This window comes from Pseudomonas paeninsulae (assembly GCF_035621475.1).
GTDB classification, from domain to species: domain Bacteria; phylum Pseudomonadota; class Gammaproteobacteria; order Pseudomonadales; family Pseudomonadaceae; genus Aquipseudomonas; species Aquipseudomonas paeninsulae.
The window spans coordinates 228,942-275,000 of the sequence record NZ_CP141799.1 but is presented as its reverse complement, the minus strand read 5'-3'; the positions used below and the strand labels follow the sequence as shown (position 1 = coordinate 275,000).

Annotated in this window: 39 protein-coding genes (1 of these 39 cut by a window edge); 19 read left to right on the top strand and 20 right to left on the bottom strand. The window is 64.0% G+C overall.

The window, feature by feature from the left end; translation table 11 throughout:
- Positions 1 to 347: 347 nt before the first annotated feature.
- Entirely contained in the window at positions 348 to 1,637 is a 1,290-nt protein-coding gene (gene gbcA, locus VCJ09_RS01205) for a glycine-betaine demethylase subunit GbcA (RefSeq protein WP_324732809.1), read from the bottom strand.
- A 365-nt stretch (positions 1,638 to 2,002) separates the two neighbouring features.
- On the opposite strand from gbcA, the gene gbcB reads away from it, so the two are divergent.
- A complete protein-coding gene (gene gbcB / locus VCJ09_RS01200; RefSeq protein WP_324732808.1) occupies positions 2,003 to 3,103 on the top strand; it encodes a glycine-betaine demethylase subunit GbcB in 1,101 nt (366 codons plus the stop codon).
- A gap of 105 nt (positions 3,104 to 3,208) precedes the next feature.
- On the opposite strand, the gene VCJ09_RS01195 is transcribed toward gbcB, so the two are convergent.
- The 5 genes from VCJ09_RS01195 to VCJ09_RS01175 all read right to left on the bottom strand — a co-directional run bounded on the left by VCJ09_RS01195 (position 3,209) and on the right by VCJ09_RS01175 (position 7,568).
- A complete protein-coding gene (locus tag VCJ09_RS01195) occupies positions 3,209 to 3,808 on the bottom strand; it encodes a pyridoxine/pyridoxamine 5'-phosphate oxidase (protein WP_324732807.1) in 600 nt (199 codons plus the stop codon).
- Positions 3,809 to 3,879: 71 nt separating this feature from the next.
- Complete coding sequence (gene sorU, locus VCJ09_RS01190; protein WP_324732806.1) at positions 3,880 to 4,218, bottom strand: SorU family sulfite dehydrogenase c-type cytochrome subunit; 339 nt, start codon at positions 4,216 to 4,218, stop codon at positions 3,880 to 3,882.
- Entirely contained in the window at positions 4,211 to 5,398 is a 1,188-nt protein-coding gene (sorT, locus tag VCJ09_RS01185; RefSeq protein WP_324732805.1) for a SorT family sulfite dehydrogenase catalytic subunit, read from the bottom strand. The genes sorU and sorT overlap by 8 nt, the downstream gene beginning before the upstream one ends.
- A 296-nt stretch (positions 5,399 to 5,694) precedes the next feature.
- Positions 5,695 to 6,099 (bottom strand): hypothetical protein, encoded by a 405-nt coding sequence (locus tag VCJ09_RS01180; RefSeq protein ID WP_324732804.1) that lies wholly within the window; start codon positions 6,097 to 6,099, stop codon positions 5,695 to 5,697.
- A 425-nt stretch (positions 6,100 to 6,524) separates the two neighbouring features.
- Entirely contained in the window at positions 6,525 to 7,568 is a 1,044-nt protein-coding gene (locus VCJ09_RS01175) for a threonine aldolase family protein (protein ID WP_324732803.1), read from the bottom strand.
- Between the two features lie 230 nt (positions 7,569 to 7,798).
- Here VCJ09_RS01175 and VCJ09_RS01170 point away from each other — a divergent pair, with 230 nt between their 5' ends.
- The 9 genes from VCJ09_RS01170 to fdhA all read left to right on the top strand — a co-directional run bounded on the left by VCJ09_RS01170 (position 7,799) and on the right by fdhA (position 18,185).
- Positions 7,799 to 8,098 carry a hypothetical protein gene (locus tag VCJ09_RS01170; protein ID WP_324732802.1) on the top strand — a complete coding sequence of 100 codons (300 nt, stop codon included), beginning with the start codon at positions 7,799 to 7,801 and terminating at the stop codon, positions 8,096 to 8,098.
- A gap of 107 nt (positions 8,099 to 8,205) precedes the next feature.
- Positions 8,206 to 8,949 (top strand): TraX family protein, encoded by a 744-nt coding sequence (locus VCJ09_RS01165; RefSeq protein WP_324732801.1) that lies wholly within the window; start codon positions 8,206 to 8,208, stop codon positions 8,947 to 8,949.
- A 206-nt stretch (positions 8,950 to 9,155) separates the two neighbouring features.
- Positions 9,156 to 10,409, top strand: a complete 1,254-nt coding sequence (glyA, locus tag VCJ09_RS01160) for a serine hydroxymethyltransferase (RefSeq protein WP_324732800.1) — start codon at positions 9,156 to 9,158, stop codon at positions 10,407 to 10,409.
- Between the two features lie 120 nt (positions 10,410 to 10,529).
- The gene (locus VCJ09_RS01155) at positions 10,530 to 11,780 is read left to right on the top strand and encodes a sarcosine oxidase subunit beta family protein (protein WP_079204272.1); all 1,251 of its coding nucleotides are present in this window, start codon (positions 10,530 to 10,532) and stop codon (positions 11,778 to 11,780) included.
- A gap of 15 nt (positions 11,781 to 11,795) precedes the next feature.
- The gene (locus tag VCJ09_RS01150; RefSeq protein ID WP_025163301.1) at positions 11,796 to 12,125 is read left to right on the top strand and encodes a sarcosine oxidase subunit delta; all 330 of its coding nucleotides are present in this window, start codon (positions 11,796 to 11,798) and stop codon (positions 12,123 to 12,125) included.
- Positions 12,122 to 15,139, top strand: coding sequence for a sarcosine oxidase subunit alpha (locus tag VCJ09_RS01145; protein ID WP_324732799.1), 3,018 nt, complete (start codon positions 12,122 to 12,124; stop codon positions 15,137 to 15,139). The genes VCJ09_RS01150 and VCJ09_RS01145 overlap by 4 nt, the downstream gene beginning before the upstream one ends.
- 86 nt (positions 15,140 to 15,225) lie before the next feature.
- Complete coding sequence (locus VCJ09_RS01140; protein WP_324732798.1) at positions 15,226 to 15,855, top strand: sarcosine oxidase subunit gamma; 630 nt, start codon at positions 15,226 to 15,228, stop codon at positions 15,853 to 15,855.
- 134 nt (positions 15,856 to 15,989) lie between these two features.
- Positions 15,990 to 16,853 (top strand): formyltetrahydrofolate deformylase, encoded by an 864-nt coding sequence (gene purU / locus VCJ09_RS01135; RefSeq protein WP_324732797.1) that lies wholly within the window; start codon positions 15,990 to 15,992, stop codon positions 16,851 to 16,853.
- A gap of 132 nt (positions 16,854 to 16,985) precedes the next feature.
- On the top strand, positions 16,986 to 18,185 hold the full coding sequence (gene fdhA / locus VCJ09_RS01130) for a formaldehyde dehydrogenase, glutathione-independent (RefSeq protein WP_324732796.1): 1,200 nt from the start codon (positions 16,986 to 16,988) through the stop codon (positions 18,183 to 18,185).
- Positions 18,186 to 19,081: 896 nt separating this feature from the next.
- Here the strand turns inward: fdhA and VCJ09_RS01125 are convergent.
- Positions 19,082 to 21,607 (bottom strand): CoA transferase, encoded by a 2,526-nt coding sequence (locus VCJ09_RS01125; RefSeq protein WP_324732795.1) that lies wholly within the window; start codon positions 21,605 to 21,607, stop codon positions 19,082 to 19,084.
- 158 nt (positions 21,608 to 21,765) lie between these two features.
- Here VCJ09_RS01125 and VCJ09_RS01120 point away from each other — a divergent pair, with 158 nt between their 5' ends.
- Entirely contained in the window at positions 21,766 to 22,617 is an 852-nt protein-coding gene (locus VCJ09_RS01120; RefSeq protein ID WP_324732794.1) for a LysR family transcriptional regulator, read from the top strand.
- 56 nt (positions 22,618 to 22,673) lie between these two features.
- On the opposite strand, the gene VCJ09_RS01115 is transcribed toward VCJ09_RS01120, so the two are convergent.
- From VCJ09_RS01115 to choX, 7 genes are all read right to left on the bottom strand, one after another.
- Positions 22,674 to 24,347: a BCCT family transporter gene (locus VCJ09_RS01115; RefSeq protein WP_324732793.1), complete on the bottom strand. Its 1,674-nt coding sequence runs from the start codon at positions 24,345 to 24,347 to the stop codon at positions 22,674 to 22,676.
- Positions 24,348 to 24,799: 452 nt separating this feature from the next.
- A complete protein-coding gene (locus tag VCJ09_RS01110) occupies positions 24,800 to 25,987 on the bottom strand; it encodes a gamma-butyrobetaine dioxygenase (RefSeq protein ID WP_324732792.1) in 1,188 nt (395 codons plus the stop codon).
- 80 nt (positions 25,988 to 26,067) lie between these two features.
- Positions 26,068 to 26,556, bottom strand: a complete 489-nt coding sequence (locus VCJ09_RS01105; protein WP_324732791.1) for a thioesterase family protein — start codon at positions 26,554 to 26,556, stop codon at positions 26,068 to 26,070.
- Positions 26,557 to 26,631: 75 nt separating this feature from the next.
- Complete coding sequence (locus tag VCJ09_RS01100; RefSeq protein WP_324732790.1) at positions 26,632 to 27,414, bottom strand: SDR family oxidoreductase; 783 nt, start codon at positions 27,412 to 27,414, stop codon at positions 26,632 to 26,634.
- A gap of 87 nt (positions 27,415 to 27,501) precedes the next feature.
- Entirely contained in the window at positions 27,502 to 28,467 is a 966-nt protein-coding gene (locus VCJ09_RS01095; protein WP_324732789.1) for an L-carnitine dehydrogenase, read from the bottom strand.
- 118 nt (positions 28,468 to 28,585) lie between these two features.
- Positions 28,586 to 29,473 carry a BKACE family enzyme gene (locus tag VCJ09_RS01090; RefSeq protein ID WP_324732788.1) on the bottom strand — a complete coding sequence of 296 codons (888 nt, stop codon included), beginning with the start codon at positions 29,471 to 29,473 and terminating at the stop codon, positions 28,586 to 28,588.
- A 97-nt stretch (positions 29,474 to 29,570) separates the two neighbouring features.
- Entirely contained in the window at positions 29,571 to 30,509 is a 939-nt protein-coding gene (gene choX / locus VCJ09_RS01085; RefSeq protein WP_324732787.1) for a choline ABC transporter substrate-binding protein, read from the bottom strand.
- Positions 30,510 to 30,733: 224 nt separating this feature from the next.
- Between choX and VCJ09_RS01080 the strand changes: the two genes are divergently transcribed.
- From VCJ09_RS01080 to VCJ09_RS01045, 8 genes are all read left to right on the top strand, one after another.
- Positions 30,734 to 31,690, top strand: coding sequence for a GlxA family transcriptional regulator (locus tag VCJ09_RS01080; protein ID WP_324732786.1), 957 nt, complete (start codon positions 30,734 to 30,736; stop codon positions 31,688 to 31,690).
- A gap of 219 nt (positions 31,691 to 31,909) precedes the next feature.
- The gene (locus VCJ09_RS01075) at positions 31,910 to 32,887 is read left to right on the top strand and encodes a dipeptidase (protein WP_079204258.1); all 978 of its coding nucleotides are present in this window, start codon (positions 31,910 to 31,912) and stop codon (positions 32,885 to 32,887) included.
- 166 nt (positions 32,888 to 33,053) lie between these two features.
- Complete coding sequence (locus tag VCJ09_RS01070) at positions 33,054 to 33,584, top strand: DUF5943 domain-containing protein (RefSeq protein ID WP_324732785.1); 531 nt, start codon at positions 33,054 to 33,056, stop codon at positions 33,582 to 33,584.
- A 15-nt stretch (positions 33,585 to 33,599) separates the two neighbouring features.
- Complete coding sequence (gene dgcA, locus VCJ09_RS01065; RefSeq protein ID WP_324732784.1) at positions 33,600 to 35,660, top strand: dimethylglycine demethylation protein DgcA; 2,061 nt, start codon at positions 33,600 to 33,602, stop codon at positions 35,658 to 35,660.
- Between the two features lie 186 nt (positions 35,661 to 35,846).
- The gene (dgcB, locus tag VCJ09_RS01060; RefSeq protein ID WP_324734570.1) at positions 35,847 to 37,808 is read left to right on the top strand and encodes a dimethylglycine demethylation protein DgcB; all 1,962 of its coding nucleotides are present in this window, start codon (positions 35,847 to 35,849) and stop codon (positions 37,806 to 37,808) included.
- Entirely contained in the window at positions 37,808 to 39,031 is a 1,224-nt protein-coding gene (gene etfA / locus VCJ09_RS01055) for an electron transfer flavoprotein subunit alpha (RefSeq protein ID WP_324732783.1), read from the top strand. The genes dgcB and etfA overlap by 1 nt, the downstream gene beginning before the upstream one ends.
- Positions 39,021 to 39,800, top strand: a complete 780-nt coding sequence (gene etfB / locus VCJ09_RS01050; protein WP_324734569.1) for an electron transfer flavoprotein subunit beta — start codon at positions 39,021 to 39,023, stop codon at positions 39,798 to 39,800. Before etfA ends, etfB begins: the two co-directional genes overlap by 11 nt.
- Before the next feature lie 220 nt (positions 39,801 to 40,020).
- Positions 40,021 to 40,266, top strand: a complete 246-nt coding sequence (locus VCJ09_RS01045; RefSeq protein WP_324732782.1) for a hypothetical protein — start codon at positions 40,021 to 40,023, stop codon at positions 40,264 to 40,266.
- Between the two features lie 156 nt (positions 40,267 to 40,422).
- Here the strand turns inward: VCJ09_RS01045 and VCJ09_RS01040 are convergent, their stop codons facing one another.
- The 6 genes from VCJ09_RS01040 to cobD all read right to left on the bottom strand — a co-directional run.
- A complete protein-coding gene (locus VCJ09_RS01040) occupies positions 40,423 to 41,151 on the bottom strand; it encodes an adenosylcobinamide-GDP ribazoletransferase (RefSeq protein ID WP_324734568.1) in 729 nt (242 codons plus the stop codon).
- A 182-nt stretch (positions 41,152 to 41,333) separates the two neighbouring features.
- Positions 41,334 to 41,936, bottom strand: coding sequence for an alpha-ribazole phosphatase family protein (gene cobC / locus VCJ09_RS01035; protein WP_324732781.1), 603 nt, complete (start codon positions 41,934 to 41,936; stop codon positions 41,334 to 41,336).
- Entirely contained in the window at positions 41,933 to 42,991 is a 1,059-nt protein-coding gene (cobT, locus tag VCJ09_RS01030; RefSeq protein ID WP_324732780.1) for a nicotinate-nucleotide--dimethylbenzimidazole phosphoribosyltransferase, read from the bottom strand. Before cobT ends, cobC begins: the two co-directional genes overlap by 4 nt.
- Positions 42,988 to 43,509 carry a bifunctional adenosylcobinamide kinase/adenosylcobinamide-phosphate guanylyltransferase gene (gene cobU, locus VCJ09_RS01025; protein WP_324732779.1) on the bottom strand — a complete coding sequence of 174 codons (522 nt, stop codon included), beginning with the start codon at positions 43,507 to 43,509 and terminating at the stop codon, positions 42,988 to 42,990. Before cobU ends, cobT begins: the two co-directional genes overlap by 4 nt.
- A gap of 127 nt (positions 43,510 to 43,636) precedes the next feature.
- Positions 43,637 to 45,088: a cobyric acid synthase gene (locus tag VCJ09_RS01020; protein WP_324732778.1), complete on the bottom strand. Its 1,452-nt coding sequence runs from the start codon at positions 45,086 to 45,088 to the stop codon at positions 43,637 to 43,639.
- Positions 45,085 to 46,059: the 3' portion of a threonine-phosphate decarboxylase CobD gene (cobD, locus tag VCJ09_RS01015; protein WP_324732777.1), read on the bottom strand. Its footprint extends 18 nt past the window's final position; 975 of the gene's 993 nt are visible here — the last part of the coding sequence; the start codon falls outside the window, past its right edge — the gene reads right to left on this strand; its stop codon occupies positions 45,085 to 45,087. The genes VCJ09_RS01020 and cobD overlap by 4 nt, the downstream gene beginning before the upstream one ends.

Genomic DNA, 46,059 nt, shown 5'->3' with positions numbered 1-46,059 from the left:
GCCACTTTCCGTCGATCGCACTGCAACCCTGTACTGCCTGTTGCCGATTAACGCCGTTGCGGCCCTGACGCTTACATGATCCGGGTCAACCAAACGGCGCGCCTCTATATATAGAGGCCAGACAATACTTGGGCCACCGACTGGAGGAATGGCTATCTCTGCGAGAACTGGGGATATCTACCCGCGCTCTGCCTGGCCAGTGCGCGGCGCCGCAGATCGCTGGATGCGCCAACTGGCAAAACCACTATATAAGGTCAGCAGAATAACCAGCCCCAGGCCAATCGACATCAGACAGCCCCTCTTCCACAGAAACGCGCGGCCCGCACAAGGCGAGCCGGCAGTAGCAGTCAGTCGTTGACCTGGCGCAGATAGGCTGCAGGTTCAGCTCCGAGGTTGTTGAGCAGCCGCTCGCTGTACCAGTCGATAAAGTTGACCACGCCGAACTCGTAGGTCTTCGAGTACGGGCCTGGCTGGTAGGCGGTGGAGTTGATACCACGCTGATTTTCTTCGGCCAGGCGGCGGTCCTGGTTGTTGGTCGCATCCCATACTTGGCGCAGGCGCTCGACGTCGTAGTCGACGCCCTCCACTGCATCCTTGTGCACCAGCCATTTGGTGGTGACCATGGTTTCCTGGGCACTGATCGGCCATACGGTGAAGACGATCAGGTGATCACCCATGCAGTGGTTCCACGCATGCGGCAGGTGGAGGATGCGCATCGAGCCCAGCTCGGGGTTCTGGATCCGCCCCATCAGCTTCTTGCTGCCGCGCTTGCCGTCCATGGTCATGGATTCGGTGCCTTTGAGCAGTGGCATGCGCACGATGCGGTTGCGCATGCCGAAGCTGGCGTGGGCGTAAGGAATCTTCTCGGCGTCCCACTTGGCGGCGGACTCGGCCACGTGGTCCTTGAAGGCCTGGTCGGCGCGCGGGTCGGTGACGTCATCCCACTCCAACAGGCTCTTCAGCAGTTCCGGATGCGCGCCACTGCAGTGGTAGCACTCACGATTGTTCTCCAACACCAGCTTCCAGTTGGCCTTTTCCACCAAGGTGGACTGTACCGCCACCTTGGTGTTCTCCATGTCGTAAGGCTCCATGTAATGAGCCAGAGTCGCGAGGAAGTCGTCGATCGCTGGAGGACTTTCGGCCAGAGAGATGAAGATGTAGCCGCCAGCCGTTTTGCACTGCACAGGCTTGAGGCCATATTCCTTCATATCGAAGTCGGCGCCCATCTCGGTGCCAGCGAACAGCAGGCGACCATCCAGCTCATAGGTCCACTGGTGGTAGTGGCAGACCAACTTGGCCACTTTGCCCTTGTCGCTGGTGCACAGGCGCGAGCCGCGATGGCGGCAGACGTTGTGAAAAGCATGTACCACGCCTTCGGCACCACGGATGACGATGATCGGATTGGCGCCGATCTGCAGGGTGATGTAGTTGCCCTTGGCTGGGATCTCGCAAGTCATGCCGGCGATCAGCCATTCTTTATGGAAGATCTCCTGCATGTCGATCTGGAACAGGCGCTCGTCGCTGTAAAACGGTTGCGGCAACGAGAAGGTACGCTCGCGGTTTTGCAGCATCTCGGCGGTGGCCTTGCGTGCCGGTTCCAGGGGATCGCCCAGACTCAGGGTGGAAGTGACGTCCATCGGTAACTCCTCAATGGCGACTCGCCGTGCGAGCGCCGCAAAAAGTGGCTGTTTCGGTTGCTACGCAAGGCGGCGTGACTGACCCTTCGTAAGTCGCCTGCCGAGTGGCGACTCAATACGCGGAACAATGGTCGTGCGCTCTTTTCCGTTTGCTTCGGCTGGGGCGGAGTGTGGCGATGGACGCAGCGCAAACCTTATCCATAGACGACATAGCCACATCCGTTTCCGACGCGGCAAACCACGTCCCTCGCGGCAGGTCGCGATAAGCATGTAAATGTCGCTCATGGATAAATGAGTGCGCAGGCCGTTGCGCACAATCCATCACAATAGGCCAACATCAGGCCGCTGCGCGCGAGATACCGACCATGTCGAACGATTTCCTCAACACCGTCACCACCCAGACCTGGAACAACGGCCGCCATCTAGTGCGCTGCGTCAAGGTGATCCAGGAAACCTGGGACGTTCGCACCTTCTGCTTCATGGCCGAGCAGCCTGTGCTGTACTTCTTCAAACCGGGGCAGTTCGTCACCCTCGAACTGGAGATCGACGGCCAGCCGGTCATGCGCTCGTACACCATCTCCAGCTCGCCGGCGGTGCCCTACAGCTTCTCCGTGACGATCAAGCGGGTGCCGGGCGGCAAGGTCTCCAACTGGTTGCACGACAACCTTACGGAAGGCGACGAGCTGCCGGTGCACGGCCCGGTCGGGCTGTTCAACGCCATCGATTTTCCGGCGGACAAGGTCCTCTACCTCAGTGGTGGCGTTGGCATCACTCCGGTGATGTCCATGGCCCGTTGGTTCTATGACACCAACGCCAACGTCGACATGATCTTCGTGCACAGCGCACGTTCGCCCAAGGATGTGATCTACCACCGCGAGCTGGAAAACATGGCTGCGCGGATCAACAACTTCAGCCTGCACATCATCTGCGAGAAGCACGGCTTGGGCGAGGCCTGGGCCGGTTACCGGGGTTACCTCAACCAGGCCATGATGCACATGATGGCGCCGGACTTCATGGAGCGTGAGATCTTCTGCTGCGGGCCCACGCCCTATATGAATGCGGTCAAGCGCCTGCTCGAAGCCAACGGCTTCGACATGTCGCGTTATCACGAGGAATCCTTCGGCGCGACGCCGGCAGATGTCCGCGAAGAAGCCAAGGAGTGGGCCGCCGAAGCGGCCGACGCCGATCCGGTGCCGCTGGCCGAGCAGCATCAGGTGGCATTCGTCGCCACCGGCAAGAGCATTCGCATCGATCCGGGTGAGACCGTGCATGCCGCCGCAGCCAAACTCGGCCTGCACATTCCCAAGGCCTGCGGTATGGGTATCTGCGGCACCTGCAAGGTGATGAAAACCGCCGGCGAGGTGAGCATGGAGCACAACGGCGGGATCACCGACGAGGACGTCGCCGAGGGCTTTATCCTGTCCTGCTGCAGCGTGCCCCAGGGCGATGTGACCATCGACTATTGATTGACGCGACCGTCAGCTCTCCGCTGCCGCTAAACCGGCAGCGGGCTGAGTAAGCGTTTATCCGCATCAGCAGCCGCCACCGTCGACCACGCCCTCCTGAGCCTCTCAGGGGGTAAGCACCGCCTCAGACCACACTCCATCCGCATCTTTCTGGTACCTGACACGCTCACGCATGCGCGGCCAGCCGGACGGCCAGAACTCAATCCGCTCAGGCTGAAGACGGAAGGCGCACCAGTTTGGACTGCGTGGCACCGGCTCGAAACCCAGGGCCTGCTCAAGCTGGCGCACCTGTCGACGCGATTCGCCTTTTTCTGGCGCAGGAGCGCCCTGAGGAAGTACCCAGGCTGCCAATTGGGTCTCGCGGGCCCGCTTGCACCAGTAGTTGTCCGACGTTTCAACGGATTGCCGGATGACATCGCCTTCGAGCGTCACCTGCTCCTGCAGCTCGCGCCAGAAGAAACACAGCGACGCGCGCGGGTTGTCGATCAGTTGCTGACCCTTGCCACTCTCGGTATTGACGAAGAACAGCAACCCAGCCTCCTCGACGGCGGTGATGTAGACCATGCGCACGGACGGGTGGGCATAGCGATCCGCCGTCGCCAGCGCGGCGGCATGGGCCTCGTCCACGCCCTGCGCAGTGGCCTGCTCGATCAACCGCTGCAGCTGATCCAAGGCCTCTCGATAAATCGCTTCGCTGCTCTTCATACTCAGTCATCATCCTTTGCCGGCGCCGACCCTTGGCAATTCTTGCAGGGGTCGCACACCCAGTATAGGACTCACTGCCCTGCCACCTGCGCCACATAGTGGGCCACTGCCTCGATCTGCTCGGCGCTGAGCAATGCCGCAAAAGCCGGCATCACCCCGACGCCGCCGCGTACCGCAGCCATGACCCGTTCCGGGGTCGGCTTTAGCTCATCCAGGTTGGGGCCGATTGTGCCACTGGCGCCGGCGTCCTGCAGGGTGTGACAGATCGTGCAGGAGGGTTGCGCCTGTTCGGTGAACGCCTTGCGGCCCAGCTGGTAGCGGGCGTCATCCGCGGCAGCTTCACCGGCTTGGGCCGTGCCGAACAGGCTGCTCAGGGCGAGGCCCAGCGCCAGTCCAGTGGACTTATACAATCGAAATGCCGACACCATGATCCCTCCAACCGTTGTGGCCATAGCCACGTTCATTTGCCAGCCCCTCTTGGGGTTGAGTGTTGCCCTCGACATCGGTCGCCCGACTCATCAGGCTGTAGTTGCCCGGCTTGAGGTCGACGATCAGCACGAAGGGCCGCCAGGCGTACTGGCCCAGGTTCGGGCCGACGAAGGGGGCTGCCTGCCAGTTCTTGCCGCCATCCAGGGAAACCTCCACACCCTTCACCTCCTTGGCGCCGCCAAACGCCACGCCCTGGATGGCCACCGGGCCGGCTTTGACTTGCTTGAGCGGCTGGGTGATCCACGACTTAACGTTCATCTCCCACATCGACGGCTGATCCGGTGCCCCCGGCTGACCGACCGGACGGATGCGGTAGCCCGAGGCCTGGATAGCGGCGTCGGTCTGCTCGGCGGTGAAGGCTACCTGCTTGACGTATTTGACGTTGTTCACCCCGTAGTAACCCGGTATCACCAGGCGCAACGGGCCGCCATGGGCCAGCGGCAGGGGTTCGCCGTTCAGCTCCCAGGCGAGGATGGCCTGGTCCAGGGCGCGCATGGGCACCGAACGTTCGACCATCAGGCTCTTCGGGTCGAGGCCCGCAGGCAGTTCTTCGCCGCCGGTGCTGGTCATGTATGGCAGGCCGTCGACTATGCCGCCAAGGGCCTCGGCCACGGCCTTGACCGGTACGCCGCTCCAGAACACGCAGCCAGCCGCGCCGGTCTCCCACTGGGTGCCGCTGGCTTCATGCTCGAAGAATGCCCGGCCATTACCCGAGCACTGCAGCACGCTGGCGACTGTCTGCACGCCGAGGGTCTTGAGCTCGCCGAGGCTGATGCTGCGTGGGTTCTTCACGCCCTGAAAGGCGACTGTCCAGGCATCGCGATCAGTAACGATGGACGGCGGTGGTGGCGGTAGATTGTTGCGGATAAACAGCTGCTCGTTGGACGTCACTATGCTGGTGCCGATGGCGTCACGCTTGGTTTCCAGGGTGTTGGCGCTGTGCACGATCAGGGCTTCGGGGGTTTTCCAGTTGACGTAGTCCGGCAGCGGCATTTCGGCGGCCAGGCTAAGCGGGCTGAGGCCGAGCAGGCTGGCCGAGGCGAGCGCCACGGCGCTGCCCAGCAGCACCTGACGGCGTCGTGGATCAAAGTTGTCGCTCATGTCATTTCTCCCTTATTAAGCGAGTCGCGCTGCACGGGCTTGACTCCTGCTTCGCGCAAACTTAGGTCGTGAAGGGCGCGGCGAACAGCTGCGCAGCCCAGGTGAGCGGGAGCAAGGCGGGGTCCCGCTCGGGGTACAAGGGTACGACTCCGTACTATCCAGCTGCCTTGCGCGGTTTGGATAGAGCCAAACTCGCCCGGCGTACTGCTCCAGAATGAGCGTTAAGCACAGTCGCTCAGGGATTGAGCGCTTCGCGCAGCCACTGGCCGTCCGCGTCTTTGTGCTAGCGGGTTCGCTCACGCATCCGCTGCCAGCCGGTGGCCAGAATTCAATGCGAACGGGCTGGATGCGGAAGGCGCACCATCCGGGGATTCTCGGCACCTGCTCAAAACCCAGGTCATGCTCGAACTGCCGCGCCTCCCGGCGCAGCACCGGTTGTTCGGCGCGAAAGGGCCTTGTTCGGATGCCCAGACCGCGAGTTGCGCCACTCGGGCGTGTTTGTACCAGTAAAAAGCCGAAGCTTCGGCGGACTGCAGGAATACATCGCCTTCGATGATCGCCTGCTCCTGCAGCACCGGCCAGAACAGGCACAGCGCCGCCCGTGGGTCGTCGATCAGCCGCAGCAATGGTCCCAGGGCCTGTAGGTAAAGTGTTTTGCTGCAAGTGCTCGGTGACCATCTGTAGTTGGCAGTGATCTGCACGTCCAGTGTCTGGCACCGAGGCCAATACCTGTCGCAAACGCATGGCTACCAGCTGCTCTGCCGGGGGAGTTAACCCTAAGACTAGTAGATGCTGACGGGGCGGAGGGGAGCTCGGGTCATCGTTCGACCACTTGCTGTGTCGCGTGCGCTCGCGCCTCGACCTGCGTGGTTAGTCCAGTTAGTCAATTTCGGGATCTGAGGCCCCGATACTGCGTGGCCTCTGCTCACCATAGCCAGCTATGGCTCGTCGTGGCGCCTTGTCTCAGGAACCGAGTCATCCGAACTTGAATTAACCAACTAACCGTACCGACCACAGGCGGTGATATTGAATGAAAGTCAGATCGCTGCGGCTGCGTTCATCGCCTGGCGACCTGGCGACTGGCCCAGATCCGCCGTCCTGGACTGGCCGGCGGATCGGGTGAAGCCTAGCCCGCAGCCATGGCCATGCGGATATCGGTCGCCAGCTTGCGCACCCGCTCTTCTTCGGTATCCCAGGAGCACATGAAACGCGCGCCACCGGCACCGATAAAGGTGTAGAACCGCCAGCCTTTGACGCGCAGAGCGGCGATGGCCGGTTCTGACAGTTGCAGGAACACGCCGTTGGCCTCCACCGGAAACATCAGGCTCACCCCCGGCACGTCGCTGACCAGCTCGGCGAGCAGGCGCGCGCACTGGTTGGCATGCCGCGCGTACTTCAGCCAGGCGTCGCTCTGCAGCAGGCCGACCCAGGGCGCCGACAGGTAGCGCATCTTCGAAGCGAGTTGACCGGCCTGCTTGCAGCGGTAGTCGAAGTCTTCGGCCAGGGCCTTGTTGAAGAACAGGATCGCCTCGCCCACCGCCATGCCGTTCTTGGTACCACCGAAGCACAGCACGTCGACCCCGGCCTTCCAGGTCAGCTCGGCCGGCGTGCAGTCGAGAAAGGCGCAGGCGTTGGAGAAGCGCGCGCCGTCCATGTGCAGATTGAGCCCCAACTCGCGGCAGGTGGCGCTGATCGCGCGGACCTCTTCGGGGCGATAGACCGTACCGACCTCGGTGGCCTGGGTCAGGGTCACCACGCGCGGTTTCGGGAAGTGAATATCCTGGCGTTTGAGGGCGATCTCGCGGATTGCTGGCGGCGTCAGCTTGCCGTTCTCGGTCTGCGCCAGCAGCAGCTTGGAACCGTTGGAGAAGAACTCCGGGGCGCCGCATTCGTCGGTTTCGACGTGGGCGGTCTCCGAGCAGATCACGCTGTGGTAGCTCTGGCACAGCGCCGCCAGGGCCAGCGAGTTAGCCGCGGTGCCATTGAAGGCGAAGAACACCTCGCAGTCGGTTTCGAACAATTCGCGAAAATGATCGGCGGCCCGCGCCGTCCACTGATCGTCGCCGTAAGCGCGGTCATGGCCGTGATTGGCCTCGGCCATGGCGGCCCAGGCTTCCGGACAGATGCCGGAATAATTGTCGCTGGCGAACTGTTGCGATGAGTCGGACATTGCTCGTTCCTTCCTATTAGGTCGTCGGCGCATGGCGCTACTTTACCCTCGCAGCCTGCCGCGGGTAGCACGCTGTGGCGACATCTTGTTCATTCCAGGCGCTGTCTGGCCCACCGAATGGTTGGCAGGCAACTGCAGGCAAATGAAAAGGAACTCACGCAAGCACACGGCCTCACAACTAGGGTCCCGGCAGCGCTTGCCGAAGTGATTGACCCGAACAGGAATCCACCATGAACTACCGTCATCTGATTGCGCTTGTCATTCCCCTGGCTTTTGCCCTGCCTGCGACTGCTGCCGGCTGGCCTGAGGGAGCCAAAAACGAGTTCGTCAACGAGTGCGTGACCGGCGCCCAATCCAGCCACAGCCAGGAACAGCTGCAGGCCTTCTGCGAATGCGCGGCCGACAAGGTCAGCAACGAGTTCAGCGCAGCAGAGCTGGAAGCGATGCGTAACCAGTCACAACCCGACCCGGCGCTGCAGCAACGCCTGGTGACCGCCTCCAGCAGCTGCAACAGCAAGCTGCAGGGCTGATCACCGCGCCAGCGCTACCTGGCGATCCGCTGGTGTGATAACGGGAGGGGCAGCGACAGCGATCCTGGGTTAACGTCGAGCATGCCCGATGACCTGTGAGCGCCGCCATGCCAACCTCCTCCTCCGTCCTGGCCAGCCGGCCGCGTGATGCGGCGCTGGACCTGCTCAAGTGGCTGGCGCTGCTGAGCATGCTGATCGATCACCTGCGGCATGTCTGGCCGCCGCTGTACGCCCTCTATATTCCCGGCCGCCTGGCCTTTCCGCTGTTCTGCCTGGCCATCGCCGCTAACTTGGTGCGCCCAACGGTGCGCCCACGCACACCGGTAGCGCTGCGCTACCTCGGCCTGCTGCTGCTGTTTGCGCTGCTCTCCGAGTGGCCATATCGCTTGTTGGTGCAAGCGCCGCAATCGCTCAACGTGCTGCCAACCCTGGTTCTCGGCCTGCTGATTGCCAGTGGCGTACAGCAGCCCCACGGCCAGGCGCGCTGGCTGGCCCTAGGTGCCCTGCTGGTCGCCGTTGCCGCCCATTCCTGGCTGATGTTCGGCCTCGCCGGGGCCTTGCTGCCGGCAGCCTTTGTCTACGCCCTGAATCGACCCCATCCGGCCTGGATCTGGCCGCTGTTGCTGAGCCTGCTCGCCAATTACTGGCCGCCCTTCTATATCGATGCGGCGCGCGGCGAACCCTTTGCCTGGGCGGTGATTGTCAGCTGCGCCCTGGCCCCGCTGTTCGGTCTCTGGCTACTGCGCCAGCCGCTGCACATCAGCGTACCGCCGGTCCGACGCTGGGCCTATCTGTTCTATCCCGGGCACTTTCTGGTGCTCGCCGCCCTGCGCGAATACTGGCTGCGCTGACGGCCGCACCCGCTCTAGCCTGGCCGCCGCCAAGTATTGGCATTACTGACAGCGACCTGTCGCAAACGCGCATGTCGCAAACGCAACCTCCCGTGGCGTGCATAGGCATCTGGCGGTTCAGGGCGAGTCATACCATCGGCTGCACAAGGGCTCAGCCCCGATTCCGACACAGATGCGCTACAACGTGGCGCCGCAGGAGATCAGCGATGTTCAGCAAAGACGACCAAATCAAGGGCTACGACGACGAACTGCTGGCGGCGATGGACGCCGAAGAAGCGCGTCAGGAGCATCACATCGAGCTGATCGCCTCGGAAAACTACACCAGCCAGCGGGTGATGCAGGCCCAGGGCAGCGGCCTGACCAACAAGTACGCCGAAGGCTATCCGGGCAAGCGTTACTACGGCGGCTGCGAGCATGTGGATGTGGTCGAGCAGCTTGCAATAGACAGGGCCAAGCAACTGTTCGACGCCGATTTCGCCAACGTCCAGCCGCATTCCGGCTCATCCGCCAATAGCGCCGTGTACCTGGCGCTGATCAATGCCGGCGACACCATTCTGGGCATGAGCCTGGCCCATGGCGGTCACCTGACCCACGGTTCCAAGGTCAGCTCCTCCGGCAAGCTGTACAACGCCGTGCAGTACGGCATCGACACCACCACCGGCCTGATCGATTACGACGAAGTCGAGCGCCTGGCCGTCGAGTGCCAGCCGAAGATGATCGTCGCCGGCTTCTCTGCCTACTCCAAGACCCTGGATTTCCCGCGCTTTCGCGCCATCGCCGACAAGGTCGGTGCCCTGCTGTTCGTCGACATGGCTCACGTCGCCGGCCTGGTTGCCGCTGGCCTGTACCCGAATCCGCTGCCCTACGCCGACGTGGTCACCACCACCACCCACAAGACCCTGCGCGGTCCGCGTGGCGGCCTGATCCTGGCCAAGAGCAATCCCGAGATCGAGAAGAAGCTCAACTCCGCGGTGTTCCCTGGTGCCCAGGGCGGCCCGCTGATGCATGTGATCGCCGGCAAGGCGGTGTGCTTCAAGGAAGCGATGGAGCCTGGTTTCAAGGACTACCAAGCGCAGGTGATCAAGAACGCCAAGGCGATGGCCAAGGTCTTCATCGACCGCGGTTTCGATGTGGTCTCCGGCGGCACCGATAACCACCTGTTCCTGGTCAGCCTGATCCGTCAGGGCCTGACCGGTAAAGACGCCGACGCCGCCCTCGGTCGTGCCGGCATCACCGTGAACAAGAACTCCGTACCCAATGACCCGCAGTCGCCGTTCGTCACCTCGGGCCTGCGCATCGGTACCCCGGCCATCACCACCCGCGGCTTCAAAGAGCAGCAGAGCATCGAGCTGGCTGGCTGGATCTGCGACATCCTCGATCACCTCGGCGATGCCGATGTCGAGGCGCAGGTGGCTACTCTGGCGGCAGGGCTGTGCGCCGACTACCCGGTATATCGCTGAAAGCAATGATCCGGTAGGAGCGGGGGGGACGCCAAGTCCCATGCCCGCGAAGTGTAGAGATCGCGGGCATGGCCCGCTCCTACAGACAAGGTTCCAGCTTTCCGTTTCAGGAGCATCCCCATGCAACGTTATTCCGGCTTCGGCCTGCTCAAGCACTCCTTCAGCCACCACGAAAACTGGCAGCGCATGTGGCGCACGCCGACACCCAAGCCGGTCTACGACGTGATCATCGTCGGCGGCGGCGGCCATGGCCTGGCCACGGCCTACTACCTGGCCAAAGAATTCGGCGTGAAGAACGTCGCGGTGATCGAGAAGGGTTGGCTGGGCGGCGGTAACACCGCGCGCAACACCACCATCGTGCGTTCCAACTACCTGTGGGACGAATCGGCGCACCTCTACGAGCACGCCATGAAGTTGTGGGAAGGCCTGTCGCAGGACATCAACTACAACGTGATGTTCTCCCAGCGCGGCGTGTTCAACCTCGGTCACAGCCTGCAAGACATGCGCGACATCGAGCGCCGGGTCGGGGCCAACCGCCTCAACGGTATCGATGGCGAGGTGCTCAATGCCAAGCAGGTCGAGGAGCTGATCCCGTACATGGATTGCAGCAAGAACACCCGTTACCCGGTGATGGGCGCTTCCCTGCAACGGCGCGGCGGCGTGGCCCGTCACGATGCCGTGGCCTGGGGCTATGCCCGTGCCGCCGACGCCCTGGGCGTCGACCTGATCCAGCAGACCGAAGTGACCGGTTTCCGCAAGGAAAACGGCGTGTGCATCGGCGTGGAAACCAACAAGGGCTTCATCGGCGGCAAGCGCGTCGGTGTGGTCACCGCCGGTAATTCCGGGCACATGGCCAAGCAGGCCGGTTTCCGCCTGCCGATCGAGTCGCACCCGCTGCAGGCGCTGGTGTCCGAGCCGATCAAACCGATCATCGACAGCGTGATCATGTCCAACGCGGTCCACGGCTATATCAGCCAGTCGGACAAGGGTGACCTGGTCATCGGTGCCGGTATCGACGGTTACGTCGGTTACGGCCAGCGCGGCTCCTACCCGACCATCGAACACACCCTGCAGGCGATCGTCGAGCTGTTCCCGGTGCTGTCGCGGGTACGCATGAACCGTCAGTGGGGCGGCATCGTCGACACCACGCCGGACGCTTGCCCGATCATCAGCAAGACCCCGGTGCCGAACCTGTTCTTCAACTGCGGTTGGGGTACCGGCGGCTTCAAGGCCACCCCGGGTTCCGGCCACGTATTCGCCGCCAGCCTGGCCAAAGGCGAGATGCATGCACTGGCCAAACCCTTCGCCATGGACCGTTTCTACAACGGCGCCTTGATCGACGAGCACGGCGCTGCCGGCGTCGCCCACTAACAGGAGAAATCCGACATGCTGAACATCTTCTGTCCCCATTGTGGCGAGCTGCGCTCCGAAGAGGAATTCCACTCGGCCGGCCAGGCGCACATCCCGCGCCCGCTGGACCCGAATGCCTGCACCGATGCGGAGTGGGGCGAGTACCTGTTCTTCCGCGACAACCCGCGCGGCATTCACCACGAGCTATGGATTCACGCGGCCGGTTGCCGGCAGTACTTCAATGCCACGCGCGACACCATCAGCTACGAAATTTTCGAAACCTACAAGATTGGCGAAAAGCCGAGCGTGACCGCTAAGCCGAACAGTGCGAAGCAGCCCAGCCGTGCGGCAGGAGAAAAGGCATGAGTCAGATCAATCGCCTGAGCAAGGGTGGCCGGATCAACCGCAACCAGCCTTTGACCTTCACCTTCAACGGTGAGAGCTATCAGGGTTTCAGCGGCGACACCCTGGCCGCCGCGTTGCTGGCCAACGGCGTCGACGTCGTCGGTCGTAGCTTCAAGTACTCGCGTCCGCGCGGCATCGTCGCCGCCGGCGCCGAAGAGCCCAACGCGGTGCTGCAGATCGGCGCCAGCGAAGCGACTCAGATCCCCAACGTGCGCGCCACCCAGCAGGCCCTGTACAGCGGCCTGGTGGCCAACAGCGTGAACGGCTGGCCGAGCGTCAACAATGACCTGATGGGCATTCTCGGCAAGGTCGGTGGGCAGATGATGCCGCCGGGGTTCTATTACAAGACCTTCATGTACCCGCAGAACCTCTGGCTGACTTACGAGAAGTACATCCGTAAGGCCGCTGGCCTGGGCCGCGCGCCGAAGGAAAACGACCCGGACAGCTACGACTACCTGAACCAGCACTGCGACGTGCTGGTGGTCGGTGGCGGCGCCGCCGGTCTGGCCGCCGCATTGGCTGCCGGGCGTAGCGGTGCACGGGTAATCCTCGCCGACGAGCAGGAAGAGTTTGGCGGGCATCTGCTCGACAGCCGCGAAAGCCTCGATGGCAAACCGGCCGCCGATTGGGTGGCCAAGGCCCTCGCCGAACTGCAGAAGATGCCGGAAGTCACCCTGTTGCCGCGCTCGACCGTGCACGGTTATCACGATCACAACTTCCTCACCATCCACGAGCGGCGCACCGATCACCTCGGTGATGCCGCACCGATGGGCGAGGTGCGTCAGCGCCTGCACCGTGTGCGTGCCAAGCGCGTGGTCCTGGCCGCCGGCGCCCACGAGCGTCCGCTGGTGTATGGCAACAACGACGTGCCCGGCAACATGCTGGCCGGCGCGGTGTCCACCTACGTGCGCCGTTACGGCGTGGCGCCGGGCAAGCAGCTGGTGCTGTCGACCACCAACGATTACGCCTACCGCGTAGCGCTGGACTGTCTGGAAGCCGGGATCAAGGTGGTCGCCATCGCCGATGCCCGCTCCAATCCCAAGGGTGCCTGGGTCGAGGAAGCACGGGCCAAGGGCCTGCGCGTCCTGACCGGCAGTGCGGTGATCGAAGTGCGTGGCAGCAAGCGCGTCAGCGCGGCGCGCGTCGCGGCGATCGATCCGCAGGCACATAAAGTCACCAGTCCCGGCGAATGGTTGGAGTGCGACCTGGTCGCCAGCTCCGGCGGTTACAGCCCGGTGGTGCACCTGGCCTCGCACCTGGGCGGCAAGCCGACCTGGCGCGAAGACATCCTCGGTTTCGTACCGGGTGAAGGTTTCCAGGCGCGCGTCTGCGCCGGTGCCATGAACGGCGTGTTCGCCCTCGGCGATGTGCTCGCCGACGGCTTCGAAGCCGGCGCCAAGGCGTCTGCCGAAGCGGGCTTTACCCCGATCTCGGGCGAACTGCCGAAAGTCTTCGGCCGTCACGAAGAACCGAGCATCGCGTTGTTCCAGGTACCGCACGAGAAGCCGACTGCACGGGCGCCGAAGCAATTCGTCGACCAGCAGAACGACGTCACCGCGGCCGGTATCGAACTGGCCACCCGCGAGGGCTTCGAGTCGGTCGAGCACGTCAAGCGCTACACCGCGCTGGGCTTCGGTACCGATCAGGGCAAGCTGGGCAACATCAACGGGCTGGCAATTGCCGCGCGTTCGCTGGGCATCAGCATCCCGCAGATGGGCACCACCATGTTCCGCCCGAACTACACCCCGGTGACCTTCGGCGCCGTGGCCGGACGTAACTGCGGTGCGTTGTTCGACCCGGTGCGCTACACCGCGCTGCACAGCTGGCACCTGAAAAATGGCGCCGAGTTCGAGGACGTCGGTCAGTGGAAGCGCCCCTGGTACTTCCCCAAGGCCGGTGAAGACATGCACGCCGCCGTCGGCCGCGAGTGCAAGGCGGTACGCGACAGCGTCGGCCTGCTCGATGCCTCGACCCTGGGCAAGATCGACATCCAGGGCCCGGATGCGCGCGAGTTCCTCAACCGCGTGTACACCAACGCCTGGACCAAGCTGGACGTGGGCAAGGCCCGTTACGGCCTGATGTGCAAGGAAGACGGCATGGTCTTCGACGACGGCGTGACCGCCTGTATGGCCGATAACCACTTCGTCATGACCACCACCACCGGCGGCGCCGCGCGCGTCATGCAGTGGCTGGAAATCTACCAGCAGACCGAGTGGCCGGAGCTCAAGGTGTACTTCACCTCGGTCACCGACCACTGGGCGACCATGACCTTGTCCGGCCCCAACAGCCGCAAGCTGCTGAGTGAGGTCAGCGACATCGACCTGGACAAGGACGCCTTCCCGTTCATGACCTGGAAGGAAGGCCAGGTCGGCGGCGTGCCGGCGCGGGTGTTCCGCATCTCCTTTACCGGTGAGCTGTCGTACGAAGTCAACGTGCAGGCCGACTACGCCATGGGCGTGCTGGAAAAGATCGTCGCGGCAGGCAAGAAGTACAACCTGACCCCGTACGGCACCGAGACCATGCACGTGCTGCGAGCCGAGAAGGGCTTCATCATCGTCGGTCAGGAGACCGACGGTTCGGTGACCCCGGACGACCTCAACATGGGCTGGTGTGTCGGTCGCACTAAACCTTTCTCCTGGATCGGCTGGCGCGGGATGAACCGTGAAGACTGCACCAAGGCAGACCGCAAGCAGCTGGTCGGCCTCAAGCCGGTCAACACCAGCGCGGTGCTGCCGGAAGGCGCACAGCTGGTGTTCGATGCCAAGCAGGCGATTCCGATGAGCATGGTCGGCCACGTGACCTCCAGCTACTACAGCACCAGCATGGGCTACAGCTTTGCCCTGGCCCTGGTCAAAGGCGGCTTGAAGCGCATGGGCGAGAAGGTTTTCGCACCGCTGGCAGATGGCACCCTGATCGAGGCCGAGATCGTCAGTTCGGTGTTCTTCGACCCGAAAGGCGAGCAGCAGAACGTCTGAGACCACGACCACTCGCCAGGCCCCAGCAGGCTGGAGCCTGGCGAGCAACGAATTAGCGCTGACGTACCTACGACAGGCGGAACAACATGAGCACAGTAAACGTTTACAAGCAGCGCCCCGATGCGGCGCACGCCGAGTCCCCGCTGTTTCACGCCGGCCTGCATGAGCTGGCAGGCAAGGGCAAGAGCAGCGCGGGCATCAACCTGCGCGAGAGAAAACTGCTGGGTCACCTGACCCTGCGCGGCGATGGCCATGACGCGGCCTTTGCCGGCGCCGTGCACAAGGCCACCGGCCTGGAACTGCCGGGCGCACTGGGCCTGGTGGTCAAGGGCGAGACCTCGCTGCAATGGCTGGGCCCGGACGAATGGCTGCTGATCGTACCGAGCGGCGAAGAGTTCGCTGCCGAAAAGAGCCTGCGCGAAGCGCTGGCCGGTCAGCACCTGCAGGTGGTCAACGTCAGCGGTGGGCAGACCATCCTCGAACTGACGGGGCCGAAAGTCCGCGAGATGCTGATGAAGTCGTCGATCTATGACGTGCATCCCCGCAACTTCCCGGTCGGCAAGGCGGTCGGTACCACCTTCGCCAAGACCCAGCTGGTGATTCGCCGCACCGGCGAAGAGACCTGGGAGCTGCTGGTGCGCCGCAGTTTCTCCGATTACATCTGGCTGTGGCTGCAAGACGCCTGCGCCGAATTCGGCCTGGCGATCAAGGCGTAGGCAGGCAAAGACGTAGGTTGGGTGGAGGCGCGTAGCGCCGATACCCAACATGCCCCGGCGCTCTAGTTGGGTGGCGCTTCGCTCAGCCTGCGCGGCCCGCCCCAACCTACGCCCACGCTGCACAGGAGATCGATATGAGTCGCACCCCCGACACCTGGATTCTCACCGCCCACTGCCCGAGCGTGCTCGGCACCGTGGATGCGGTGACGCGCTTCCTGTTCGAGCAGAACTGCTACGTCACCGAGCACCATTCGTTCGATGACCGGCTGTCCTCGCGCTTCTTCATCCGCGTCGAGTTCCGCGTGGCCGAGGGCTTCGACGAGCAGGCCTTTCGCGCCGGCCTCGATGAGCGCCTGGCGCCCTTCGACATGCACACCGAACTGACCCCGCCGGGCTACCGGGCCAAGGTGGTGCTGATGGTGAGCAAGGCCGACCATTGCCTGAACGACCTGCTCTATCGCCAGCGCATCGGCCACCTGGCCATGGACGTGGTGGCGGTGGTGTCCAACCATCCCGACCTGGAACCGCTGGCGCGCTGGCACGAGATTCCCTATTACCACTTCCCCCTCGACCCCAACGACAAGCCGGCGCAAGAGCGCAAGGTGATGCAGGTGATCGAGGACAGCGGCGCCGAGCTGGTGGTACTCGCCCGCTACATGCAGGTGCTCTCACCCGAACTGTGCCGCAAGCTGGACGGCCGGGCGATCAATATCCACCACTCGCTGCTGCCCGGCTTCAAGGGCGCCAAGCCCTATCACCAGGCGTACCAGAAGGGCGTCAAGCTGGTCGGCGCCACCGCCCACTACATCAACAACGATCTGGACGAGGGGCCGATCATCGCCCAGGGCGTGGAGGCGGTGGACCATGCCCACTACCCCGAAGACCTGGTCGCCAAGGGCCGCGACATCGAATGCCAGACCCTGGCCAAGGCAATCGCCTACCACCTCGAGCGGCGGGTATTCCTCAACGCCAACCGCACCGTGGTGCTGCACGCTTAACCGTACACCCGCGTCGGTGAGGGCAGTCCCGCACTGCCCCAATCGCGGAGCAACACATCGACAAGCTCCAGTGCAAGGCCGCGTGGCCGTTGGCCGCGCCTTTGTATCCACAACAACAAAGGAGAACATCCAATGTCCGGTAATCGTGGCGTCGTCTATCTCGGCGCAGGCAAGGTCGAAGTACAAAAGATCGACTATCCAAAAATGCAGGATCCACGCGGCAAGAAGATTGAGCATGCGGTGATCCTGCGGGTGGTCTCCACCAACATCTGCGGCTCCGACCAGCACATGGTGCGCGGCCGTACCACCGCACAAACCGGCCTGGTCCTGGGCCACGAAATCACCGGTGAAGTGATCGAGAAAGGTCGCGACGTCGAGAACCTGCAGATCGGCGATCTGGTTTCGGTGCCGTTCAACGTTGCTTGCGGCCGCTGCCGTAGCTGCAAGGAACAACACACCGGCGTCTGCCTGTCGGTCAACCCGGCACGTCCCGGCGGCGCCTACGGCTACGTCGACATGGGCGACTGGACCGGTGGCCAGGCCGAATACGCCATGGTGCCGTACGCCGACTTCAACCTGCTCAAGCTGCCGGACCGCGACAAGGCGATGGAGAAGATCCGCGACCTGACGTGCCTGTCCGACATTCTGCCGACTGGCTACCACGGCGCGGTCACCGCCGGCGTCGGCCCAGGTAGCACGGTGTATATCGCCGGTGCCGGTCCGGTCGGCCTGGCTGCTGCCGCCTCCGCGCGCCTGCTCGGCGCTGCCGTGGTCATCGTCGGCGACGTCAACCCGGTGCGTCTGGTGCATGCCAAGGCCCAAGGCTTCGAGATTGCCGATCTGACGCTGGACACCCCGCTGCACGAACAGATTGCCGCCCTGCTGGGCGAGCCTGAAGTCGATTGCGCCATTGACGCGGTGGGCTTCGAGGCTCGCGGTCATGGTCACGATGGGGTGCAGCACGAGGCTCCGGCCACCGTGCTCAACTCGTTGATGGGTGTGGTTCGGGTTGCCGGCAAGATCGGTATTCCCGGCCTGTACGTCACCGAAGATCCGGGCGCAGTCGATGCCGCGGCGAAGAAGGGTGCACTGAGCATCCGCTTCGGCCTCGGCTGGGCCAAGTCGCACAGCTTCCACACCGGTCAGACCCCGGTGATGAAGTACAACCGTCAGCTGATGCAGGCGATCATGTGGGACCGCATCAACATCGCCGACGTGGTCGGTGTCGAGGTGATCAGCCTGGATCAGGCGCCCAATGGTTACCACGAGTTCGACGCCGGCGTGCCGAAGAAATTCGTTATTGACCCGCACAAGCTGTTCAGCGCCGCTTAAGTCAAATGCCTAACCTGGGCCGCCCCCGCGTGTGGGCGGCACCAGTCTTGCGGGAGCCTTGTGGCTCCCTTTTTTATGCCGCTGCGTTGGGTATCCGCCGGGCAAGCGCGCAGAGCCAGGCCAGCCATCTGCTCGCCGCCTCAGCGTGTCCCGCCACCGACCGCTAGCTGCCGCACAGGTGTTACCGCCGCCCTACCGGGGTAACGAAAACGGGTAGTACGGCAACACAGTCAGCAACAAAACAGAGGGGATTTCATTGCGTATATTTTTAAGCACTTGATTTATATGACTATTTTAAAACTGGCACGAGCCATGCAGTCTATTACCGCACAAAAACAAGAATCCAAGAACAACGATACGTCTCGACGCTGACACAATAAAAACAACAGTACAGGCGAGCAGCAAACAGATTTTTTTGGAGCGGTTGTGTTGTTCGGGGTCGACCCCGTGACCAAGCCAATAACAATAAAACTACCTCAAGGTAGCTGATTGGTAGGTTGGATCACTTAGTGACGATGGCAGTACCAGGGTCCAAAAAAATACGTTTGCCTTGATCCCCGATGGGGTCAAACAGCGATTTGTAATGATAAAAACAACAACAGATCGTTAAACAACAAAAACAAAGCACGCAACGACACTTTGAAGGGGAGCTTAGGCTCCCCTTCGTGCTTTGTGCTGCCCTCCTCGCCTGAACCCTGCGACTTTCATTCAGCCCCCACGCGCTGCCGCACCAGCCCGGATCATACTCGCGGAGCCCTGGCGGCCACTTGCAGCGGCTCCTGCTGGCTACTCGTTACCCCCCAACATATCTACATTTGTATTTGCCCCTCGCGGGACCTAGGCGCGTAGTTGCGCCCGGCACCAGGGATCATCAGCCTCTTAGGGCGTTGGCCTAATCACATTGGTAGGTACCGCTCAGCCCACTGATCCGCCGCCACACCCTGTTCGATCATCTGCTCGATGTCCCGGGTGGTACAGCCCAACTGCTCAAGCATTACCCGGGTGTGGCTACCGTACTTTGGCATGGCGGTCGGCAGCTTGACGCGAGCTCGGCTCAGACGGATCGAGTTGGGTGCAATCAACGTCACTCGGTGGCCGCTGGGATGGTCTGGATAGTCAATGAAGGCCACTGATTTCGGTCCATTCAGGTCGATACCGGTTGACGAGCTCATCAGTGAAGACTCGCGCAACTGACTCATCCTTGCCAACGGTTGGCAGCCGATATCGACTTCGCTCAGGCGTGCCTGCCAGTGGCTGACTGGCTGCGATCTGAACAGCGCTTCAAGCCACTGCTCTGCCTCCTGGTTATCGGCAAGCTGAAGATCCGCCAGATCCAGCGCAAGGCACAGGCTCTGCAACTGCGTTGCTTGATCGAGTGCCAGAAAGAACCAGCCATCCTGCGCCTGGTAACAGCGATAGAAGGCATTAGCCCCCTTAACTTCCCGCCCACTGGGCTCATTGAAAGGCGTCCGGCCCGGGTAGTCATACATGAATGGCAGCTGAATCAACTGCCCCGCAGCCACCAGCGAACTACGCGCCACTGAGCCTCCATGGCCATGCGCACGCTTGACCAGCGCGACCCCGATGGCCTGCGCGGCACAATAGCCGCCGAGCACATCAATCGTACCGAAGTGTGCATGCTCCTCGGGTGTCTGCATGCCGCCACCGAAGCGGGCCATGATGCCGGTGGTGGCTTGAACCAGATCGTCATAGCCCGGCTGGTCACTGCGCGGCCCCCGCTTTGGCCCGCCGTAGGCATCGAACTGACAGAGGATCAGCTCGGGATTTATCCGCTGCAGTCGCTCGACCGACAGGCCCAGCCGCGCCAACTGCGCATCGCTGCCGTTGATCGTGATGACATCGACTTGCATCAGCAACTTGTCCAGCACGGCTTGGCCCTGCTGGCTTTGCAGATCCAGCAAGACACTCTGCTTGCCCTGATTGGCCTGCATACCGAACACCGACGTGTTCCAAGGATCCAGCGCCGGTTTTGCTGGATCGATACTGATAACTTCGGCGCCAAAGCGGGCCAAGGTACAGGCGATGGTAGGCCCGGCAATCACATTGGTCAGGTCGAGAATCTTAATACCATCAAGCCAGCCTCTAGCTGCCGGTGCCTCGCCGGCTGTTGGCTGGGGAACGGCCCGTTCACGCCAACTGGCCAATAGCTGCAGCACGGCAGCTCGATCAGTGCTGGGTGACTGCGCCGGCTGTTTCTCGGTAACGGCCGTATCACCTTGCAACCAACAGATATTGCCCAGCTGGCGCATGGTTCCGAAACGCGGGTCTTCAACCTCCAGCACACTTGCCGACTGCAAGGCATGCTCGCTGGCCAGCCATTCGCTGGTTAGCTGGTGCGCACAGCCCGGTACACCGGCCTCGCCGAATAGGCGCTGCCATTCGTAGGCAGGCTTGGTTTGAAATGCCGCTTTCATCCTGTTGGAGACCAGGTCTGCCCATTCCCGCGACAGCGGATAGGACAAGAGCGTGCATTCGGCGCCATCCGGCCAGTCGGCAACGTCCAGGTAGGGACTGTGGGTCGGTATGCCCGCCGCCCTGACTGCGTCCCAGAGGCCCAATACTTTCAGGCAGCCGATTGGGTGACGGGTGTGCGAGCAGCAAACGGCATAAAAGGGCCGGCCGTCCTGGCAAACATAGGTGCGATAGAAGGGGTCGAGGAACTCCTGCAGATCGGCATAGTGCAGGTTCAGCGGCAGGTCATTAGTCCGGCGGCGCTCGATCTCGCGTTCTCGCAGCGACTTGTAGCGCTCGGGCAAGCCTTCTATGTGCATGGAGTTGTAGGCCAAGCCTTCCATGAGCGCAGCGGCGATCGGCACTTCGATCCGCTCACCCTGACCCGTTTTGACCCGATCAAACAGCGCCAAGGTCACCGCTGTAGCGCCCAACACCGAGGCATAAGCGGATGCCAGGGGCAGCGGTGAAAACGACGGGGTGATCCCCATCAGCACTCGGCTAAGGCCCATGTCGGTGAACTGCCCGACTGCCGCGGCGATAATGCCTTCCCAGGCAGGCAGCCCTGCATATTCGAGGTCCTGCTCGGCAAACCCTGGCAGGGACAGGTAGACCAGTGACGGATTGATCAGCTTCATCTGTTCGACACCCAGGCCCAGCCTGGCCATCACCCCTGGGCGGAAGTTCTCGACCAGCACATCGGCGTGTCTGATCAGATCCAGCGCCAGCTGCAGGTCTTGCTCGCGGTGCAGATCCAGACTGACCCGCTGCTTGCCCCGATTCAGTATGGCGTCCGCCGGGTTATCCCAACGCGGGCCCTGGGGCGGGTCGATGTGCACCACCTCGGCGCCCTGGTCGGCCAACATCATCGCCACGGCCGGCCCGGCAATGTACTGACCGAAGTCGACAACCCGGTATCCACTTAAAGGGCGCTGCTGAATCGCTTTCATATACACCTACCGCTATCGATGAATTGAACAGCTGCGAGCCTAAGAAATCGCTGACGGAAGGCATATCGGATAGTTTCGGACTGAGTGTTTGATTTTTTTGTACACTCCAACACCGCCAACTTCGCCGACCCTAAAACAGTCGACGCCAGTGGACTCCATTGGACCTGCAAGCAATCAAGACCTTCCTCACCCTGGCCGACCTGAAACGCTTGAGTCTGTGCGCCGAACAACTCTGCCTGACCAAGTCGGCAGTCAGTTCGCGGATCAAGCAGCTTGAAGAACAGCTGGATCAACCGTTATTCGTGCGCAGCAATGAAGGCATGTCATTGACCCCGGCCGGGCGCCAGTTCTATCACCATGCCATCGCCATGCAGCAGCGCTGGCAACGCGCCAAGCGCGAGCTCGCCCAGCAGCAAACCAGCAGTGGTCGACTGCGCCTCGCTGCACATCCCAGCTTGGCCGGCGATCTACTGTTTCGTTGGGGCAGCGTCCTGCACCAATACGATCCACACCTGAACCTCCACCTGGAGGCCGATTATTCGGGGGCCATCGTCCGCCAGATCGCCGCGGGAGCGCTGGATATCGGCCTCATCTTCGTCGCCGACGCCACGGCCGGCCTAGTGGTCGAGCAGGCTGCAGAAGACCGCTTGCTGATGGTGTCCAGCCGCGCCACGTCGCTGGAGCAAGTAACCGCCGACAACTACCTGTATATCGACTGGGGCTGGGGCTATAACGCGGCGCACTCGGAGCGCTTGCCGCAGCTGCAGAGCAGCCGACTGACCTGCGGCTTTGCTGCGCTGGGTCTGCCCTGGCTGCAGCGCAACGGAGGGTGCGCCTACCTGGCGGAGCGCCAGGCGGCCCCCCTGTTGAAGTCCGGCGAGCTGCACCGGGTGGCGGATGCGCCGGAGTTCAGACGGCCCATCTTCGTCACCTATGCCAGCGATGCGCAGGACCCACGGCTACTGCAGGTGGCCCTGACCAGCTTGCGCGAGGTTCTGGCGCAGCCCTGAAACGGCACGGGCCTCCCGTAGGAGGCCCGTGCCTTGCAGCGCACCGCTAAGGACGCTTAGGCGTTATCCGTCTGGATCTTAACGTCTGCGCCTGCGACTTCGCCCGAGTCCAGGATCAGCGACTTGAGCACGCCAAGGGTCATCAGCAGGATCACCACACTGAGCGGTAGTGCCGCTGCGATATTGGCGGTCTGCAGCGCACTGAGGCCGCCGGCGACCAGCAATACCCCGGCGACGAAGCCAATCACGGTGCCCCAGAAGATGCGGAAGATCTTCGGCGGCTCCTCGTTACCCAGGGACAGGATGGTGGTCAGCACCAGGGTGCCGGAGTCGGACGAGGTGACGAACCAGCTGACCAGCAGGAACACCAGCATGGCCGACAGCACCCAACCCATGACCCCGGTACCGGCGATGCCGTCTGCCGTGGCGAACAGCGCGGCCGGCAGGTTCCAGGCATTCACCAACTGGATAAGCTCGCCAGTGCCGGCACCCCCCGCGGCATTCAGCTCCTGATAGAGCGCCGAACCGCCGAAGATGCCCAGCCAGACGAAGATGATCAGGGTCGGTACGCAGACCACGCCGATGACGAACTCACGCAGGGTGCGGCCACGCGAAATGCGCGCGATGAACAGACCGACGAAGGGTGCCCAAGCCAGCCACCAGCCCCAGTAGAACACGGTCCAGCCGTTCTGCCAGGCCGCCGGCCCTTCCTCTTCGGGGAACCACAGGCCCATCGGCATGAAGTTGACCAGGTAGCTACCCAGCGACTCGCCGAACATGCTCAGCAGCCAGGCGGTAGGCCCGCCGAACAGGAAGAAGGCCACCACCAGGGCGGAGATGATGATGTTCCATTCGGAAAGGATCCTGATGCCGCGGCCCACACCGGACAGCGCCGACATGATCGAGACGATGGAGATCAGACCGATCAGCACCAGCTGGGTAGTCGTGCCCGGGTCCACGCCAATCAGGCGCTCCAGGCCCACGGCCATCTGGCTGACGCCCAGGCCCAGGGAGGTGGCGATACCGAATACGCAACCGAGCACGCCGAACAGGTCGACGATATGGCCGATCGGCCCGTAGATGCGATCGCCGATGAAGGGATGCAGCGCCGAACGCAGGGCCAGCGGCAGCTTCTTGCGGTAGGCGAAATAGGCCAGCGACAGGCCGACGATGGCGTACACCGCCCAGCCATGAAAGCCCCAGTGGAAGTAGGTCACCCGCAGGGCATCCACCGCCCGCGCATGGCCGATGGCAGTAGCGCCGGCCAGGTCAGCGTAGGGGTTATTCGGGTAGCCGAAGGCGCCGCTGTTATCCAGGTAGAAGATCGGCTCGGCCACACCGAAGAACAGGATACCGATGCCGATGCCGGCGGAGAACAGCATGGAGAACCAGGCAAAATTGCTGAAGTCCGGCCTACTGTCATCGTCGCCGAGGCGCACGCTGCCGTAGCGGGTGAACACCAGCACGACACAGATCGCGATGAAGAACACCATGACCACCAGGTAGTACCAGCCGAAAATCCCTTCGATCCAGCTGCGAGTGGCACCGAATAGGGTCCCGGCCAATTCGGTATTGAACCCAGCAAACAGCACGAACGCCAAAACCATGACCGCGGACACAATAGTCATGCCCTTGTGCATGCCTTTGAACAGGCCCGTTTTACACAGCAAATCTTCTTTGAATACGGTGGTGCCAGGGGCGCCACCGAACTTTTCTTTTATGGTCGACATTTACGTGTTCTCCACGGAGAGCTACGGCTAATTTTTGTATTTGTTATGCGTGTCGCTATTTCTTCAATTCACTGAAGAGATTCTTCTCGCCGGCGGAGGATCCGCCTGGCGCCAAGTTTCGCCGCCCAGGTTGTTGATCTTTCCGCAGTACTTGGCGTCGTTCGACGCGTTCCACTGCGGTGTGAATAAACACTTGCGAGGCATTGGCTGCTAGTCACGCGTGTGCGTGGTTTGGGTAATCCGTCCTTCAAGTCTGCGGCTGCAGTTCGAAGCGGCCGTATCAGGTAAAATTCGGCTAAAACGATACGAAAAGCATTGTTATGAAGCGGCAACGTCAGCGAAAGCAATAAAAACACGGCCTTTGCCCTCGGTATATTTATGCGTTTCTGGCCAAAGTCATAAACGGCCGCAGATCGCAGGACAGGGTTATGCCTGGCCTGCGCGTTAGCGCCCTAGCGTTGCAACACATGAATCCGCGAGAGCAGCTCGTCGCGATCGACATAACAGCCCTTGAAGTGACGGGCACCGCTGGCCGGGTCGAATTCAGTGCGGGCATGCAAGGTACGGCGGTTGTCGAAGCACCAGAGTTGCCCCGCATCCAGCCTGCGCTGCACACGGAAACGCGGTTCGCGGGTCATCTCGATGAAGCGCCGGTAAGCGCTATACAGCGCCGGCATGCGCTCTGCCGGTGCATCGAAGGCGCCCCGCAGGAAGTTGCCCATGCGGATCTCACTGATCACGCCGTAGGCATCCAGGCCGATGATCGGCGCCATACGGTGGTAATCGCTGGTGCGGCTCCTGTTGCGGAACTCGATGGGCGTGTCACAGAGGATTTGGAACAGCTCAGGCGCCTCCTGCTGTAAGGCCGCGGCGATGGCGAAGCCGTCGACGAAGACACTCTCACCGCCCGTGGCATCGTTGACCAGGCAATGCAGAAACTGCAGACCCGGCTGCAACTCGCGGGTCGGCAGGTCGGTGTGCAGCGGCAGGTTGAAGGAGGTGTAGGCATTGCTGTCGGCGTCGGCCTTGGACTGCACATCGAACAGCACGCCGAAGTTGCTCTGGCGAATGAAGGAGATGCGCTTGGCGAGCACTGGCAAGACGTCCTCGGAGGTCGGCACACCGCGTAGCTGGGTCAGGCCGATGTCACGCACCGCCAGCAGCCACTGCAGCAGCGCGGCGTCATCTTCCATCACCGCCTGGTAGTCGAACTGCGGCAGTTGCTCGCTCATCTCGGCACCCCACAAACGGCTCTGTGGGCGCAGCGCGCGACGCTCGGCCCGTGAGGCGTCGTCGTAGGCATGGGCGCGCAACCAGCCGGGATGGAAGCGGCTGTGGTGACCATCCTGCCAGTCGATCAGCAGGTGCCCCTGTTGGTCGATGCGGGTGCGCTGGGGATGCAGTTCTGGCGGCACATCGACGATCTCGAACAGCTGCTCGCGGGTCACACTGTAGACGCACTGGCTGCAGGTGCAGTTGTCACGCAGCCACTGGTGATGGAAGGGGCTGGTTCGAGCATCGCTCCAGGTGACCTCCAGGGTGTCGCTAGTGGAGCTAAGGCCAACCAGGCCGGCACTGATCGGGTAGCTGCGCCAATCGGCGATTGGCGCAGCGTCGAGGGAGGGGTCTACAGCGTTCATGGCGATCTCCTGGCGGGATGCTTCAAATAGTGTGGTTGTTCACGCTGCTGGGATAGAAGGACCCAGGCTCGACCGCGGGTCTATGCCCTGGCCTGCGGCAGGCCGATCACCCGGCCAACGCAAGCGGGGGACGGCAGATCACGATGAGCCTCGCCTAGCGCCAGTACCTGCTGCAGCACCTGCTCGTCGAAGGTCGCCGAGCGCGAAGTGCGGGTGTCGATGTTCATCAACATCTGCTCGCTCTCGGCCAGCGCAGCGGCCACACCTACCCGGTGCAGGCTATGGTGGATGTGCATACGTTTACGGTCGTGAGCCAGCAGTTGAGTGCGCACTTCGACCGCCTCACCCAGCTTGACCTCGTCGAGGTAGTTCAGGTGGCACTCCAGGGTATACAGGGTATGCCCGGTGCGCGTGCGACCCGCTTCGTCGAGGCCCAGCTGATCCATCAGCGCGTCGGTGGCGAAGCTGAAGACCAACAGGTAGAAGGCATCACGCAGATGGCCGTTGTAATCCACCCACTCCGCAAGGATCTCGGTCTGGTAAGTGGTCAGGGGTTGAGCGCTGGACATCGGTTAGGCTCCTGGGGCCGGGCGGCGGCTTGCCGCACGGCGTGGTAATAGTTGGACTAAATGCCGGTGCGGGGCTCAGGCATTGGCCAAGGTATGGGTGTCACCGTCGACGCTCAGGGCTTGGCCGGTGATCTTGGCGCCAGCCTTGGAGCTCAGGAACAGGATCATGGCGGCGATGTCCTCGGGGTCGATGAAGGTCTTCAGCGAGCATTGGCTGACGTAGGCGGCCCGCACGTCATCCGCGCGCTTACCGCTGGCCTTGGCCTCGCGCTCGATCACCCCGTCCATGCGCGCGCCACTGATCGAGCCTGGGCAGATGGCGTTGACCCGGATACCGAACTCGCCCACCTCCATGGCCAGGGATTTACTCAGCCCGGTGACAGCCCACTTCGCCGCGGCATAGGCCGTGCGCAACGGGTAGCCCATGATCCCAGCGCTGGAGGAAATGTTGATGATGCAGCCGCTGCGTGCTGCCTTCATCAGCGGTAGCGCGAGCTTGCAGCAGTAGAAGGTGGAGTGCAGGTTGACGTCGAAGGTGCTGCGCCAAGCCAGGCTGTCGAGCCCTTCGAGGTGGCCGGCAGGACCGGCGATACCGGCATTGTTGACCAGCACGTCGATTCCGCCCAAGGCATCCAGGCCCTCGCTGAAAAAACGCTCGACCTGAGCCTCGTCGCCGACGTCGATCAGCGAGCCGCTGAGCTGCGGATGTTCGCTGAGCAGCGCTTCCAGCGCCTGAGCATTGATATCGCAGATATGCACCCGGGCGCCGGCGGCGAGAAACGCCAGGGCCGTCGCCCGGCCGATACCCGAGGCACCGGCAGTGATCATCACTCGCTGTTGTTGCAGATCCTGAAACATCACGCCTCCCGCATCAGAAATGCGCGTGGTAACACCGCGTTGCAACTGCCGAGCCGGCCCCTGGATTCAATCCAGGGGCCGCGCAGGTTAATCGGCGAAGTCGAAGCCGTGCTTGGCCTTGGTTGTCTTGATCGCGTCCATCACCGCCATCAGGCAGTCATCACGGTAGCGCTCCAGCTCGGCGATGCTGCGCTGGCCTTGTTGCTCTGTGGTGCCTTCGACCACGCTGTCGATCAGGCCGTCAGTTAATTCCGGCGCTTCCAGATAGGTCCAGGGCAGTTTCAGCGCCGGGCCGAACTGGGCCATGAAGTGGCGCATGCCGGCATTGCCGCCGGCCAGGGTGTAGGTCAGGAAGCTGCCCATGAACGACCAACGCAGGCCGGCACCGAAGCGGATCGCATCGTCGATCTCGCCGGTGGTGGCGACGCCGTCGTTAACCAGGTGCAGCGACTCGCGCCACAACGCCTCGAGCAAGCGGTCGGCGATAAAGCCCGGTACTTCCTTGCGCACGTGCAGCGGGCGCATGCCCAGGCTGGTATACACCTGAATGGCGGCCTGAACGGCTTCCGGCGCGGTCTTCTGGCCGCCAACCACTTCCACCAGCGGCAACAGATACACCGGGTTGAACGGGTGACCGACCACACAGCGCTCGGGGTGCACGGCGTCGGCGTAGAACTCGCTGGGCAACAGCCCCGAGGTGCTCGAACCGATCAGCACGTTGGGCCGCGCCGCGGCGCTGATCTTCGCATGCAGGTCGAGCTTCAGCTCCAGACGCTCGGGAGCGCTTTCCTGGATGAAGTCGGCGTTCTTCACACACTCGTCGATGCTGTCGACGAAACGCAGGCGCTCGGGCGAAGCACCGGGCACCAGGCCCTGCTGCTTGAGTGCCGGCCAGGCGTTGGCGATGCGCTCACGCAGCGCCGCTTCGGCGCCGGGCGCCGGGTCCCAGGCCACAACGTCGAGGCCATGGGCCAGGGCGCGGGCGATCCAGCCGGCGCCGATCACGCCGGTGCCGAGGGCGGCGAAGGTTTTCAGTTCGGTGACAAAGGCCATGATGGCTCCTGCTTGGCTTGCCCGAATTGGATTCGGGCGGGGCGATTCAATTTGTTTGGGATGCTATCCGGGCTGCGAATAAGTCCGGGGCGACCGCGATCGCCCCGTCTAGATCACCTCAGCCGCGCGGCTTGAGCTTCATCTTGGCGCGGCCTTCGGCCGGGGTCAGAACCCTGCCGCCGAGGCGCTGGATGATTTCGACGACGCGTTCGACCAGGCTGCCGTTGGTCGCCGGTACGCCTTTGTCCAGCCAGATGTTGTCTTCCAGGCCGACCCGCACGTGACCACCGAGCAGCATGGCTTGGGCGGCCATCGGCATCTGCAGGCGACCGATACCGAAGCCGGCCCAGGTGGCGCCCGCCGGCAGGTTGTCGGCCATGGCCTTCATGGTGGTGGTGTCGGCCGGAGCGCCCCATGGGATGCCCAGGCAGATCTGGAAGATCGGATCGTCCAGCAGGCCTTCCTTCATCATCTGCTTGGCGAACCACAGGTGACCGGTGTCGAAGATTTCCAGCTCGGCCTTGACCCCCAGCTCGGTGATGCGCTTGGCACCGGCACGCAGTTGCGCCGGGGTGGCGACGTAGATGTAGTCACCGTCACCGAAATTCAGGGTGCCGCAGTCCAGGGTGCAGATCTCCGGGCGCAGCTCCTCGATATGCGCCAGGCGGGTCAACGGGCCGACCAGGTCGGAGCCATTACCAAACTCCATGGGCTGCTCGCCCGGACCGATCTCCAGGTCACCGCCCATACCGGCGGTGAGGTTGATGATCACGTCGGTGTCGCTCTCGCGGATGCGCTCGACCACCTCGCGGTACAGCGCCACGTCACGACTGCCCTTGCCGGTCTTGGGGTCACGTACATGGCAGTGGGCGACGGTGGCACCGGCCTTGGCGGCTTCGATGGCGGCGTCGGCGATTTGCTTGGGGGTGACCGGAATGGCCGGATGACGGCCAACGGTATCGCCGGCGCCGGTGACTGCACAGGTGACTATGACTTCGTAGTTCATGGAGTTTCCATCCTTATTCGAGGCGAATGGGTGCCGGGCGCCCAGGAGGGGCGCACGACACGGCGATTGATCGGGGAATGTGTGGAACGAGCCGGTCTTACTTGAGCGCGGCCTGCACGGCGGCGACGCCATCCTTGCCATCGAAGGTGGTCACCCCGGCCAGGAACTTGCTCAGCTCCTGCGGGTTTTCCTTCAGCCACTTGCGCGCGACGTCCTTGGGCTCTTCGCGGTCCATGATCGGCGCCATCATCTGACCCTCCTGGGCGGCGGTGAAGCGCAGATTGGTCAGCAGACGGTCGATATTGGGGCAGCGCTGCGCATAGTCTGGCGCGGTGACGGTCCAGACGGTGGCCAGACCTTCATCGGCGCCGAATACGTCCTCACTGCCAGTCAGGTAGGTAACGTCCATCTTGATGTTCATCGGGTGTGGTGCCCAGCCGAAGAACACCACCGGCTTCTTGCTCCGCGCCGCACGGCTGACCGCGGCGAGCATGGCCGACTCGCTCGACTCGATCAGCTCGAAACCGCCGAGGCCGAACTGGTTGCTGTCGATCATCTTCTGGATCGTGGTGTTGGCCCCGGTACCCGGATCGATGCCATAGATCTTGCCGTCCAGTTGCTCCCTGAATTTAGCGATATCGGCGTAGGTTTTCAGGCCCGCCTCGGCGGTATAGCTGGGCACCGCCAGGCTGGAGATGCCATCGGAGAGACCCGGCTCGCTGAGCACCCGGACCGACTTCTTGGCGAGAAACGGCGCAATGTTGTCGTCCATCAACGGCTTCCAGTAACCGAGGAAGAAGTCGAGTTGGTCACGCTGGATGCCGGAAAAGACAATCTGCTGTGAAGCTTGGGTCTGGGTGGTTGCATAGCCCAGGCCTTCGAGCAGGGTACTGGCCACGGCGGTAGTGGCGACCACGTCGGTCCAGCCAACCATGCCGATGCGTGCCTTCTGGCAGCTGGCCTGTTCGGCGGCCAATAGCGACGAGCTGAACAGACCGAGCAAACAGCAACCGGCGATTACCTTGAAACTTTTCATCAATGCGCCCTCGTATGGCGTTAGGGTTTTCCTTGTTGTTATCCCGGGGCGCTGACACCCCGTCCCGTACTCAGGCCTGAGTGCGCCCGATGGGGTCAGATTACGCAGCGCTACCGGGTAAAAAACGAACTAGAACGACCAGCTGTTGAACAGTAACGACCTTATTGCTTGTACTGAGAACTCTTCTGCCTTTTAGTAACGACCAGCCTTCGCGGAACCCAGCCATGCCCCAGACCCTGTGCTTTCTCCTGCTGCCCGGCTTTTCCATGATGGGCCTGATGTCGGCCATCGAGCCGTTGCGCGTGGCCAATCGCTTTCGCGGCGAGCTCTATCGCTGGCGCCTGCTCAGCCTGGATGGCGCCGCGGTGGAGGCCAGCAACGGCATGTCGCTCAACGTCGATACCGCCCTGGAGCTGCCGGCGGCCGGCGACAGCCTGTTCGTGGTCGCCGGCTTCCAGCCCCTGGCGACTTTCGACCACCGCCTGTCACTGTGGCTGCATCGGGTCGAGCGTGAAGGGGCAACCCTGGGCGGCATCGACACCGGCAGCTTCGTCCTGGCCGAAGCCGGGCTGTTTGCCGGGCAGCAGCTGACCCTGCACTGGGAAGCCATCGAAGCCTTTCAGGAGCGCTATCCACGCTTGACGGTCACCCAGGAATTGTTCGAAATCGACGGTAAGCGCATCACCAGCGCCGGCGGCACCGCCAGCCTCGACCTGATGCTCACCCTGATCGACCGCGACCACGGTGAAGCGCTGGCGCTGGCGGTGTCCGAGCAATTCGTCCTCGGCCGCATCCGCACGCGCCAGGATCATCAGCGCATGCAGATCGCCAGCCGCTATGACGTGCACAACAAGAAGCTGGTACAGGTCATCGGTGAAATGCAGCGCCACAGCGAAGAACCACTCAGTTCCCAGCAACTCGCCGAACTGATCAAGGTCACCCCGCGCCAGCTGGAACGCCTGTTCCGCCAGCACCTGAACGAAACCCCGTCCAACTTCTACCTGGCCCTGCGCCTGGACAAGGCGCGCCAGCTGCTGCGCCAGACCGACCTGAGCGTGCTGGAGGTCGGCCTGGCCTGCGGCTTCGAATCCTCCTCGTATTTCTCCCGCTGCTACCGCGTGCGCTTCGCCACGTGCCCCAGCCAGGATCGTCACGAGCATCCGGCGGCCTCACTCCCTTAAGAGCGGGCTTCAGCCCGCGTTCGCTGCGCGGCTGTCGGTGGGCGAAAGCCCATCCGACACAAGCGGCCTTGGCGACGGCTTATCCGTTCGCGACCAGGCATTGACGCTTTCGGCAATACCCCAGTCGTTTTTGCACCGGGTCGCCCCGCCCCCCAGGGATATGCTCCCCACAAAGCGCCAACACCGGGTTTGGCGACAGCAGACAAAGGGGACAGCCGAATGAGCCCAGCACAAGTGCACGCCGACAGCATCGTTATTGATGGCCTGATCATCGCCAAGTGGAACCGTGAACTGTTCGAAGACATGCGCAAGGGCGGCCTGACCGCGGCCAATTGCACGGTTTCGGTATGGGAAGGTTTCCAGGCCACGGTCAACAACATCGCCGCCAGTCAGAAGCTGATCCGCGACAACAGCGACCTGGTGATCCCGGTACGCACCACCGCCGACATCCACGCGGCCAAGGCCCAGGGTAAGACCGGCATCCTCTTCGGCTTCCAGAACGCCCACGCGTTCGAGGACCAGATTGGCTACGTCGAGGTGTTCAAGCAGCTCGGCGTGGGCATCGTGCAGATGTGCTACAACACCCAGAACCTGGTTGGCACCGGCTGCTACGAGCGCGACGGCGGCCTGTCCGGCTTCGGCCGCGAGATCGTCGCCGAGATGAACCGGGTCGGCATCATGTGCGACCTGTCCCACGTCGGCAGCAAGACGTCCGAGGAAGTCATCCTCGAGTCGAAGAAAGCCGTGTGCTACTCGCATTGCCTGCCGTCCGGGCTGAAAGAGCACCCGCGCAACAAGTCCGACGCCGAGCTGAAGTTCATCGCCGACCACGGCGGCTTCGTCGGCGTGACCATGTTCGCGCCCTTCCTGGCCAAGGGCATCGACTCGACCATCGACGACTACGCCGAGGCCATCGAGTACGTGATGAATATCGTCGGCGAAGACGCCATCGGTATCGGCACCGACTTCACCCAGGGCCACGGCCAGGACTTCTTCGAGTGGCTGACCCACGACAAGGGCTACGCCCGCCGCCTGACCAGCTTCGGCAAAATCGTCAACCCGCTGGGCATCCGCACTGTCGGTGAATTCCCCAACCTCACCGAGACCCTGCTCAAGCGCGGCATGCCCGAGCGCACCGTGCGCAAGGTCATGGGCGAGAACTGGGTCCGCGTGCTCAAGGACGTCTGGGGCGAATGATCGATCCCTGCCGGCCCTGCGGTCCGGTTGGTGGGTTACGCCTGCGGCTAACCCACCCTACAAAAGCGCATCGAACACCTTCGTAGGATGGGTTGAGCGCAGCGATACCCATCACTCCGGCCACCGGCCGGACAACACAAGTCAGCGAATTCTGGAGTCTGCACACATGGCCACCCACGCACCCGAAATGCCCATCGAAGTCGACAGCGAAACCGGCGTCTGGACCACCGACGCCTTGCCGATGCTCTATGTGCCGCGGCATTTCTTCGTCAACAACCACATCGGCATCGAGGAAGTGCTGGGCGCCGACGCCTATGCCGAAATCCTCTACAAGGCCGGCTACAAGTCCGCCTGGCATTGGTGTGAGAAAGAAGCCGAGTGCCACGGCTTGTCTGGTGTGGCGGTGTTCGAGCATTACATGAAGCGCCTGTCGCAACGCGGCTGGGGCCTGTTCAAGACCCTGTCGATCGACCTCGACAAAGGCACCTGCGAGGTGCGCCTGGATCACTCGGCCTTCGTCTACGTCTACGGCCAGTGCGGGCGCATGGTCGACTACATGTTTACCGGCTGGTTCGCCGGCGCCATGGATCAGATCCTGGCCGCCCAGGGCAGCTCGATCCGCACAGTGGCCGAACAGGTCTACGGTGCTTCGCAAGAAGGCCACGACCACGGCCTGTTCATCGTCAAGCCGTTGTAAGCGGAGCGTATCGCCATGGCCTTTGAAGCAATGTTCCAGCCGATCCAGATCGGTAAACTGACCATCCGTAACCGTATCGTGTCCACCGCGCACGCCGAGGTCATGGCCACCGACGGCGGCATGACCACCGAGCGTTACGTCAAGTACTACGAAGAGAAGGCCAAGGGCGGCATCGGCCTGGCCATCTGCGGCGGCTCCTCGGTGGTCTCCATCGACAGCCCCCATGGCTGGTGGAGTTCGGTGAACCTGTCCACCGACCGCATCATCCCGCACTTCCAGAACCTGGCCGACGCCATGCACAAGCATGGCGCCAAGATCATGATCCAGATTACCCACATGGGTCGTCGCTCGCGCTGGGATGGTTTCGACTGGCCGACCCTGATGTCGCCGTCCGGCATCCGCGAACCGGTACACCGCGCGACCTGCAAGACCATCGAACCGGAAGAGATGTGGCGCATCATCGGTGACTTCGCCCAGGCCGCGCGCCGGGCCAAAGCAGGCGGCCTGGACGGCGTCGAGTTGTCGGCCGTGCACCAGCACATGATCGACCAGTTCTGGTCGCCACGGGTCAACAAGCGTACCGACGAATGGGGCGGCACCTTCGAGGGCCGAATGAAATTCGGCCTGGAAGTGCTCAAGGCCGTGCGCAAGGAAGTCGGTGACGATTTCTGCGTGGGCCTGCGCATCTCCGGCGACGAGTTCCACCCGGACGGCTTGTCCCACGAGGACATGAAGCAGATCGCCAAGTACTACGACGACACCGGCTTGCTCGATTTTATGGGCGTGGTTGGTTCTGGCGCCGATACCCACAACACCCTGGCCAACGTTATCCCCAACATGAGCTTCCCGCCCGAGCCGTTTCTGCATCTGGCGGCCGGGATCAAGGAAGTGGTCAAGATTCCGGTGCTGCACGCGCAGAACATCAAGGACCCGAACCAGGCCACCCGTATCCTCGAGGGCGGTTACGTCGACATGGTCGGCATGACCCGCGCGTTCATCGCCGATCCGCACCTGATCGCCAAGGTCAAGATGGGCCAGGTCGACCAGATCAAGCAGTGCGTCGGTGCCAACTACTGCATCGACCGCCAGTACCAGGGCCTGGACGTGCTGTGCATCCAGAACGCCGCGACCTCGCGTGAATACATGGGCCTGCCGCACATCATCGAGAAGACCACCGGCGTCAAGCGCAAGGTGGTGGTAGTCGGTGGTGGTCCAGCCGGCATGGAAGCGGCGCGCGTCGCGGCCGAACGTGGCCACGACGTCACCCTGTTCGAGAAGAAGGACCAACTTGGCGGGCAGATCACCACGGCCTCCAAGGCGCCACAACGTGACCAGATCGCCGGCATCACCCGCTGGTATCAGCTGGAACTGGCACGCCTGAAAATCGACCTGCGCCTGGGCACCGGCGCCGATCACGAGAGCATCATGGACCTGCGTCCGGATGTGGTCGTGCTGGCCAACGGCGGTCATCCGTTCCTCGAGCAGAACGAGCACTGGGGCGCGGCCGAAGGCCTGGTAGTGAGCAGCTGGGACGTCCTCGACGGCAAGGTCGCACCGGGCAAGAACGTGCTGGTGTACGACACCATCTGTGAATTCACCGGCATGTCGGTCGCAGACTTCATCGCCGACAAGGGCAGTCAGGTCGAGATCGTCACCGACGACATCAAGCCGGGTGTAGGCATGGGTGGTACCTCGTTCCCGACGGCCTACCGCAGCATGTACCCGAAGGGCGTGATCATGACCAGCGACATGATGCTGGAAAAGGTCTACCGCGAGGGCGACAAGCTGGTGGCGGTGCTGGAGAACGAATACACCGGCGCCCAGGAAGAACGCGTGGTCGATCAGGTGGTGGTGGAGAACGGCGTACGTCCGGACGAAACCCTTTACTACGCTCTGAAGGAAGGTTCGCGTAACAAGGGCCAGATCGACGTTGAAGCGCTGTTCGCGATCAAGCCGCAGCCTTGCCTGTCCGAGACCGGCGACGGCTATCTGCTGTTCCGCATCGGTGACTGCGTGGCCCAACGCAACACCCATGCGGCGATCTACGACGCGCTGCGGTTGTGCAAGGACTTCTGATGGCCTTGCGTGGGATGGGTTGAGCGTAGCGATACCCATGCAGACCGTAGGCTGGGTTAGCCGCGCAGCGGCGTAACCCAGCCTACGGACCACCAGACAGGTTAATGCCTGATGCATCAATGGTGGGTTACGCCGTCGGCTAACCCACCCTACGTGGCTATTCGGTCCCTCCAAGGAGACCAGATGATGTTGAACACCCTACTCCCCATTCTGCTGTTCGCCGCACTCGGCCTGGCCGTGCTCGGTGCCGGCAAGCGTTTCCTGATGTGGCGCCGCGGCAAACCGGCCAAGGTCGATTGGCTCGGCGGCCTGCTGGCCATGCCACGCCGCTACCTGGTGGATCTGCACCATGTGGTCGAGCGCGACAAGTACATGTCCAAGACCCACGTGGCTACCGCCGGTGGCTTCGTCCTGGCTGCCGCACTGGCGATCCTGGTACACGGCTTCGGCCTGCACAGTCGGATCCTCGGTTTCGCCCTGCTGGGCGCCTGCGTGCTGATGTTCGTCGGTGCGCTGTTCGTCGCCAAGCGCCGCCTCGACCCGCCCGCGCGGTTGTCGAAAGGCCCGTGGATGCGCCTGCCGAAAAGCCTGCTGATGTTCGCCGTGAGCTTCTTTATCGCCACCCTGCCGGTGGCCGGGATTCTCCCGGAAGGATTCGGTGGCTGGATCCTCGCCGTGATCCTCGCGGTCGGTGTGGCCTGGGGCGTGTCCGAGCTGTTCTTCGGCATGACCTGGGGCGGGCCGATGAAGCACGCCTTCGCCGGCGCCTTGCACCTGGCCTGGCACCGCCGCAGCGAACGCTTCGGCGGCGGCCGTTCGACTGGCCTGAAAGCCCTGGACCTGAACGACCCCAAGGCCTCGCTGGGCGTGGAAAAACCCAGCGATTTCACCTGGAACCAGCTGCTCGGCTTCGACGCCTGCGTACAGTGCGGCAAGTGCGAGGCGGTCTGCCCGGCCTTCGCCGCCGGCCAGCCGCTGAACCCGAAGAAGCTGATTCAGGACATGGTGGTCGGCCTGGCGGGTGGTACTGACGCCAAGTTCGCCGGTTCGCCCTACCCTGGCCAGGCCATTGGCGAACACAGCGGTGGCCCGCACCTGCCGATCGTCAACCTCAACGGCAAGGCGCTGGTCGATGCAGAAACCCTGTGGTCCTGCACCACTTGCCGCGCCTGCGTCGAGGAGTGCCCGATGATGATCGAGCACGTCGATGCCATCGTCGACATGCGCCGTCACCTGACCCTGGAAAAAGGCGCCACGCCGAACAAGGGCGCCGAGGTGCTGGATAACCTGATTGCCACCGACAACCCCGGCGGCTTCGCGCCCGGCGGCCGCTTGAACTGGGCGGCGGACCTCAACCTGCCACTGCTGAGCGAGAAGAAGTCGGTAGACGTGTTGTTCTGGGTTGGCGACGGTGCCTTCGACATGCGCAACCAGCGCACCCTGCGCGCCTTCGTCAAGGTACTCAAAGCGGCCAACGTCGACTTTGCCGTACTCGGCCTGGAAGAACGCGACAGCGGCGACGTGGCCCGGCGCCTGGGCGACGAGGCAACCTTCCAGAGCCTGGCCAAACGCAACATCGCCACAATGAGCCAGTACCAGTTCAACAAGATCGTCAGCTGCGACCCGCACAGCTTCCACGTCCTGAAAAACGAATACGGCGAACTGGGCGGCCACTATCAAGTGCTGCACCACAGCACCTATATGGACGAGCTGATCAGCGGCCAGAAACTCAATCTCGGCCAACACAAGGGCGGCAGTGTCACCTATCACGACCCCTGCTACCTGGGCCGTTACAACGGCGAATATGAAGCCCCGCGCGCGGTGCTCAAGGCCATTGGCATCGAGGTCAAGGAGATGGAACGTTCCGGCTTCCGCTCGCGCTGCTGCGGCGGCGGTGGCGGCGCGCCGATTACCGACATCCCCGGCAAGCAGCGGATTCCCGACATGCGCATGGTCGACATCCAGGAAACTGGCGCCGAACTGGTCGCCGTGGGCTGCCCGCAGTGCACCGCGATGCTCGAAGGCGTGGTCGAACCGCGGCCACAGATCAAGGACATCGCCGAGCTGGTGGCAGACGTGTTGCTCGAGGCCCCCGCCCCGGCAAAAAAGCCCGCTCCGACCAAGCTTGAAGCCCTGGAGGTGCACTGATGAGCGACATCATCCGCCGCGACCCGCGGGCCGAATGGATCGCCCGCAACCGCCTGCATCCGCTACACGCGGCCATGCAGAAGGCTGAGACCAGCTGGATGGGGCCCAACGGCCTCGTCCGCAAGAACCCCCACGCGGTCGGTTTCATCGGCCCCAACGGGCTCAAACGGATCGACCGTAGTGGCGCCCAGCAGGGCGGCAGCAGCAAGCGCACAACCGCCAGTGCAGTGGTGCAACTGCCGCTGCATGTGATCGAGCAACCGGCGTTTTATATCGCCGTGGTGCCGGACATGATCGGCGGCCGCCTGAGCAGCCACGACAAGGACCTGCTCGGCCTGGCCAACAAGCTGGCCGGCAGCGAGGGTGCCGTGGTCGCGGTGGTGTTCGGCGAGCACAAGGAAAGCGCCTTCGACAGCGCTGGCGTCGACCGCCTGCTGCACATCGAAGGCGAGCTGTACGAAGGCTATGCCCCCGAGCAACGGGTGCTGGCCCTCAGTGCGGTGGAAAGCCAATTGGCACCACGCCACTGGCTGCTGCCGGACAGCCGCACCGGCGGCGGCGAACTCGGCCGCCGGCTGGCCGCCAAACTCGCCGAGCGTCCGGCCACGCGGGTCTGGCAGGTCGCCGAGGGCCAGTGCATCGGTCGCGCCGGGGCCGGCCGCGAAGACCTGGTGCGCAGTGCGCCGCGGCTGATCCTGGCCGCCGTCGAATGCGCCGAGCCGGTCAGCGACACCCGCCATGCAGTGCAGCGGGTCGAACTGCGCGACCCGATCGCGCGCAACCTGCCGCGCATCGAAGACCTCGGCGCCGTGGCAGTCGACCCGGCCTTGATCCCCATGGCCGAAGCCGAGTTCATCCTCTCCGGCGGTAATGGGGTCAAGGACTGGACCAAGTTTCACAGCGCCGCCGTCGCCCTCGGCGCCACCGAAGGCGCGTCGCGGGTGGCGGTGGACGACGGTTTCATGCCACGCAACCGCCAGGTCGGTGCCACCGGCACCTGGGTCACCGCGCGGGTCTACATGGCCGTGGGCATCTCCGGCGCTATCCAGCACCTGCAAGGCATCGGCGCCTGCGACAAGGTAATCGCGATCAACCTGGATCCGGGCTGCGACATGATCAAACGGGCCGACCTCTCGGTAATCGGCGATTCCGCGGCGATCCTCGCCGCGCTGATCGAGCGGGTTACCGCCTATCGCCAAGGAGGCGCACGTGATGCTGCCTAACAACCTGAACATCATCACCCTGGTTTCCATCGGCGCGCACCCGACCTCCGGCCGCGCTCGTCGCGCCGAACAGGACGCGCGCGCGGTAGAGCTGGGCCTGCGCCTGGCCGGCGACAAACTGCAGGTGCTGCACGCTGGCGACCCGGCGGACGAAGCCCTGCGCGCCTACCTGGGCATGGGCCTGAGCGAGCTGACCGTACTGGAGCAACCCAGCCACGGCGATGCGCTGCCGTTGCTGAGCAGCTACCTGCAGGATGCCGGCGCCCAACTGGTGCTCACCGGTAGTCAGGCGGAAACCGGCGAAGGCTCGGGCATGCTGCCTTTCCTCCTCGCCGAACAACTGGGCTGGCCACTGGTGGTCGGCCTGGCCGCAGTGGAGAAGATCGAGAACGGCACGGCCCAGGTGCTGCAAGCACTGCCCCGCGGCCAACGCCGCCGGCTGAAGGTGCGCTTGCCGTTTATTGCCTGCGTCGACAACGCCGCGCCGGCCGCCCGCCAGAGCGCCTTCGGCCCGGCCCGGCGTGGCCAGCTGCAGGCTTGCGAACAGACCATCGTCGACGACAGCCTGCTCGCCGAAGCCCGCTTCCAACCCGCCCGGCCGCGACCGAAACGGCTCAAGGTGATCAAGGCCAAGACCGGCGCCGAACGGATGAAAGCGGCAACCGCCAAGGCTTCCGGCGGTGGCGGCCAGGTGCTCAAAGATGTCTCGCCGCAAGTTGGCGCCGAGGCCATTTTCAAATTGCTGCAGGATGAAGGCGTGCTGCGTTAGCAGCCTGGCGGACTTGACCGTCCGTAGCGAGGGCGCTTCCGATTTGAACCTTGTCGGAGGCGCGCCCCCTTGCCCATGCAGCCCAGGGCGGCCCGCGTATGCTATCGCGGTGCAGGGCAAAGACTTTGCCCCCAGGCCGGGGCCCCATGGATAAGGCTCAAGCCTGCGAATTAGACTAATCGAACGGACCTTAACAACAGCCTAAATGGAGGCAGCGACAATGATGCATAGCGATCTGATCGACCAAGAAGACTTCCGCGAGCGCCTGGTCGCCCTGGGCTTCCCCATTCCGCCCGGCACCAGCGCCGAGCAGGCCTGCGAACAGGCGGTGAGGGGCCTGAACTCGGAGCGGGCGCTGGTCTTGCGCCGACTGATCGAGGACCTGCTGGGCGGCAGCGCCACCTTGCTACCGGCCGTGCGCGAGGCGATTTCGCGGACCCTGTTGCCCGCGCTGGCGCCGCGCTAACTGCAATCGCCCGCTGCGCCCCCATGACCCGGCTCGGTCAGGGTGCCCGGCATCGAGGCCGCTGTGCCATGCCGTCTTGTCGCGGTTTGGTTCGGCTCAAGCGGGCGCAGCTCGAACCGCTCGCGGCTCGGCCACAGACCCGAGCGGGTTAACGCCTCAGAGCGCCAGGCCGACCAGCACCACGCACTCCACCAGTTCCTGCAGGGCGCCCGCAGTATCGCCGGTGGTGCCCTGCAGCCTGCGCATCAACGCATGGCGCACGCCGAACAGGGTCACTCCTGCCAGCAACAGCGCCGCAAGCCCGGTGCTACCGAACAGCAGCAGGCAGCCGGCCACCACCGCCAGCAGCACCGCCTTGGCCGCCGAGCGCGGCAGGTGCGTGGCCAACAGCTGAGCGATGCCGCCCGGGCGCACATAGGGCGTGCCGAGGAACAGCGCCAGCACGGCGCTGCGCCCCAGCAGCGGGGCCAGCAGCAGCGCCACCAGCGACCCGCTGTCGAGCAGCGCCAGCAGCGCCGCGCACTTGAGCAACAGCAGCAGCAGCAGCGCCACCACTCCCATCGGCCCGCAGCAGGGATCCTTCATCAGCGCCAGGGTGCGCTCGCGGTCGCCCATCCCGCCCACCCAGGCATCGACGCTGTCGGCCAGGCCGTCCAGGTGCAGCGCGCCGCTCAGCCCCACCCAGACGCTTAGCAGCAACGTCGCCTGGAGCAACGGTGCGGCGTCGGCCAGCAAGTGCTGCAGCAGCCACAGCAGGCCGCCGAGCAGCAGGCCGACCAGCGGATAGTAGAGCAGCGAGCGGCCCTGTTGCTCGGCCGTCGGCACACCCGCCAGGCGGATCGGAATACGGGTGAGAAACTGCAGGGCGATCCACAACGGTTGCAGGGCGGACATGGCTCGGAGGCTGTGAAAAAATCGAAGGCCGTCGCGAGGGCGACAGCCGGCGAGCGAAACAAGGCGCGCTGCGCAAAAACGAGGGAGTTTGGCGAGCCAAATGACCGAAATTTTTGCGTAGCGCAACGCTGTTGCAGCCGCTGGCTGACGGCCGCAGTAGGTCGGAGGTTTTTTCACAGCCTCTCACCCTCCCCGCTCAAGGTGCGCTCGTGCACAGCAGAGGGAGCGGTGCCGAAGGCCAGGCCGTGCAGCGAAGCATGCGCGACCTCCACCGCCAGCAGCTGGGTGCGCGGCAACCCGCGGGCGCGCGCCAGCAGCAGGCGAATCACCCCGCCGTGGCCGACCAGCAGCACACGCCGGCCGTCATGGCTCTGGCGCAGACGCTGCAGAGCGGCGTCGATGCGCGCCTCGAAGTGCTGCATCGGCTCGCCGTCCGGCGGGGTGAAGGCGTAGGGATCGGCCCAGAAACGGCCCAGCTCGTCTGCCTGGTCGTGCATCAGGTCGGCCGCGCTGCGGCCCTCCCAGGCGCCGAAATGCAGCTCGCGCAGATCCGCCTCCAGCTGTAGCGGCAGCTCCAGACGCGCTGCCAGCTCTTCGGCGAAGGCGGCGCAGCGGCGTAACGGCGAACTGACCAACGCGTCCCAGGGGCCGCCCAGCGCCACCGCTGCGCGCATCTGCGCCCAGCCTTCTGCGGTCAACTCGTCGTCCAGGCTGCCGCGAAAACCGCCGCCGCGTTCAGTCACGCCATGGCGTAGCAGATCCAGTTGCACGCTCATCCGCGGCCTTCCTCGACCTGTGCTTCGGCGAAAGTCGCCATGCCGCCGTGCAGCTCGCAGGCCAGACGCACCAACGGCAGCGCCAGCGCCGCGCCACTGCCCTCGCCCAGGCGCAGGCCCAGACCGATCAGCGGCGTGGCCTGCAACAACTCGAGCAAGGCGACATGCCCGCTCTCGGCGCTGGCATGGGCGAACAGCAACCAGGGCCGGCAGTCGGGATTCAAGCGCACCGCACAGAGCGCGGCGGCGCTGCAGATGAAGCCATCAACCAGCGCCGGAATGCCCAGTTGGGCGCAGGCCAGGTAGCTGCCGGTCAGCGCCGCCAGTTCCAGCCCGCCGACCCGCCGCAGCGCCTCGAAGGGATCGTCCAGGGCCGCGCCATGCAGTGCCAGGCTGCGTTCCAGCACCTCCTGCTTCCGCGCCACCCCGGCGTGATCCAGGCCAGTGCCGCGGCCGACCAGGCGGGCCGGCGGCAGGCCGCTCAGGGCGCAGGCCAGGGCGCTGGCGGCGGTGGTGTTGCCGATGCCCATCTCGCCGGCGAGAAACAGATCGCAGCCGCGCCGACTGGCGCGCTGCAGCACCTCGCGGCCGGCCTGCAGGGCGGCCCGGCATTGCTCGGCGGTCATCGCCGCGGTGCGGCTCAAATTGGCGGTGCCTGGCGCAATCCGCAGGTGGCGCACGCCCGGCAGGTTGAGGCTGAGGTCGACCGTGCCCAGGTCGACCAGCTCAAACGGCAGGCCCTGAACCCTGGCCAGCACGCTGATGGCCGCGCCGCCGGCGACGAAGTTGTGCAGCATCTGCGCGGTGACGGACTGGGGGAACAGCGAGATGTTTTCCTCGACCACGCCATGGTCGCCGGCGAACAGGCACAGGCGCGGACGGTCGATCCAGGGGCATTCGCGGCCCTGCAAGCTGGCCAGGTGAATCGCCAGTTCCTCCAGCTGACCGAGCGCGCCGGCCGGTTTGGTCAGCTGCGCCTGGCGGGCGCGGGCGGCGGCCTCGCTGGCCGCGTCGGGTTGACGGCAGGGTTCCTGCCACCAGTGTGCATCGTTCATAAGGGTTCTCCCTTCAACAGCATGGGTAAGCCAGCCAGGGTGAATATCACCCGCTGGCAGCGTTCGGCCAGTGCCTGGTGCAGCCAACCGGCCTGGTCGACGTAACGCCGGCTCAGTTTGCCCAGCGGCACCACGCCAAGTCCGGTCTCGTTGCTGACCAGCAGGATCCGCCCCGGCAGCGCGCTCAGGCACTCCAGCAGGGCGTCGCGCTCGGCGTCGAGACGCGCCTGGTCATCGAGCAGTAACAAGTTGCTCAGCCACAGGGTCAGGCAGTCGACCAGCAGGCAGTGTCCTTCGGCCGCGTTCTCGCGCAGCACCCGGGCCAGTTCGTGCGGCTCCTCCAGCAACGCCCAGTACGCCGGGCGGCGCTCTTGGTGCTGCTGGATGCGCGCGCTCATCTCGCCGTCCAGCGCCTGGCCGGTGGCAATGTAGGTCACCGCCAGGCCGGACTCGCCGGCCAATTTCTCGGCCAGGCGGCTCTTGCCGGAACGGGCGCCGCCGAGGATCAGTTCAAGCATGTCGATTACCCTTTCAATCCAATGGGTGGAGGGGACATTGTGGGAGGGGCTTTCGCGGCTAAAGTCCCTCCCACGCAAACAGCCCCATAGCTCAGAGCCCGCACAACTCACACATCCGGGCTACGGATTACAAATCACAGAGTTCGCGCAGTTTCTGCGTATCCAGATGCGCCTCGACCATATCCGCCAGGCGTTCGATGTCGCGTTCGCGCAGGGCGTGGTAATCCACCGTCTCCACCTCGCGCAGCCCCGCCCAACGCAGCAGCGCGTTGCACGCTGGGGCGGACTCGAACAGGCCATGCAAATAAGTGCCGAGCACCTGGCCGTCGGCGCTGATGGCGCCGTCGTCGCGGCCGTCGTCCAGCTGCACGGCGGCCGTCGCCAAGGCTGCCCCGCGGCTGACCCCGGCATGGATCTCGTAGCCGGACACCGCTGCCTGCTCCAGGCACAGGCGGCCGCTGACGATACGCAGCTGCTTCTCGGCGGCCAGTTCGGTGGCGAAATCCAGCAGGCCGAGGCCGGGGCTGTGCCCCGGGGCGCCTTCCAGACCGAGCGGGTCGGCGATGCTGCTGCCGAGCATCTGCAGGCCGCCGCAGATGCCGAGCAGCTTGCCGCCATAGCGCAGGTGCTGGTGGATGGCCGCTTCCCAGCCCTGGGCACGGAGGAAGTCCAGGTCGGCGCGCACACTCTTGGAGCCGGGCAGGATGATCAGGTCGACAGCCGGGATCGACTGGCCGGGGCCGACGAACACCAGCTCCACCTGCGGGTGCAGGCGCAGCGGATCGAAGTCGGTGTGGTTGCTGATACGCGGCAGCACCGGCACCGCCACCCTGATCGTCTCGGCCGCCTTGGCAGTCTGGCGGGTGTCGATGGCGTCCTCGGCTTCCAGGTGGAAATCCATCAGGTAGGGCAATACGCCGAGCACCGGTTTGCCGGTGCGCTCTTCCAGCCAGTCCAGGCCCGGTTGCAGCAGGGCGATATCGCCGCGAAAACGGTTGATCACGAAGCCCTGGATGCGCGCCTGCTCACTCTCCGACAGCAGTGCCAGAGTGCCGATCAGGTGGGCGAACACCCCGCCCTTGTCGATATCGGCGATCAAGATCACCGGACAGTCGACCGCCTCGGCGAAACCCATGTTGGCGATATCGCCGGCGCGCAGATTGATCTCCGCCGGCGAGCCGGCGCCTTCCACCATCACCACCGGATAGGCGGCCGCCAGACGCTGGTGCGACTGCAGTACGGCGTCCATCGCCACCCGTTTATAGTCGTGATAGGCCGCCACCTCCATGTTGGTCAGGGCGCGGCCGTGGATGATTACCTGAGCGCCGGTGTCGCTGCTGGGCTTGAGCAGCACCGGGTTCATGTCGCTGTGCGGCGCCAGCCCGGCGGCCTGGGCCTGTACCGCCTGGGCACGGCCGATCTCGCCGCCATCCAAGGTCACGGCCGAGTTGAGCGCCATGTTTTGCGGTTTGAACGGCACCACGGCCACGCCCTGGCGCTTGAGCCAGCGGCACAGCGCGGTCACCAGGGTGCTCTTGCCGGCGTCGGAGGTGGTGCCCTGCACCATCAAAGTGGTCATACGAACTCCTGAGTGAATAGCTGTAAAGCCTGCTCCAGGCGCAGCCAGCCCGGCTCGTCGGCGGGAAGGCCGAAACGCAGGCTGGCCGGGCTATCGAACAGGCGGGTGAGAATGCCCTGGCTGGCGAGCCATTTATGCAGCGCCGCCGCCCGCTCGCAGGCGATCCAGTGGAACAGCGCGCAGCCGCCGCTCGGCGGCAGGCCATGCTCGCGCAATAATTCGCCTAGACGCTCGCCATCGGCCAGCAGGCGCTCGCGTTGCGCTTGCTGGCCGACCCGGTCGTGCAACAGCGCCGTGGCCACCACCCGACTCGGCCCGCTGACGGTCCAGGGCCCGAGCAGCTCGGCCAGCTGTTTGAGCAGCGCCGGCTGAGCCAGGACGAAGCCCAAGCGGATGCCGGCCAGGCCGAAGAACTTGCCGAACGAGCGCAGCACGATCAGCCCCGGCAGCTCGCTATGCGCCGCCAGGCTGTGCTGCGGGGTGCAGTCGATAAACGCCTCGTCTACCACCAACCAGCCGCCGCGCGCGGCCAGGCGCGCATGCCAGGCGAGCAGCTGCGCGGGCGCGAAGCGTCGGCCGGTCGGGTTGTTCGGATTGACCAGCAACAGCACGTCGAGGCCTTCGAGCTGCCGGTCGATATCGCCGTCGTCCAGTTGCCGCAACTCGTGGCCCTCGCGCTTCCAGGCCGCCGCGTGTTCGGCATAGGCCGGCGCGAGCAGGCCGACCCGGGCGTTGCGGCGCAGGCGCGGCAAGGCCTGTATCGCCGCCTGGGAACCGGCCACCGGCAGCAGGCGGGTCACCCCGTAGTAGTCGCGGGCGGCGCTTTCCAGGCCGTCGTCCAGCTCGGGCAGGCGCGTCCAGGCCGCCGCAGGAATCGGCGGCAGCGGCCAGCCGTAGGGCGCAAGTCCCGTGGACAGATCCAGCCAGTCACCCAGGGGGATGCCGAAGCGCTGCGCTGCCGCGCGCAGGCG

Coding starts and splice junctions, on each gene's coding strand:
- gbcA (WP_324732809.1), bottom strand. CDS start 1,637: ATGGACGTCACTTCCACCCTGAGTCTGGGCGATCCCCTGGAACCGGCA.
- gbcB (WP_324732808.1), top strand. CDS start 2,003: ATGTCGAACGATTTCCTCAACACCGTCACCACCCAGACCTGGAACAAC.
- VCJ09_RS01195 (WP_324732807.1), bottom strand. CDS start 3,808: ATGAAGAGCAGCGAAGCGATTTATCGAGAGGCCTTGGATCAGCTGCAG.
- sorT (WP_324732805.1), bottom strand. CDS start 5,398: ATGAGCGACAACTTTGATCCACGACGCCGTCAGGTGCTGCTGGGCAGC.
- VCJ09_RS01175 (WP_324732803.1), bottom strand. CDS start 7,568: ATGTCCGACTCATCGCAACAGTTCGCCAGCGACAATTATTCCGGCATC.
- VCJ09_RS01170 (WP_324732802.1), top strand. CDS start 7,799: ATGAACTACCGTCATCTGATTGCGCTTGTCATTCCCCTGGCTTTTGCC.
- VCJ09_RS01165 (WP_324732801.1), top strand. CDS start 8,206: ATGCCAACCTCCTCCTCCGTCCTGGCCAGCCGGCCGCGTGATGCGGCG.
- glyA (WP_324732800.1), top strand. CDS start 9,156: ATGTTCAGCAAAGACGACCAAATCAAGGGCTACGACGACGAACTGCTG.
- VCJ09_RS01155 (WP_079204272.1), top strand. CDS start 10,530: ATGCAACGTTATTCCGGCTTCGGCCTGCTCAAGCACTCCTTCAGCCAC.
- VCJ09_RS01150 (WP_025163301.1), top strand. CDS start 11,796: ATGCTGAACATCTTCTGTCCCCATTGTGGCGAGCTGCGCTCCGAAGAG.
- VCJ09_RS01145 (WP_324732799.1), top strand. CDS start 12,122: ATGAGTCAGATCAATCGCCTGAGCAAGGGTGGCCGGATCAACCGCAAC.
- VCJ09_RS01140 (WP_324732798.1), top strand. CDS start 15,226: ATGAGCACAGTAAACGTTTACAAGCAGCGCCCCGATGCGGCGCACGCC.
- purU (WP_324732797.1), top strand. CDS start 15,990: ATGAGTCGCACCCCCGACACCTGGATTCTCACCGCCCACTGCCCGAGC.
- fdhA (WP_324732796.1), top strand. CDS start 16,986: ATGTCCGGTAATCGTGGCGTCGTCTATCTCGGCGCAGGCAAGGTCGAA.
- VCJ09_RS01125 (WP_324732795.1), bottom strand. CDS start 21,607: ATGAAAGCGATTCAGCAGCGCCCTTTAAGTGGATACCGGGTTGTCGAC.
- VCJ09_RS01115 (WP_324732793.1), bottom strand. CDS start 24,347: ATGTCGACCATAAAAGAAAAGTTCGGTGGCGCCCCTGGCACCACCGTA.
- VCJ09_RS01110 (WP_324732792.1), bottom strand. CDS start 25,987: ATGAACGCTGTAGACCCCTCCCTCGACGCTGCGCCAATCGCCGATTGG.
- VCJ09_RS01105 (WP_324732791.1), bottom strand. CDS start 26,556: ATGTCCAGCGCTCAACCCCTGACCACTTACCAGACCGAGATCCTTGCG.
- VCJ09_RS01100 (WP_324732790.1), bottom strand. CDS start 27,414: ATGTTTCAGGATCTGCAACAACAGCGAGTGATGATCACTGCCGGTGCC.
- VCJ09_RS01095 (WP_324732789.1), bottom strand. CDS start 28,467: ATGGCCTTTGTCACCGAACTGAAAACCTTCGCCGCCCTCGGCACCGGC.
- VCJ09_RS01090 (WP_324732788.1), bottom strand. CDS start 29,473: ATGAACTACGAAGTCATAGTCACCTGTGCAGTCACCGGCGCCGGCGAT.
- choX (WP_324732787.1), bottom strand. CDS start 30,509: ATGAAAAGTTTCAAGGTAATCGCCGGTTGCTGTTTGCTCGGTCTGTTC.
- VCJ09_RS01080 (WP_324732786.1), top strand. CDS start 30,734: ATGCCCCAGACCCTGTGCTTTCTCCTGCTGCCCGGCTTTTCCATGATG.
- VCJ09_RS01075 (WP_079204258.1), top strand. CDS start 31,910: ATGAGCCCAGCACAAGTGCACGCCGACAGCATCGTTATTGATGGCCTG.
- VCJ09_RS01070 (WP_324732785.1), top strand. CDS start 33,054: ATGGCCACCCACGCACCCGAAATGCCCATCGAAGTCGACAGCGAAACC.
- dgcA (WP_324732784.1), top strand. CDS start 33,600: ATGGCCTTTGAAGCAATGTTCCAGCCGATCCAGATCGGTAAACTGACC.
- dgcB (WP_324734570.1), top strand. CDS start 35,847: ATGTTGAACACCCTACTCCCCATTCTGCTGTTCGCCGCACTCGGCCTG.
- etfA (WP_324732783.1), top strand. CDS start 37,808: ATGAGCGACATCATCCGCCGCGACCCGCGGGCCGAATGGATCGCCCGC.
- etfB (WP_324734569.1), top strand. CDS start 39,021: ATGCTGCCTAACAACCTGAACATCATCACCCTGGTTTCCATCGGCGCG.
- VCJ09_RS01045 (WP_324732782.1), top strand. CDS start 40,021: ATGATGCATAGCGATCTGATCGACCAAGAAGACTTCCGCGAGCGCCTG.
- cobC (WP_324732781.1), bottom strand. CDS start 41,936: ATGAGCGTGCAACTGGATCTGCTACGCCATGGCGTGACTGAACGCGGC.
- cobT (WP_324732780.1), bottom strand. CDS start 42,991: ATGAACGATGCACACTGGTGGCAGGAACCCTGCCGTCAACCCGACGCG.
- cobU (WP_324732779.1), bottom strand. CDS start 43,509: ATGCTTGAACTGATCCTCGGCGGCGCCCGTTCCGGCAAGAGCCGCCTG.
- VCJ09_RS01020 (WP_324732778.1), bottom strand. CDS start 45,088: ATGACCACTTTGATGGTGCAGGGCACCACCTCCGACGCCGGCAAGAGC.